The organism is Marinobacterium rhizophilum DSM 18822 (assembly GCF_000378045.1).
Classification (GTDB): domain Bacteria; phylum Pseudomonadota; class Gammaproteobacteria; order Pseudomonadales; family Balneatricaceae; genus Marinobacterium_A; species Marinobacterium_A rhizophilum.
Window position 1 is genome coordinate 1 of the sequence record NZ_KB899103.1, and the last position, 57,671, is coordinate 57,671.

Below are 57,671 nucleotides of genomic sequence, written 5' to 3' on the forward strand. Positions count from 1 at the left end.
CCATATATGGGCTTCAGCCCAACACCTGAAACGAGCGTCGCTATTGTTGGGCTGAAGCCCAACCTACAAGAGAGTCATAAGGCCGCTCATTCTTTACCACCCGTCTTCAGGTGCCCGCGGGGCGGTTCGTGTACGAGGCGCCCAGCAGCCTATCGGTTTTGCACGGTGCCGGCTGAACGCATTCGCTGCGAGGGCGCAGCTCCTACAGTACCTGATACCATCCGCTTTTATCCGCTGCGGCGGTCGTGCGCGACTCCGGTCCGCAGTGATCGCTCCCGAGCATCCCTGCTCCCGCGGAATCAGTACATCACAGCGCTCTGGTGTAACGCGTGGGCGATGCTTCTACTGCTTTTGTCAGCACACCAATTGTATGGAAGTCGCGGTCAGGATGACGCTGGGGGCTTGTTTGGCCACAGGCTGACAGCAGTACTGGATGCTCAGAGTGTTATATATGAATTGCTGGCGCTCCATACCAGCATAGAATGCCGGTTAGCCTGGGGATTAAAGGAGCTGGAAGCGCGCAGTGCCCGTTAAATTTGTCACCTAGGCTCAGTGGGTTGGTAGCGGCGGCTCAGGTTGGTACTACAGGCTGAATTATGTTTGCTGGCCTAAATTCATGGGGGCAATATACAGTCGGATTTTGGGGTTGGAGCAGAGGGGGATTATGCAAAACGTGAGTGCTTGGAAGGTGTTTGAATTTTATGCTGCAGATAAAAAAACGCCCCCTGACCATCCATGGCTCGGGGGTGTCAAAGAGAGGTGTTCTTGGCATCCTTGCCCTGAACTGATCACTTCCTTGCGACCATCAGATCCGTCTGAATCCTCATGCAAGTAGTATGGACTTTTACCGGAAAAGCTATATAGGAAAAACTCCTAAAGTGCTTTTAAAGCCTCTAAAAGTTATTTCTTACTCCGTTATAAACGGATGTATTCATGGTTGTGAGTTATCCATCACAGGTGATTGAGCGAAACAGCAGCACTGTTTTGAATCGCACTGTGAGCGAACTGAAAGCCTTCATTTCTGTGCGTTTCCTGTGAGTAAAAGAGTTGTGGGTAACCGGTTCCGAACGTCAGGGCAGCTCTTTTTCAATTTTGGGTACAATCGCTGATCAGGTTTACAGAACCTCAGTAATGACGGGGCATTGGTGTTACTTATCGATACTTGTTATCAGGTTATGCACAGGCTTTTGCAGGGGTTTTGTGAGCAGTCATGTTGTCATCTGAGCCCGTACTTATGCACACCGGGTTATTCACAGGCATCAGCTCAGTGAATGCCGGGTTCCCGTTTGCTGTTCCCATCATGCTTTCTTGCGCGCTCGAGAATCGTTTTACTGCTGGGGTAAAAATTCAGGATGTTCCCTGATGGTTTGAGCCAGGCGTTGCGTGGCTTCATTGGCTCGTTCTGCGACAAACAGGGTAGTGTCCGTTCTTGGCAGGGTTGGCAGGCCTGTATTTACAATGATCATGCCAGGTTCAAGTGTTGAGCGAGGGATAATACCTACCCCAATGCCCGCTCGTACTGCAGCGAGCACGCCGGCGCGGCTCTGGCTGATAAAGGCAATCCGGTAGGCTTTGTCGGTTTGTTGAAGGGCAAGGCAGGCTGAGTCTCTGTGGAAGCAGCCTTCAACGAAGACGGCCAGGGGCAATGGATCCCGCTCATGGGCGCTGTGAGCCTGAGAACGGACCCAGACCAGTTCATCGGGGGCCAGTCGCAGGCCTCCCTCGGACTGCGCTGGCATCTCCACCAGCGCCAGGTCCAGCTTGCCTTCGTTCACCAGTGATACCAGATATTGTGGCCTGTGATCGCAGGTAACCTCCAGCTGTGCCTCGGGATAGGACAGGACGAAGGCTTCCAGAATCGGGATGAGGGATCGTGTCGCATATTGATCATGGGTGCCAAGACGCACTTTTCCGGCGATATCGACATTGTGGAACGAGCCCAGAATGCGATCGTGCAGGTTAAGCAACTGATGTGCATGGCCCAGCAGCTGTTCGCCCGCAGGGGTCAGACGTACACCGTGCTGCCCGCGGACCAGTAACTCGGTATCGACCAGAGACTCAAGTCGGTTCAGTTGCATGCTGATTGCAGAGGGCGAGCGATGCAGTTGGCTGGCGGCAGCCGTCAGGTTAAGAGTTTGCGCGGTAATTGCAAAAGTGCGCAGCAGGCCGATAGGCAATTCGGGCATTTTTCAGTTATCAATAATATTGAACGAGGCTATCAATATTTGTCGATTTACTGAAGTAATACAAGGAGTTAAAGTGGCGGCTCGTCAAATTAGCCACTGCCGGGCCTTTGGGCTGGAAGGGAGATTGAAGCATGCGCATGGCCGCAATATTTGGCCTGAATCAGGTCGTGAGTCATGGATTTGGTCTTTTTCTGTTTGCGGCCCTGCTGCCCCTGATGCGTGAGTCGATCAGTATCTCCAACTGGCAGCTGGCTGCCATTGGAGCACTGACGCAGATGTCTTATCTGGCCGGTGCGCTGCTGCTGGGACTTATTGGACACCGTATCGGCACGGTGCGTCTGGCACTGATGACCACAAGCCTGACAACGGCGCTGTTGTTTCTCATGTCCCAGTTGCGTGATCCGTTGCATATCACGCTGGCGCTGATCATTCTCGCGGCCAGCGCGTCAATCAGCTGGGGCACTATCGTGGAAATAATCAGCCGCTATGCCAGCAAGACGAGCTGTTCGACCTACATGTCCTGCGCCTCCAGCGGAACCGCCTGGGGCTATGGTGCGAACGGCCTGCTGATATTGCTTGTCGTGCCGCTGTTTGGCTGGGAAAGCAGCTGGATGATCGCCGGTGCAATCGGCGTGCTGGCGCTTATGCTGAGCTGGAACCTGCTACGTGGTTTAGCGCCGGACATGACTGCAGACCTTAATTCAGCTACCCATTCGGGTTCGAATGCAGATTCATTGGTGATTCCAGCGCTGCGGCTGCTGTCAGTGATCATTGGTGAGCGCACGGCCTTTTTTGCCTGCCTGATTTGCTTTCTGGTGGGTTTCAGTGCCATGCCGTTCTCTACCTGGTTGAATACCTATCTCGATGAACTGGGGCTACCTGCAGCGCTTGGTGGCTATACATGGACAACGGTTGGCATCACGGGAATGATCGCGGGTTTGGCCATTGGCAAGCTTGCCGATCGCAAGGGGAATGGGGTGGCCTTTACGGTGATTTTCAGCGGCTTTGCAGCTGGGCTGATTGCATTCATGTTCGACCCTGCGCGCTGGGCTTTGCTGGCGGGTTTCGGGTACGGGCTGATGTATTTCCCGATGTGGGGTGTCGTCGGGGGCTGGGTAAGCCAACACTATGGGCCGACCGCCACAATGCAGATCAGTGGAGTATGCATGGTGACGTTCGGTCTGGGTGGAACGCTTGGCAACCTGCTGGCAGGTTACCTGCGGGAAGTCACCGGTTCACTCACGATGGTTTATGGTGCCCTGACGCTTACATCGGTGCTCCTGGTTGGGCTTGGGCTGTTTATCAGTTACTCCGGCAGGCGACTGGCGGCGGGCAGCGTTGCACCACAGCTTGCGGATGCAGCCTGACGGCGCAGACTGGAGGCGTTTGAGTTGTCAGGAGGCCGTTGAAAAAAGTACGCCATGGATGGTGTGAGCAGTGGGCCCATGGAACCCTGAGTCAACGCCCAGACACAAAAAAGCTTCACTATCACTGGCGAAGCTTTTAAATAAGCGTGGTGCTGGAAGCTTTTAAATAAGAGTGGTGCCGAAGGCGGACAAAATTGCCGGGAGCCATTTTGCATATCGTCGCGTGCGACGCTAACCCGAAGGGGGAGCTACATGGATGTAGCGAGTAATCGAACGGGTTCGATGACGCACCGCGGTCTGTCCGGATACAAAAAAGCCTCACAATACTGCGAGGCTTTTAAGTAAGAGTGGTGCCCGGAGGCGGAATCGAACCACCGACACGAGGATTTTCAATCCTCTGCTCTACCGACTGAGCTATCCGGGCACAACGGCGGCCAATTAAACACGCATGTTCGAAGACTGTCAATCCATAACGCGATTAATTGTTAAATCAGCGGGTTAGCCTTCGATGCCATACTCTTTGCGGTAGGTCAAAATCGCATCGATCTGGGATTCCATCCCGCCTTTTTCCTGCAGGTAGGCAATCACATCGTTCAGGGTGACAATACTGGCGACAGGCATGCCGTAGTCGCGCTCCACTTCCTGGATGGCAGACAGTTCGCCCTGACCGCGCTCCATGCGGTTAAGCGCAATCACGACGCCTGCCGGAGTGGCGCCGGCCTTTTCAATAATCTGCATGACCTCGCGGATCGCGGTGCCGGCGGTGATGACATCATCAATAATCAGGATCCGGCCCTTGAGCTCGGCGCCCACAAGGTTGCCGCCTTCGCCGTGTGCCTTGGCTTCCTTGCGGTTGAAGACGTAGGGCACATCGCGCTGGAAGTCGGTCGCCAGGGAAACCGCGGCGGTGGTCGCCAGCGGGATACCCTTGTAGGCTGGTCCGAAGAGCACATCGAACGGAATGCCGGCGTTTTCGATCGCCGCCGCATAATATTTGCCCAAGCGTGCCAGTGCTTCACCGCTGTTAAACAGGCCGGCATTGAAGAAGTAGGGGCTGGTTCGGCCGGATTTGAGTGTAAACTCGCCGAAACGCAACACACCGCGCTCGATAGCAAACTCGATAAAGGCTCTCTGGTAGTCCTGCATTGGGCTCTCCGCACTAAAAACTGGTCGGCGCCTATGATATCAGCGCCTTTGGTCAGGCTCTATGGCGAATAAGGCCTGCAGAAATTTCAATTTCAGTCGCTAAGCTATACAATTCGTTTTTATTTCAAGACATTCGCTTTTTCGCGCGCTTTACAGGATCAACAGACATGCGTGTCATCACCTTCAATACTCAGGGTATTGAACAGGCCACAGATAGAGGTTTTTTCGAATGGATGGTTCGCCAGGACGCCGATGTGGTGTGCCTGCAAAATCTGCGCGCGAAAGAGTACCAGCTCGATGACGAGCGCTACCACCCCAAAGGCTACCATGCGTTTTTCTTCGATGCGTTCGAAGACGGTTACAGTGGTGTGGCCATCTATACCCGCGAGCTGCCAAAAGCCATCATGACCGGCCTTGGCTTTGAGCTGTGTGACTTCCACGGTCGTTTCATTCAGGCGGATTTCGACAAGGTCAGTGTGGCCTCCATGTCTTTTCCGCCTGGCTTGAAAAGTCCGGAAGACCAGGCCCGCAAGGAAGAGTACATGCAGCTCTTCATGGGGCACCTGAAAAAGACATTGCGCAAGCGCCGCGACTTCATCTTCGCCGGCACTTTCCACATTGCCCACAAGCCTATCGACCTCAGCAACTGGTACGCCAACCAGAGTGTTTCCGGCTTCCTGCCGCAGGAGCGCGAATGGATGGAAGAAGTACTGGATGACATGGGCTTTGTTGATGCTTTCCGCCGTGCCAACAAGGCGGAGCGCCAGTACAGCTGGTGGCCGGATTTCAACCGCGCCTGGAGCCTCAACGAAGGTGCCCGGCTGGATTACCAGATCACGACGGCGAACCTGCGCAATAGCGTCAAAGCCGCGCGCATCTACCGTGACGAGCAGTTCTCTCAGCATGCGCCGGTTATTGTCGATTACAACATCGGCTAGCGTTTAAACGTGGCGGCCCTCGCGGGTAAGGTTACGTTTGACGTGCAGCAACATAAAAAAGGGAGCCTGCGCAGGCTCCCTTTTTTGTCTTCACTGTTGGTAACAGCGGCTGTCCTTAACCGGCCAGGGCCGCTTTCTGTGCCTCAACCAGCTCACCGATGCCCTTGCGCGCCAGGTCGAGCATGGCGTTCAGTTCTTCCTGCGAGTAGGTCGCACCTTCTGCCGTACCCTGAACTTCAACAAAGCCGCCGCTGCCCGTCATGATGACGTTCATGTCGGTGTGGGCCTTGGAATCTTCGGCGTAGTCGAGATCCAGTACCGGCACGCCCTCATAGATGCCTACCGACACCGCTGCCAGCATATGCTGGATAGGGTCCCCTTTCATCGCGCCGTTCTTGTCTTTCTTCAGGACGTTGATGGCATCCTGTAGCGCGACAAAGGCGCCGGTGATGGAGGCTGTGCGGGTGCCACCGTCGGCCTGCAGTACATCGCAGTCAATGGTGATGGTATTCTCGCCCAGCTTCTTCAGATTCAGAGCTGCGCGCAGTGAGCGGCCAATCAGGCGCTGGATTTCGACGGTGCGCCCGCCTTGCTTGCCGCGTGTCGCTTCACGGTCTGTACGGGTATTGGTGGAGCGGGGCAGCATGCCGTATTCCGCTGTAACCCAGCCCTGTCCGCTACCACGCAGAAAGCGCGGTACGCCGCGATCGACGCTGGCGGTGCAGAGTACCTTGGTATCACCGAACTCGATCAGCACCGAGCCTTCCGCATGCTTGGTGAAATTGCGCGTGATCCTGATATCGCGCATCTGGTCAGGCTGGCGTCCGCTCGGGCGAAGTTTTTTAAGTCCCAGGCCCTGCAGCTGGTCGGAGATGCTCGAACTCATTGTGATCTGTTACCTTCATCTTTGGGAGGCCCGGCGGTGTAGTGACGCAAGCCGGGCTGTTAGAATGATTATCCGAACAGCCAATTCTAATCGAGATCGGACGACATGACACGCAGTATGACGGCCTTTACCCGCCAGGAGACCCAGGACGAATGGGGCAGCCTGGTTTGGGAAATTCGCTCGGTAAACCACCGTTACCTGGAACCGCACCTGCGCCTGCCGGACAGTCTGCGCGAACTTGAAGGCAGCTTGCGCGAGCAGTTACGCAAGTCGCTCAGTCGCGGCAAGGTCGAATGCACCCTGCGCTTTGTACCGGAAACCCAGCAGCAGTCACTCAGTGTCGACCGGGATCTGGCCGCGCAGCTGATCGCCGCGGCGCAGGATCTGAAAAGCCTGATGTCCGAAAGCCAGCCGCTCAACCCACTGGACATCTTGCGTTGGCCCGGTGTCATGCGGGAAAGCGAACTTGATATGGACGCGGTGAAAAAAGCCGCGCTGGGGCTATTCAGCCAGGCGCTGAAGGACCTGGCGGAAGGTCGCAGTCGCGAGGGTACGGAACTCGCACAGCTCATCGAGCAGCGCCTGGATAGCATCGAGCAGGTGGTGGTACAGGTACGCGGACGCCTGCCTGAAATTCTTCAGGCGCAACGCGACAATCTGCGTAATCGCCTGACCGAGCTGCAGGCCGAACTCGAGGAGGCCCGTATCGAGCAGGAGATCGCGCTGCTGGCGCAAAAGGCTGATGTTGACGAGGAACTCGACCGACTCGCCACCCATGTGCAGGAAGTACGTCGCGTACTGAAGCAGAAAGAGCCCGTGGGCCGTCGACTGGACTTCCTGATGCAGGAGCTCAACCGCGAAGCCAACACCCTGTCGTCCAAGTCCATCGTTGCCGACACCACCCAGTGCGCCGTCGAGCTAAAGGTGCTGATAGAGCAGATGCGCGAGCAGATCCAGAATATCGAGTAATGTTTTTCAGTGTTTTTAGCTGACCTCGTATCCCTCTGAGAGCCCTTCTAATAAGGGCTTTTTTTAAGGGCTTTTTTGTTCTCACTGTTCCGGTGTCCAGTACCGGTCGCGTTAATGTGAGAAGTGGCCTTCGGGACTTCCGCCGTGGGCCACCATGGGTCAGAACCAGGCGCTTACCCCGAGCAGGAATGTGGTCGACTCGGTATCCTCGCCGTCATCTCGGGCAAAGTCCGCCGTGTCGCCGAACTTCTTCTCCCAGTTCACGCCGACATAGGGCGCGAACTTGCGATGCAGCTCATAGCGCAGCCGCAGTCCCAGCTCGGCGCTGCTGAGGCCCGACCCGACGCCGATCTCCTCGTCGTCGCTGAAGGCGACATTGAGTTCCGCCGCCGGCTGCAGCACCAGGCGCTGGGTCAGCAGCAGGTCGTACTCGGCTTCGAACGAGGCCGAGACATCGCCTTCGTCACTCAGGTAGAGGTTGGTGTCGATTTCGAACCAGTAGGGCGCCAGCCCCTGCAGGCCTGCGACCGCGTAGGTGCGGGACGGCTCCGGCCGGTCGTCGTAACGGACACCGAACTGGGCATCGAAGAACTCCGATACCAGGCGCTGGTACAGCAGCTGGTATTCGGCGCTTTCGGTGGGCCCGCCCTCGGGACGCTCGCCGTCTATCTTCAGCGCCATGCCCTGGTAGTCGCTGCGGACGTTGAGCTGGGCTTCCCAGACCCGCAGGTCCTCGCCATCATCCCGCCGGTTCTCGAGTCGATCCAGCACGAACTTGGTGCGCCACGCATCGTCTTGCATGTCGGCCGCGACGGGCATCGATGCCGTGAAACCGAGTATGGCAAGGAACAGGCCCTGTTGGGCGTTTGTGTAGATTGATCTGCTCATCGAGTCTGTTTCCTTACATCTGTGCAGCCGAGGTGGCGGGCGGTTCGACGATCACCTTGCGGAACATTCCCGACGCCATGTGGTACATCAGGTGGCAGTGGAAGGCCCATTCGCCGAGCGCATCGACCGGTACATCCACCGTCAGGGTGGTGTTGGGCGCGACATTGACCACATGCTTCAGCGGGTTGAAGCGGCCGTTGCCCTTGTCGAGCTGCTGCCACATGCCGTGCAGGTGCATCGGGTGCATCATCATGGTGTCGTTGACGAACCTGAGGCGGACCCGCTCGCCATAAGTCAGGCGGATGGGTTCGGCGTCGGAGAACTTGGTGCCGTTGATTGACCAGAAATAGCGTTCCATGTTGCCGGTCAAACGCAGCTCGATCTCACGATCCGGTGCGCGGTAGTCGGCGTACGGGGTCATCGCCTTGAGGTCGCCGTAAGCCAGGAACTTGCCACCGTTGGCGGCCGACGGTGCCAGACCGCTACCCGATGCGTAATCGGCATCGGTCTCGGTCATGCCGGCCATCGTGGAATGGTCCATCGCCTGCGGCTGTGCCGGAGCGTGACCCATGGCGGAATGATCCATCGCCTGCGGCTGTGCCGGAGCGTGACCCATGGCGGAATGATCCATCGCCTGCGGCTGTGCCGGAGCGTGACCCATGGCAGCGTGGTCCATCGCCTGCGGCTGTGCCGGAGCGTGACCCATGGCGGCATGATCCATCGCCTGCGGCTGTGCCGAAGCGTGACCCATGGCGGAATGATCCATTGAGCCGTGATCCATGCCGCCCATGCTGGCCATGCTCATATCGGCCATGGTCAGCAGCGGGCGTTCGCGCAGATCCGGCAGCGCCAGTTTCATGCCATCGCGTGGCGCCAGGGTGCCGCGGGCGAATCCTGAGCGGTCGACGCTCTCGGCGAGGACCGAAAAGGCCCGTTCATGTTTTGGCTGCACGATCACGTCATAGGTTTCAGCCACGGCGATACGGAACTCGTCGACGCTGACCGGTTGCACGTTGTTGCCATCGGCCTGGACCACGGTCATTTTCAGGCCGGGAATGCGGACATCAAAGTAGGTCATCGCCGAGCCGTTGATAAAGCGCAGCCTGACGCGCTCACCCGGTTCGAACAGCCCGGTCCAGTTGTCGTCGGTCGACTTGCCGTTGACCAGGAAACTGTATCCGGATACGTCGGCGATATCGGTCGGCATCATGCGCATGCTGCCCCAGTCGAGGCGATCCCGCAGGGTGGCGGTGAAACCATTGCGCTTTACGTCGTCGAGAAAGCCGCCCAGGGTCTGCTGGCTGTAGTTGTAATAGTCACTCTGGCCCTTGAGGTTGGAGAATATCTGCTCGCCGGTTTCGGCCGACCAGTCGGACAGCATGACCACGTATTCCCGGTCGTACCGGAAGGGTTCCCGTTTCGCAGGCTCGATCGCGATTGCACCATAGACGCCCTCCTGCTCCTGAAAGCCGGAATGACTGTGGTACCAGTAGGTACCGGCCTGCACGATCGGAAAACGGTAGGTGAATGTTTCGCCGGGCCGGATGCCGGGGTAACTGATACCCGGCACGCCGTCCTGGGTGTAGGGCAGCAGCAGGCCGTGCCAGTGAATCGACGAATCGACATCGAGATTGTTGGTGACATTAATGGTGACGTCTTCGCCTTCCTTGAAACGCAACGTTGGTCCCGGGATGCCGCCGTTGATGGTCATTGCGGTCTTGGCCTGGCCGTCGATCTCGAGCGGCTGCTCGCCGATCACCAGGTTATAGGTGCCCGCCAGGGCGCCCAGGGACCAAAGGCCTGCCAGTAGTGGCACGGCCTTCTTGATACAGCTCATTAGCATGTCAGTGTCCAGAAGTTCGTTTATGCCCAGTCCGGGTCAGTCCAGCGTGATTTCGCCAACCATGCCAGCGCCATAATGGCCGGGCATATTGCAGGCGAACTCCAGCTGTGCGTCGCCAGGGAAGGTCCAGGCCAGTTCCACCGTCGCACCCGGCTCGACCAGCACGCTGTTCGGGTCCTGGTGAGCCAGTCCCTCCATGCCGGGCATCGCGCTGTGATCCATGTGGGCCATTTCGTGATTGACGCCGGTCGGCGTCAGCATGCCGTGGTCCATCATCAGTTGCATCTGGGCCTGGTGCTTTTCGTGCATCGCGGCGGTGCCGATATTAAACTCGTGCAGCAGCTCGCCGGAATTTTTGATCACGAAGCGAACCGTTTCCCCGGACTTGACGGCAATTGACTCGGGCTCGTAATACATATCGTACAGCGTGACTTCAACGGTTCGCGTTGCCTCTGCAGCCGTCCCAGGCTGGCCGATGGGGCTGCTGCCATGGTGGGCATGGCCGTGACCTTCAGCGGCGATCGCCAGAGGAGCGGAAGTGGCCAGCGCAAGCGCCAGCGCGATGGACGTGGTGAATCTCATGGCAATGTCTCCTTGATTGCGATAAAACCAGTTTACTCGCCTGGCGCTGACATCAGGCTTACGCCAAGATTACATTTCTGTCAGCTTCGGCGCAGGAACTGGCGAGCCACTGGCGCTTAGAGGCAGAATGGGGCGCTTGCCACAACACTGTCAATTGTCATGAAAATACTACTGGCCGAAGATGAACCCAAAATCGGCACCTATTTACAGAAAGGGCTGACCGAAGCCGGCTTTTTGGTGGACCTGACCAATAATGGCGTTGATACGCTACAGCAGGTTATGACCGATCACTACAGCCTGTTGATTCTCGACGTGATGATGCCGGGGCTTGACGGCTGGGAGGTGCTGCAAACGTTGCGCTCGCGCGGTTTCAGCCTGCCGGTGATTTATCTCACCGCGCGTGACGGCGTCGAGGACAGGGTCAAGGGGCTGGAACTGGGGGCTGATGACTATCTGATCAAGCCCTTCGCCTTCTCCGAGCTGCTTGCCCGGGTGCGCTCGGTACTGCGTCGCCACAGTGCCGCACCGGCGCAGACCCGGCTACAGATAGCGGACCTCGACGTCGATATCATCAAGCGTCGGGTGGTTCGGGGCGGCAAGCGAATCGAGCTCACTGCCAAGGAATACGCTCTGCTGGAGCTGCTGCTGCGCCGGCGCGGCGAAGTGCTCTCGAAGTCGCTCATTGCCTCCCAGGTCTGGGACATGAATTTCGACAGTGATACCAACGTTATCGAAGTGGCGATCCGTCGTCTGCGCAGCAAGGTCGACGACGGCTTCTCGCCGAAGTTGATCCAGACGGTGCGGGGCATGGGTTACGTGCTCGAGGTGCCTTGGGAACCTGCGAATAAGTCCCAATGAGTCTCTGGCTTCCAGCGCATCCCGGACACAAGGCGCAGATTCGAAGGCATGCCGGGGCCTGGCGAGAAGCTGCAACACGGAGTCAGGGGTGCGCTGGAAGCCCCGTAGGGCGGGCCCTGACGCATACATCTACTGCGTTGCAGCGCTTGGAAAGGACGAAGGCCAAAGTGCCCGTAAGTTTGGGTATTCCCTGCACACTGCGTCGGAGTGCCGCATCACTTGCAGCTACACGCTTCAGGACCTGCAGAGGACAACTGGGACTTGTTCGGAGGTTCCCTCGATGAACCACCTTTCGCTAACCTCGCGTCTGAGCCTGCTGTTCGCACTGGCGGTGCTCTCGGTGCTGCTGGTCACCGGTATCGTCTTCAAGCAACTCAGCCTGATGCATTTTCGAGCGCTCGACCGGCAGGAACTGGAGAGCAAGCTGCAGGGGGCCGCCAAGCTGCTGGAAGGGGTCTCCAACCGTTCGCAGTTCGAACGCAGGGCGGTCGAATTCGACGTCCTGTTTGGTCATCACGAGCGCTTGCTGGTAACGGTCCGGGGCCCGGGGAATACGATCTGGCTGCAGTTAGGCGACGCTGACGGCTTTGCTGCGCCTATAACTGCGAACGATCGTGAACGGCTGCCGGAATGGCGGCAGGGGGAGCGGCTCTACCACGGCCTGAGCCGCACGCTGGCGTTGCAGGACGGCAATGGCAACGTCGTCGTTGAGCTCTGGCTGGACGGCACGCCCCATCAACAGTATCTTCACTCGGCACAGCGCTGGTTCTGGATCGCCTTCGGGCTCTGTGGCCTGGGCAGCTGGGGACTGGGCTGGCTGGTTGCGCGCCATGGCTTGGGGCCGGTACGGGCGGTCACCGCCCTGATGGCGTCGATATCGTCCCGCTCGCTGAAAGAACGGGTGGCCGTCAGTGATGTGCCGTTGGAGCTTCGGGGGCTGGCAGAAACCTTCAATTCGATGCTGGACCGCCTCGAAGACGACTTTATGCGGCTGTCCAATTTCTCGTCCGATCTCGCCCACGAGCTGCGTACGCCGATCAGCAACCTGATTACCCATACCGAAGTGGTGCTGGCTAAAACACGGGATGCCGGTGAATATCGCGAGGCGCTCTACTCCAATCTCGAGGAGCTGCAGCGCATGACGAAGCTGGTCGAGGAGATGCTGTTCATCGCCAAATCCGACAATGCCCTGATAGCGCCGGCGTCTATTCCCATCGATCTGCATAAGCTGGTGGTGCAACTGTTCGACTACTACGAACTGCTGGCGGACGAAAAGGACGTGCGTCTGAGCTGCACCGGACAGGGCAAGATCTGCGGTGATCCATCGATGCTGCGGCGGGCGCTGTCTAATCTGCTCTCCAATGCCATTCGGCACAGCTACCCGGGTAAAGCGGTGCGGGTCGATATCGGCGCCAACGAAGGTGGCGTTGGGGTCACCGTCAGCAACGTTGGCGACCGTATCCCCGAGGACCAGGTCGAGCGTATTTTCGACCGCTTTTACCGGCTCGATCCTGCTCGCCGTGGCGGGCAGAATCCCCATGCGGGCCTCGGGCTGGCGATCAGCCGCGCCATTGTCGTCATGCATGGCGGCACCCTGGCCTGCGAGTCCGATACCGACTGCACCCGTTTCATCATCCGCTTACCCCGACAGCAGCCCGGACCCGGCGGGAATGTCATCCCGCCTCGCTGGAGTAGCGAGATGAACAGCTGAACGGTTGATCCGGATCAACGCAAGGCATTCTGACCGAACATTACTCGGAATGAAGGGCCCGTATTGCACTCTAATTTCTGGGAGGTAGAGGCATATGTGCCATCTGATTCTGTTCCTGCCGGTTTTCGGACTGGCGGTATTTCTTCTTTGGCCACTGAGTATGGCGGTTCCCGCTTATGCGCTGATCTTTCTGCTGTCGCTGGCGATGTACGTACTTATTATCAAGGCCATGCGCCAGCCCGTCGTCACCGGTACCGAAGCAATGCTGTGCAGTATCGGAACCGTCGTCGGGGCAGAGGGAGACCATTGGCGCATCGAGGTCGGTAACGAAATCTGGGAAGCCGAGTCTATGGCCGCGCTGCAAACCGGCGACAGGGTACAGGTGACAGGCATCGACGGGTTGATATTGAAAGTGAGACCAATGGCCGAACCCGCCAATGTGGCAATGAAAAATTAATTGCGCTGGAAGAGCACGAGGCCATGCAGATGGCGCCGCCGGCCAACGCATCGTTTATCTGCTCAACCCCCATGTCGGGCATCTCGGGATCTTCGTTTCTGCCATGGTCGCGCGGCTTGAGCACCGTGCGATCCTGGAAAGCGTGGGCGAATTCGAATCACTGCAGCCGGTCTCTACGAAATGTAGATCGTCAATCCGACCGGTGACCCCGACTGCGGGTGGGGGCGTGGTTGAGCGGGAACGCACTGAGTGCCGTCATATCCGGCAGTCTGGTGCTGAGCGGGCTTGTCATCGCCGGTTATTTCGTCTGAGCGCAGCACCTTGAGTGTATTGTCGAATGCTTGCAGGTTGTTTAAACACTTCTCGGCGACTACAGTTTTTTGGATGTTGAATCGGGCGCAGGAGATATATAGAGCTGGTCTATATCGTAAGATCCTGAGGTTATAAACGGTTCCGTTTAAATTCAAGAAGAAGAGGGATAATTGTCGAGATTGTATAGGCCAAATGTTTGAGATTTTTCTAGGGGTCGTATTTTTTACCGGTATCGTCATGACGCTGGTACTGGCGATATTGATTGCTCGGTCGAAATTGATTCCGTCGGGTGGAGTCACCGTCAGGGTCAATGGCAAGCGATCTTTTCGTACACCCGTGGGGGGCAAGTTGCTGGGGGTGCTGGAGCACGAGGATATTCGACTCTCATCGGCCTGTGGCGGCAAGGGGATCTGTGGCCAGTGCAAGGTGCAGGTGCTGGCAGGACGCAGTGCGGTGTTGCCTGCCGAGAGCTCCGTGCTCAATGTCGGAGAGATCGCCGCCGGAAAGCGACTGGCATGCCAGTTGACGGTACACGACGACCTCGATATCCAGGTACCGGACGAGGTGTTTGGTGTTGGCCACTGGTGTTGCCGGCTGCAATCCAGTCGTTGCGTCGGAACCCTGATGAAGGAGTTGATCCTCGAATTGCCGCCGGGCGAGTCGATAGACTTTCGCGCCGGTGCCTTTATTCAGGTGACGAGTCCGGAATTCGATGTCCGCTACCGCGATTTCGACATAGCGCCCGAGTACCGCAGCGAATGGGACCGACTCGGTCTTTGGGCGCTGGCGGCGAAATCCACGAAAACGAAGACCCGAGCCTATTCGCTCGCCAACTATGTCGACGAAAAAGGTATTGCCATGCTGGTCGTACGTCTTGCGATTCCGCCGCTCGAAGCGTTCGACGCGATTCCGCCCGGCTCAGTGTCGTCTTACCTGTTCAGTCTGGTTCCCGGGGACGAGGTCGAGGTTTCCGGCCCCTATGGTCAGTTTTTCGCCACCGAAAACGACAGCGAAATGATATTTGTGGGTGGCGGTGCCGGCATGGCACCGATGCGTTCGCATATTTTCGATCAGCTCAAGCGGCTCGACTCTGGGCGCAAGATCAGTTTCTGGTACGGAGCGCGGCATCGTCGAGAGCTCTTCTACGTCGAAGATTTCGACCGCTTGCAGCAGGAACATGACAACTTCAGCTGGCACGTGGCGCTCTCGGAACCGCTCCCGGAAGACCAGTGGCAGGGCGATATCGGCTTTATCCATCAAGTGCTCCATGATCACTACCTGGCCGATCACCCCAATCCGGAAGACTGCGAGTACTATCTCTGCGGGCCTCCGGTCATGATCAAAGCTGTGACTTTGCTTCTGGACAGCCTGGGGGTCGACCCGGAAAACATCCGCTATGACGACTTCGGCGCTTAAGGCAGATGTTAAGCCGAATCAAGTTATAGGCCGGTCGATTGGCCGATGCAGGAACGAGCAACTACGCTGGAAGACAGCTAGGGACCTGCGAATAAATCCCAATGAGTCTCTGGCTTACCGCGCGAGCCGGAATCGCGACGCAGCTTCGAAGACATGCCGGGGCCTGTACGCGAACGGTCAAAGGAATTGACTGGCGATTATAGTCCTACTTAACCTTGGCGGTGCTGCCAATTTATTCCTGCCTGTGTGATTCCTGCTCGTATAGGTTACGCCTATATTCTTCCATGCTACGCATATGTTCTTCCATGGGAGAAAATCCGGTAATGGACATATAGGTAGCTGCCAAGGGAAAAGCAAGAGCAAGTATAAACACCCAAATAGCCAATATTTTTCCGAAGACAGCTGTCGCGCCCTCAGATCGGAGGGAACAGTATAGAACCACGTAACCAAGCACCAAAAATAGAGTTAAAGGCAACAGACTGGCAATGATTGGCATATCGTTACTCTCCACTAAATAGTTATTTTAAACCAGAGTCTTTCGCATGGCCATATTGATCATCTTGGTGGGCTGAAGCAACTTGCGGAGCGAATTGGTCGGGAGGACATTGAGCTTATACTTCATCCTACGGCTTTCAAACCCCCCCGCCATATAAAGCTAACAGAAAAAATAAGAGTCAATTTTCCACCCTTCACACGAAACTTTGTAAAAGAGATGGGGATTGTCCCGGTAGAGAAAAAAGACCCCTGTCTGCTTCTGGACGAGTTCCTTCTGTTCCTTGGCGAGATACCGCGGACTTCTGATTTTGAAAAGGCAATGCCAAACGCTTACTACGAAGAAAATGGACAATAGAAGCATGATCGTATTGAAGATGATACAGCGATTGTGGCGAATATAAAACGAAATGGGCTGGTCATTTTTTCTGGATGCGCCCATTCGGGAATTATAAATACAGTCCAGTACGCAGGAGAGATTACAGGCATTGATAAGGTGTTTGTTGTGATGGGGGATTTCATCTTACGGGGCCTGACTATGTCTCCATCATTAAACCTACTACCGATGCATTAAAGAATATCGGTCCGAGGTATGTAGTGCCCACACACCGTACCGGAAGGCGTGCCACTATGTATATTGAAAAGGAAATAGGTGCTGAGTTTTTGCTGAATATGGTAGGTACGAAACTGACTTTCTCGGCATGAAACGATACGTCATGATCACGCTTCGAATTAGCCCATCCTATAAGGTTTGTTGTCTCTGTCTCGGAGCGAGACAATGGGTAATCACGGCTGTTGATGCCGAAACACGGCCGCCGCTATTGCGAACAACAGCGTGCCGATCCCCGCCAGCGCCAGTGCCTGCGGCCAGAGATCGGCGATGCCGTTGCCCTTGAGGAAGATGCCGAGAATGACATCCATGTAGTAGCGCAAGGGACTCAGCAGCGACAGCTGCTGCAATATCGCGGGCATGCTGGCGATCGGTGCCAGGGTGCCGGACAGGAACATCATCGGAAACAATCCGAAGAAGGCCAGCAGCAGCGCCTGCTGCAGTGTCCGACAGACGGCGGCGACCAGCACGCCGATGGCGATGGCGCTGAGCAGGAAGAGGGCGGTCAGCAGCACGAACAGCGTCAAACTTCCGCGCAGCGGCACGTCGAACCAGCGGACGATCAGCAGGCTCGGAAACACCGACAGGGTGCCCATTACCAGTGTCGGTACCGTCTTGGCGACGAAGAGTTCGCTTATTCGGACCGGCGTGACCTGCAGTTGCTCGAGGGTACCGAGCTCTTTTTCGCGCACGATGGTCGCCGCCGGATGAATGACGCCGACCATCAGGGCGGCCAGAGCGATCATCGACAGCACCATGAAACGCGTATAGGTCAGATCCGGGTTGTACCAGATACGTATGACCGGCCGGATGGCAGGTGACGGTTGCGGACCCGCACCGGCCTGCAGGGACGAAAGCCCCCGCAGGATGTAGTTGCGGGCGGTCGCGGCGGTATTGGCATCGCTGCCGTCCAGCAGCAGCTGCAGCGTCGGGGTTTCGTCGCGTATCAGGACTTCGGCAAAGTCGCGTGGTATCACCAGCACGGCGCGGGTGCGGCCGTCCTGTAGCCAGCGCTCGGCCTGCCTCATATCTTGGGGGTAGCCGGTGAGCGAGAAAGCTTCACCACTGGTCAGCGCATCGACCAGCAGGCGGCTGTGGGCGCTGCGATCGTGATCGAGTACGGCCAGCGGTAGGTGTCGAAGATCCAGTCCCAGTGCGTAGGCACAGATCACCACTTCCACGGTATAGAGCCACAGGATCAGCAACAGCATGACCCGGTCGCGGAAGAACTGGATCAGCTCCTTGATCAGCAGGCTGCTGAGTCGCATCAGGCCACCTTTTTCTTCAGTCGTCGACTGGCGAGGATAAACACTGCCAGGGTATAGAGGGCCAATACCGCTACCTGGAACCAGACCATGTCGATGCCAGTGCCTTTCAGCACGATGCCGCGGGATATTTCGACGAAATAAACGCCTGGAAAAATCGCGGCGTACAGCTGCAGCAGAGCCGGCATCGTGAAGATCGGAAACAGCAGGCCGGAAAACAGAAAGGATGGCATCAGCGTTACGATCAAGGCCAGCAGCATGGCGGTTAACTGGGTTCGGGTCAGCGTTGACACCAGCAGTCCGATGCCGACGGTACAGAGCACATAGACAAGACCGGCCGCCAGCAGAAAGAGAAAGCTGCCCTGAAACGGCACGCCGAACCAGAAATAGCCGAAGGACACCACGATGAGCATCTGCAGCAGCGCGATCAGGCTGTAGGGTACCAGCTTGCCGAAAATGAACTCACTCGAGGTCAGCGGCGAGGCGAAAATGCACTGAATCGTGCCGGTCTCCTTTTCACGTACCACGCCAAGCGCGGTCAACAGCGGTGGAAAGGCCAGCAGAATCACGGCGTAGAGACCGGGCACGATGTAGTTGACGCTTCTCAGCGAGGGGTTGTACCAGACCCGGGTTTCGAGCCTCAGGGTCGCCCGGGAAGGCTTCGTACCAAAACTGGCAACCAGGGCTTCGGCGTAGCCGGCCGCCAGCAGGGCGGTGGTGGAATAGGTGCCGTCGACGACAACCTGTACTTGCGGTTGTTCGCGCCGCAGCAGGCTGTCGTTCAGCCCCGCCGGCACCACCAGCACCAGGTCGACCTGGCCACGCTGCAATACCTGTTCGATCTCCCGTACCGACCCGAGCGACCGGCTCAGGTGGAAGGACTCATTGGCGCTGAAGTGCTCGATCAGTGCACGGCTGGCGGGGCTGTGGTCCTCGTCGAGTACACCCAGGGATGCCCTGCGCAGGTCGAGAGAAATCGCGTAGCCAAACAGAAACAGCATGACCAGTGGCATGAGCAGGGCTACGCCCAGGGTGATGGGATCGCGCAGGATCTCGCGCGTCTCCTTGCCGATCACGGCACGGATGCGGCGGGCATTCATCCGACCACTCCGGCGGCAGCCGATGGCCGGGTGATATAGGCCATGAAAACGGCCTCGACGGATGCCCCGGGATCCGAAGGCTGCAGTGCGCTGCGCAGTTCGGCAAGCGTGCCCAGTGCGACCAGACGGCTGTTGTGCATCAGGCCGAGTCGGTGACAGTAACAGGCCTCTTCGAGGTAATGGGTTGTGACCAGAATCGCCATGCCCGATCGGGCCAGCCGCTGGATCAGTTGCCAGAACCGGCGGCGTGCCAGGGGATCGACACCGGACGTCGGCTCATCGAGAAAGAGTACCGAGGGCCGGTGCATAATGGCGCAGGCCAGTGCCAGCCGCTGGCGCAGGGCGCCGGACAGCGCTTGGGTGCGATTGCCGTCCAGGCCGTCGATACCGACCAGGGGTTTGACCCAGCGAATCGCATCGCGGCGATGTTGCCCCGAAAGACCATACATGCCGGCGAAAAAGCGCAGGTTCTCGATCACGCTGAGGTCGGGGTAGAGCGAAAAGCGCTGCGACATATAGCCGATGCGGGCCTTGATCTGTGTCGACGAACTCGCCAGTGGCAGGCCGGCGATCCGGGCCTCGCCTGCACTCGGGCGTTGCAAGCCGCAAAGTACGCGGATAAGCGTGGTCTTGCCGGCCCCGTTGGGCCCCAGCCAACCGACCACCTCGCCGGCGGCGATACGGAAGGAAACCTGGTTCACGGCCGAAAAATCGCCAAAGCGAACACTGATATCGGTGGCGGCAATGGCCGTCGCGGGAGCGGCCGGTGTGGCGGCGGAGCGAAGCGAAACGGTTGTCGCGAGACGGTCGGCCGGCTGGGCCGTCAACTGGACAAAGGCGTTTTCCAGATCGGGCATGGCCGGGCTCGGGGCGCCCAGATACTCGAGCTTCATGCGCAGCGATCCCGAGATGCCCTGAGCGTTGTCGATCTGAAAACGATAGCGATCAGCAAGCCACTGTCCGCTGATCACTTCAGGGGAGGCGGCGAGAATTTCCTGTACCTCTTCCAGGCGGGCTGTCACCACCTCATAGACCCGCCCACGCGCCCGGTCCTTCAAGGCCGCGGGGCTGTCCACCGCGAGCAGGCGTCCCCGATACAGAAAGGCCAGCCGGTCACAGGCCTGGGCTTCATCCATGTAGGGGGTCGTCAGGACGATGGTCATGCCGGAGTCGCGAAAGGTGCGCAGCATCTTCCACAGCTCCTGACGCGATACCGGATCGACGCCGAGGCTGAGTTCGTCCAGCAGCAGCAACTCGGGCTCATGAATCAGGTTGGTACACAGGGACAATTTCTTGCGCATGCCGCCCGACAGCACACGGGCCTCGCGGTTAACGGCGTCCTGAAGACCGGCCATCTGCAGCAGTCGCTGGCGTCGCTGTCGGTAATCCGCATCGGAAACACCGCGAATGCGGGCTGAAAACGCCAGGTTTTCCTCGACGCTCAGGCGGTCGTACAGCGTGAAGCCCTGTGACATGTAACCGATACGGTCGGTTACCTGGGAGGATTCGCGCAGAGTATCGAAGCCGAGCACGCGGCACTGGCCGGCGGTCGGATCCAGGATCGCGGCGAGCAGCTGCATCAGGGTGGTCTTGCCCGCGCCGTCGGGGCCCAAAATGCCGAATATTTCGCCCCGGCCTACCTGCAGATCGATACCCGCCAGCGCCTCGTGGCGGCCGAAGCGTCTGCCCAGTCCCTGCGCTTTGATAATCCGGTCTTCATGATCCTGCGGCGCCATCTATCGCGGAACCTCCAGTTGCTGCGGCCAGGGCTGTTGCGGGGACCAGCGTATCCAGGCGTCGGCCGGCATGCCGGGTTTCAGGAAGCCTTCGGGGTTATCCAGTGAAAGCTCGACGCCGAAGACCATACGCGCGCGCTCCTCCGGCAGATGCACGTCCCGGGGCGTGAACTGGGCACGCTGATCGACCGCTGAGACCCTGGCCTCGAAAAAGCGTTCGGGAAAGGCATTGATCCGAACCCGGGCTTCGTTGCCGAGCTGGACCCTGCCGATCAGCCGTTCGGGAATGTACACCTTGAGCCGCAGATGCATCAGGTCCACCAGCATCGCAATCGCGGTACCGGGACTGGCGAGTTCGCCTGCCTCGATTGCCTTGATGATCAGGGTACCGTCCACGGGGGCCCTGATGTCCGTCTTGTCGAGTTGCAGCTTCAGCAGTCGCAGGCTTTGCCGGGCGGCCTGTAGCCGGGCATCGCTTTCAGCCAGCTGCGCCTGCAGAAACCTGACCTGGCCCTGTGTCTCCTTGAGGCGATCTTCGGCACTGGCCAGCTGTTGCGGCGTCGCGGTGCCGGTCTGACGCAGTTTCAGAAAGCGGTCATAGTCCGAGGCGGCCGTGCCGGCATGGTGTCGCCACACATCCAGCTGTGCCTGCTGGGCCTCGATTCCCTGTCGGATCGCCGTCAGCTCGGCTTCGGTCAACGCCTGGCGAATCCTCAGTTCACGATCATCGAGGCGCACCAGCAGATCGCCGGCCTGGACCGGCTGTCCTTCTACCATTCGGTTATCGATCACACGGCCGCCGGTCTCGGCGCTGACCCGGATCTCGGTTCCTTCGATATGTCCGCTGCCGTAGAGAATCCCCTCGGGTAGCGTGGGTGGACTCGAGACCCGAAACAGAATGTAGGAGGCGAGAGCGAGGGCGACGATCGCCACTGCCGTCCACCACCAAGCTATGCTCAATGTGAGGGGAGGCCGTTCCTTACCGGGCATTTGCATCGATCCCGGGATCTGACAGTTGTCGTTGCCGGCGGATCGCCCGCATTTGCAACTGGCATGATCGCTGACGCGGGCATGGGTTCATCGGGTGAGTACACCTTCGTTCGGCCGGTTTTTGAGCTGCCCAAGGCCGCTGTTCGGGGTTAACCGGTGGCAGACAGCGAAATCGCCGCCATGGCTTGTCTTCTTCAGCGATGAAACTGTTGCCAAGACCTCTTTCGGCACCATCTGCTATTAAATGTTTAGCTGGGAGCCGGTGATATCGCAACCGTTGCATGGACCGGAGGGGCGCTTGAAACGGAGGTGAGGATGGAACATCCAAGCAATAACCATAACCGTCTTAAGGCAGTGCGTATCGGCATCGATACCTACCAGGAATCGGTGGTGTACATGCGCGATGACTGCCATATCTGCCGGGCCGAAGGCTTCGGGGTGCAGACTCGGGTCAGGGTACAGGTCCGGGAGCAGAGTATCGTTGCCAGGCTCAACGTCGTCGAATCCGATGCCGGGCTGTTGCCCGCCGGACATATGGGGTTCTCGAAAATCACCTGGGAACGGCTGGAATTGACCGCGGGGGAGCAGGTTTCGATCAGCCATCCTGCCTGGATCAATTCACTGGGTTACGTGCGCAGCAAGATCTTCGAGCATCCGCTCGACGAGCGGCAATTCCATGCCATCGTGCAGGACATACTCATCGGCCGCTATACCGATGTCCATATCGCCAGTTTCCTTACGGCCTGCGCCAACCATCTGGACACGGACGAAATTGCTCACCTGACCCGGGCCATGGTCGATGTTGGTACCCGGCTGACCTGGCCGCAATCCGACATGGTGGTGGACAAACACTGCATAGGGGGCCTGCCCGGCAACAGAACCACGCCGATCGTGGTTGCCATCGCGGCGGCGGCTGGACTGACGATGCCGAAGACCTCGTCCCGGTCCATTACGTCGCCAGCGGGTACCGCCGACACCATGGAAGTGATCACAAGGGTTGACCTGGATATCGACAGTATTCGGCGAGTCGTTCGTGAAGAGGGCGCTTGTCTGGCCTGGGGCGGCAGTGTCAGCCTGAGTCCTGTCGACGACATTCTGATCCGGGTCGAAAAGGCAATGGATCTGGACAGCCAGGGACAGCTGGTGGCATCGGTCCTGTCCAAGAAGGTCGCGGCCGGGTCGACCCACATCCTCATCGATATTCCCGTGGGACCGACCGCGAAGATTCGCTCGCAGTCCGCGGCACAGGAACTGAAGGCCATCTTCGAGCAGGTAGGCCGGCGACTGGGCGTCGTAGTCAGGCCGGTTATCACCGACGGCAGTCAGCCTGTTGGACGAGGCATCGGTCCCGCGTTTGAAGCCGAGGATGTGCTGGCGGTGCTCGGCCGTCGTGATGATGCCCCCGAAGACCTGCGTGACCGGGCAGTGCTGTTGGCCGGACAGATTCTGGAAATGGCCGGAGCCTCTCCTGTTGGAGAGGGCGGACGGCAGGCGCTGCAACTGCTCGAAAGCGGTGCCGCCTGGCAAAAGTTCAGGGCGATCTGCGAAGCACAGGGCGGCTTCAGGGAGTTACCGGTGGCAGCACATCGTTACCGCCTGCCTGCTGACCAATCTGGATCGATCGCGGCCTTTGACAACCGCCAGCTGGCAAGACTCGCCAAGCTGGCTGGCGCGCCAAACGCCAAGGCCGCCGGGGTGCGCCTGCTGGTGAAGGTGGGAGATGAGGTATCAAAAGGCGACCCCTTGCTGGAACTTTGCGCCGAAACACCGGGAGAGCTTCGGTATGCCCGCTCTTATCTGGAACAAACCACGGACTTGATTCGGTTGCAGCGTTAAACAGCGCCCCGAGCATTACGGTGTGTACGAGCTGAATTCAGTCGGCTACTGAAATCCATTTCATCAGGAGGCAGGCATGGCGACGCTTTGGCAGCAGTGGCACCAGGCGGCAGTCACAAGCAGCGGCTTTTTCTGGAGCGCGCTCTGGGCCTTCGCGCTGGGCTACCTGATCAGCAGCCTGATTCAGGTGCTGGTGACCGAAAGGCGGATGCAACGGACGATGGGCAGTACCGGTGCACGTAGCGTCGCACTGGGAACTCTGTTCGGCTTCGTATCCAGCTCCTGCAGCTTTGCCGCCTTGTCGACGACCCGGGCGCTGTTCCAGAAGGGCGCAGGCCTGGTGCCGTCGCTGGCGTTCATGCTGGCGTCAACCAATCTGGTGATCGAGCTTGGCATCGTCATTGCCATTTTTCTCAGCTGGCAGTTCGTGGTCGGCGAATATCTCGGCGGTATTCTCCTGATCCTGTTCGCCTGGCTCTTCGTGCGCCTGACCCGCCCCAGGCTGCTGATCCAGGAGGCGCGGCAACAGGTCGGCGAGGACAGCGACGAAAGCGGTGATGGCGACAGCAGTTGGCGCGACAAGATCCACTCGCGGGAGGGCTGGCACCAGATCGGCCAGACCTACGTGATGGAGTGGCAGATGGTCTGGAAGGACGTGCTGATCGGCTTCACCGTCGCCGGCATCATCGCCGCCTTCGTGCCGAACGGCTTTTTCGAGGCCCTGTTCATCGGTTCGGGCAGGGAGCGCGACCCCGGATTCCTGGCGGTGCTGGCGCAGACGGTGGTCGGGCCGGTCGCGGCCTTCTTCACCTTCATCGGCTCAATGGGCAATATCCCGCTGGCGGCGTTGCTGTACGACCGTGGCGTCAGCTTTGCCGGCGTCATGGCCTTTATCTTCTCAGACATGGTGGTGCTGCCGGTGCTGCGTATCAACGCCGCCTATTACGGCTGGAAGATGGCGCTCTATATCCTGGCGCTGCTGCTGTCGGGACTGGTCTGCGTTTCTCTGGTGCTGCACTACGGTTTCGCGGCCCTCGAACTGTTGCCGCGGGCGACCGGTGAGGCGATTACCGAACGGGATTTCTTTCGCGTCGACTACGGACTGGTACTGAATCTGGTGTTTCTCGCCGTCTCGGCTTTGCTGGTCGTCTTCGCCCGCCGGTCCGGTGGCAAAGACGACGACGGTCAATGCGAGCAACATGGCGAACACGCACATCATCACCATGACGACGGCGCGCCGCTGTCCGATAAAGTGATGAACGGCCTGGTCATCGTGGCACTGGTTTGGCTGATCGGCGGGCTGGCTGTCGCCCCTTGGTTCTGAGCCGATGGACACTGAGTGATCATACGGTTGTCAGTCGCATTGAACATGCGTCAGCGCGGTCCCTACCGATACCGAGCAGGGCGGCAAGCCGCCGTTCGACGTCCTTTAGCGGCCCCGCTGACCGAGGTCAGTCCATAAAGGCATGATAAAGTGAATGCTTCCCCGTTACAGGACCGGCGCTTTCGGCATCTCTTTGCCGCGCAGGTCATCTCGCTGTTTGGTACCGGCCTCACGACCGTGGCGCTGGCGCTGCTGGCGTATCAGATTGCTGGTGGAAGGGCCGGCGAAGTGCTTGGCATCGCACTGGCGCTGAAGATGGCCGCCTACGTCTTCGTGGCACCGCTGATCGGCAGTTACGCCCAGCAGTTACCGCGTCGTGCGCTGCTGGTATCGCTGGATCTGCTGCGCGCCGCCGCGGTGCTGGCGCTGCCGTTCATCAATGCGGTCTGGCAGATCTATTGCTTGGTGTTTTTGCTCAACCTGTTTTCGGCCGGTTTCACCCCGGTGTTCCAGGCCACCATTCCCGACATCATCAGGGATCGACAGCAATATGACCGGGCCCTCTCGCTGTCGCGGCTGGCCTATGACCTGGAAAACCTGCTGAGCCCGGCGATCGCGGCGATGCTGATCGCGGTGATGATCTTCGACGCCCTGTTCGTGCTAAACGCCATCGCCTTTGTCGCGTCGGCGCTGCTGGTGGTGTCCGTTGTGTTGCCCGGGCAATTGCCGGACCGCGGAAGCACCTTCTGGCACCGGGCGGTAAAGGGCATGAAAATTTATGTCAGGACGCCGAGGCTTCAGGGACTGCTGGCGCTATGCCTGGCCGTTGCTGCGGTTGGCTCGATGCAGATTGTCAACACCGTGGTCTACGTCAGGACCTACCTTGGCCTCGACGACACCTGGGTCGCCATTGCCCTGGCCGCAGCGGGAGGGGGCTCGATGAGCGCGGCCCTGCTGATGCCAAGGGCGCTGCAAAAGGTGCCTGAACGCACGTTGATGCTGGCTGGCGGCGGTATCATGGCGGCAGCCGTGCTGCTCGGAACCTTACAGCCTGACATCGCGGGGCTGATGATACTCTGGTGCCTGATCGGCTTTGGCAGCTCCCTGGTGCAGACGCCCGTTGGGCGGCTGCTGATCCGGTCCTGTCACGAACCGGATCGACCCGCGGTGTTCGCGGCCCAGTTTTCACTGTCCCATGCCTGCTGGCTGGTGACCTATCCGCTCGCCGGCTGGAGCGGCGCGAACCTGGGGCTTGCAGCCGCTTTTGCCATAATGGGCGCTATTGCCCTGATCTCGGCTTTGGCCGCGCTGACGCTCTGGCCCGCTCATGAACCCGACGAGCTGGAACACTTCCATGCGTCGATGGATCACCGCCATCTGCACTGTCACGATGTGTATCACCCGCATGAGCACGCCGGCTGGGAAGGGCCGGAACCCCACAGCCACCCTCATCACCATGCCGCGGTGAAACACCGGCACCGGCTGGTTATCGACGAGCACCATCCCAAGTGGCCGAAAAGGGAGCGGTAGCAAAGGATTAGTTCGATGGTTGGATTGAAAACTGCATCCCGCCACCCTAGAATCGTCACTTCATCCACTTTATGGACTGCCATGAAAGCGCCGCATCGCACATTGCTCGGACTGTTGCTGATGCTGGTCATCGCGATTCAGCCGATGGCTGCCCTGAATGCGGCGGAGCAGTCGGATCAGGCGATCTGGCAGCACTGGCACTACCACATCGAACACGACAGTCATGATCATGACGGCGTGGCGGACCCTGTATATCATCCCCATAGCCTCGAGGATCAGCTGCACGCCGATTCCTGCCATGGCGGCCACAGTCTGCTGCTGGTGGAGTTTCATCTGGTGGGCAGCGAATGTGTGCCGTCTTCATCCATCGTCAGTTTGCTGCCCACGCACAAGGCCCCGGACCTCTCCGTCGATACACCTCCTCCGATAGTCTGACTTTTTTACGACACCTGGTTAATTTTCGCGGAGATCGCCACCGATCCCGCCATGGCATGTTTGTGCAAAATTCGAGGATGTATCGATATGAAACCCGTATTTGTCTGGGGTAGCGCTGTAGTTCTGTCCGCCGCTGTCGCGTCCGGCGTGGTGTTGGCCCACGGTGGCGCCACCGGCGTCGTCAAGGAACGCATGGAATTGATGAAAGACATGAAGGGGGCGATGAAGTCGCTGTCCGAGATGTTCAGTGGCGAAGCCACATACGACGCAGCCCAGGTGCGTGCAGCCGCGGCCGTTCTGGAGGCCGCTTCCGGCGAGGCGATGACCAGGCTCTTTCCCGAGGGCAGCCTGCATATGCCCAGCGAGGCGAAGGCCGAGATCTGGCAGGAGTGGCAGCGATTCCAGGTGATGGCCGACGACCTGGGGCGCTACAGCCGGGCGCTGGCCGAGTCCGCCGACAACCGTGGCGGTGCCAGCGGCCAGGGGAGCGGCACCATGATGGGATCCCACTCGATGATGGGCACGGACTCCATGATGGGATCCCACTCGATGATGGGCACAGACTCCATGATGGGGGGAGATTCGATGATGGGTGGCAGCGGCATGATGGGGGGCGCGCCTTCGGCCGAACACCTGGCTCAGATGCCATCCGAGATGGTGTTCAAGATGGTCACCGATACCTGCTCGTCCTGTCATACCCGTTATCGCGCCGAGAAGGATGAGCATTGATGAAGCGTCTGAACCTTGCTCTGGCCGGCTTTGTCGGCCTCGCCGGGCTGGCGGTCGTGGGCAGCGGGGCCTTTTCCACCCCCCCGCTCGATCCGGGGCTGGAAAGCCTTAGCGGCGATGTCGCCCGCGGCGCCTATCTGGCCCGTGCGTCCGGTTGCATCGCATGCCATACCGATGTCGCCGGTGGCGGTCAGCCATTGGCTGGCGGTGCCCCGCTGGAGTCGCCGTTCGGCACTTTTCACGCACCCAACCTGACGACCGATCCCGAGCATGGCATTGGCGCCTGGACGCTGCAGGACTTCGCCAGTGCCGTGCGCCATGGTATCGCGCCGGACGGCTCGCCCTACTATCCGGCCTTCCCCTATACCTTCTATACCGGTTTCAGCGACCAGGATATTGCCGATCTCTGGGCTGCGTTTCGCACTGTGCCGGGGGTGTCGCAGCCTTCGAAAGAGCAGCAGCTGGCGTTTCCCTACAATATCCGCCAGGGCCTTAGGTTCTGGAAAACGCTGTATTTCGAGCCCGGGCGTTTCGAACCGGACCCGGACCACGACGAGCTGCACAACCGGGGAGCCTACCTGGTCGAGGCGGCAGGGCACTGCGCCGCCTGCCATACGCCGCGTAACCTGCTCGGAGTACTGGACGCGGAGGCCCCGCTGACCGGGGCCGACGGCCTTCCCGGTGGTGGCGCGGCCCCGCCGATCCATGCCGCGGCTTTGAAGGCCGACGGCTGGAGCGTCGATCAGCTGGCCTATGCATTGCGCTCGGGAATCACTCCGGACGGCGATGTACTGGGCGGCTCGATGGGCGAGGTGATCCGTGACGGTACCGGCTACCTTTCCAATGCGGATCTCAAGGCCATCGCCACCTACCTGTTGGTGGAGACCGACTGATCCGGCCGACGGTCTGATCCAGTTCAACGGCACGTTGCAGTGAGCGGGTCATGGATGGACTCGAGCGAAAGGGAGAGATCACGTGAAACGACGCGACCTGATAAAGCTATCCGCCATGGGACTGCTGGCGGTGCCCGGCATATCGCTGGCGGCGCGTGTCCCTGCCGTGCCGCGGCTGCAGTTGGAACTCAGGCCGGAACAGCGCCACTGGTTCGTGTCGGGCGGCGCTCCGTCGGACGGCGCTCCGGTGGCGCTCTGGGGGAGCAATCTCGACCTGCTGCGGCTGCGTCAGCACCAGCCGGTCGAGATCGAGGTCATCAACAACCTGCCCGATGAAACGACCCTGCACTGGCACGGTATTCGGGTCGACAACGCGATGGACGGCGTCAGTGGCCTGACCCAGGCGCCGATTCCGCCCCGCGGGCGTTTCGTTTACCGGCTGACGCCACCGGATGCCGGCACCTTCTGGGCGCATGCGCATCATCGTACCTATGAGCAACTGGCGCGCGGGCTCTATCTGCCCCTGATCGTCGACGAGGCGGAGCCCTATACCGCCGACCGTGACCAGTTGCTGGTACTGGATGACTGGCGGCTCGGCAAGGATGGCCAGCTCGATACAGACTCACTTGGGGATATGCACGAATGGGCGCATGGCGGGCGTATGGGCAATATCCTGACCGTCAACCGCCAGCATCGACCCCAGCTCAAGGCCAGGGCCGGCGAGCGGGTCCGTCTGCGGGTGCTGAATGCCGCCAACGCCCGCATCATGGTACTGCAGCTGCCTGACTGGCCGATCTGGATTCTGGCCAAGGACGGCCAGCCGCTGTCCGCACCGCGCGAGCATGCCGGCCCGTTGGTCCTGTCGCCGGCCGAACGTTACGATCTGCTGCTCGACATTCCCCCGAACGGGGAGGGCAGCCATTCCATATACCACTTGGCGAACGAGAGCCAGATCGAGATCGCCCGGTTGCTGGTCGATGCACAGGCCGCGCCGCTCGTGCGGTCTGCCCCTGTTCCACTGGCCGCCAATCCGCTGCCGGCCCTGCCGGCAAGGGCACCGGATCATCGGCTGCAATTGGATATGACCGGCGGGGCCATGGGCTCGCTGCGCCAGGCGGTTTACCGGGGACAGATGCTGAATATCGACGAACTGGTGCAGCAGCGCCAGATCTGGGCCTTCAACGGTAGCGCCGGGCTTGCGGAGCAGCCGCTGTTGCGCGCACGACCGGGTGAGCTGGTCGAAATCGAGCTGCACAACAACACCCGCTGGCCCCATGGCATGCATCTGCATGGCCATCACTTCCAGGCCGAATCTGCACGATATCCGTCTGATTTGTGGCACGACACGCTGCTTATGGCAAGGGGCGACAGGGTGCCGATCCGTTTCGTTGCCGGCACTCAGGGGCGCTGGCTGCTGCACTGTCACATGATCGAGCACCAGGCCGCAGGCATGGTCAGCTGGATCGATATCGTTGTTTAACAGTCTGCCAAGAAGGAGGAACGCCTCATGTTTCAAGATTATGACGGGATGATGTTTGGCCATGGCTGGGGAATGCTGCTGTGGCTGCTGCTGTTGCTGCTGGTTTTATGGGCATTTGTCCGGTTGCTGCTCGGACGCGACAGCAGCGACCGGTCACGGCAAAAAACCGCCCGGGATATTCTCGATGAGCGGTTTGCCAGCGGCGAAATTGACGAGGACGAGTACCGAAATAGGCTGAAGGTGCTGAAGGAGGAAGACAGGGACTGATACTGGTCGAATGCAGGATCTTAGCTGACGGACTCCGAGAGAATGGCGCGGGCGGTGTAGCTGAAAGTCGGGGCCTCGCTCCGGTACGGGGGGCGAGGTGGATGTAACAGCGGCACAACTTCAGCATCGACGGACTGACGCGGCGGCAACGCCAAATCAGCAGGTTTTGCCTGGGTTCGCATTGCCCTGCGGGCAATGATGAAGCATCCCTGCTTTGTGTATTAACCGGCCGGGTTAATAAGCGTGCGGCGAAGTGGTAGCGAGCACTGGAGCAGAATAAGGCCTTGCCCATCATGTACAAACCAGCGAAGCTGGGCAACATGCACGCCAAGACTCAATTAAAGGATGAGTAACATGAAAAACGGAATTCTGGGAAAGGTAAGAATCTTCGTATTGACTCTACTGTTTGTTGTCACAGGTGCTGCGGCAGATAAAGGCGGCGCACAACGATGGACAGTCGACGATGTTATTGGCGGTCCTTTGCCTTTTGCCATAGGACATCGTGGTTATGGCGAAAATCCCTGGTATAGCCCTGAACCCGACAGGCCCGTGGAAAATACCACCAAGGCTGTACGAGAGGGATTTCGAGATGGTATCCAGATCGTGGAGGTGGATGCGAACCTGACCGCTGATGGTATTGCGGTCTCTATGCATGATGATTTCTTGCCGAATTTTACAACGTGCGTCAATACACTCACCTTTGAACAGCTTAAAGGGATTGTGGGGGATGACAATGTCAAATCCCTGCGAAATATCCTTCAGGTTTCACGCACCTACAGCCAGATAACCTCGGACCGCCCCGGAGGCCAGCTCGTGGTGGAAATCAAAACGCCATCACCTTATTGTGTGCCTCTTGCGCAAGAACCACTCTACCTGGAAAACCTCGTGAACGCGGTGCTGGAAGATATTACCTTTACCGCAATGGAGAGCCAGGTTGTTATCGAGTCCTTTTCACCCGAGATACTCGGCATGTTGGCGGCAACGGAGTCAGACGTTCCCGGTATTCTGGCGGTGGATTTTTTACAACTATTAAGCCCAGAGCAGGTTGTTGGCCTTGATCCGACACTTTCTATTACAGAAATTGACAAAAGTTACACGGGTTTCAACCTGCCGTGGGGTGAAATAAGCGTTAATCTTGGCGAAGGCTTGAATTTCCCGCTGTATCGGTTTCCGAGTTACTACGAGGCCGGCCTCCCCATTGACAACATCATTTCCACGCTTGTCGATACTGGCTCCAGTATCATTTCACTGGATAAGAATATCCTGTTCCTGGCGCCAAGCTTAGGTATTGCCGCGGATGATTTGGTGGCACTGTTCCACAGCTACGGAATAAAAGTTCTGGTCCATACCATCCAAAGTTCTATTGAATGGGGCATTGCAAAACAGGCCGGCGTTGACGGGATCTATATCGATAATATTCCAGAGGGAGTGCTGCTCGAGACCCTGCAATAGGCAAAATAGGCGACTAAAAAGTTGAGCCGAGTAGCTTGGCAGGTTCAGAGTATTAATCGACCTGTCAGGCTATATGTCGAGTGAGCAAATATTTAATACCCTGATCATTTTCAAAGTCATAATTCATGGCTTATCTCTGTATTCTGTGATTTTAACCCGGTGGCAACTTATGTCGTCAGAACCGCTTTAATAAAGTGGTGCAGGATTCGCCACCATTGGCCAGCGGCCAATTCGAGCTCTTGAAAATTCATAGATTTCACAATATACCGTCTGATGTTCAAGGGCGAAAATGACACGGGTCAGGAAGGCCTGTTCCATCACCCGGCAAATAGTGACAACACCATCCCTGTCTTTTTTGTGGCATGAGGCCTATTTTTGAACCCGTTAAAAATGGGGGATTACCGCAGTATCGCCAGTAGCAGTGTGCTGATCTGGGCGGTCAGCCGCACTTGGTATCCGCGGTTTCTTTGTTGCCGACCGGTAAAGCTGTCTATGCTGCCTAATACGTTCGCGGATGCATGGCTGTATATCCGTGAATGCTATGTAGACAAGGGTGAGTAGCGTGTTTTGCGGTGCCGGTCATGATGATCGGCTCGGGTCGCATGCACACCTGTTACCTAAGAGGAGACCGGATATGAGAACCAAGACGATGATCATTGCCGCTTCCATGCTTTTCGCAGGCTCTGCACTGGCTGATCCGCCAGTGACCTCGGTTGCGGTCGAGTGCAACTGGGGAAAGCTCACCATGGAGTCCATCCAGAACGGATTTGAACAGGGTCCGCATTCTGCGGACCCTTCCGGTGACGGGCACGGTCCTGGCACCGCAGACGAGCCGCGGGCAGGGCTCGCCAACGTTCTGGAGCAGGGTAATCTTCAGGCACTCTGCGAGTTCATAGAAGACTCGCTCTGACAGTTGGCGAGGGCTTTGTACCACGCGGCAGGAGGCGCATTCCGTTGGCATGGTCGGCGGGATGCGCTTTTGCGCTTTTCTGTGCGCTTAAGGGGAGTGCAACACCTGTGTGCACTGCTGTGGCATCGGTGGTTTCGGCTTTGGCTTGGGCTTTTCCTGCTGTGGCGCGGTGCCATGCAGCAGGGCGTAGAACTCGTCGCTGAACCACCAGTCCAGGTCGTCGCCACAGGGTTCGTTCAGCACCGGCTGCTGCGCAACGCAGTTCGTGTCGCCTTTAGGGCAGGCCAGGCGCACATGGAAATGATAGTTGTGTCCCCACCAGGGGCGGATCCTGCGCAGCCAGTCGTTGTCTTTGCCCGCAATACGGCACAGCTTGCGCTTGATGGTGGGGTGGACGAAGATCCGCTCGACGCGTGGGTCTTCGGCGGCCAGGCGCAGTATGCGCGGAACATTGTCGTCCCAGTTCGCCTCGATCAGCAGATGGTCTTTTGCATCGGCGAGAGGCTTTGCAGCGATATTGTCGCGCTCCCAGGCGGTCAGCGGGCGCTGCAGCGAGCGCGGGTCCTGCGCGTACCAGATATCCGCATCCAGCCCCATCTGGTGACTGCGGTGTCCGTAGCTGAAGGGGCCGCCGCGGGCCATCGACATGTCACCTATCTGCAGGCGCCCCAGGCCCTGCCCAGCCACCTGGGCGGAAAAATCCGTCAGGAAACCGGTCAGCGCGGGATTGCCGTAATGGCGGTCACGCCCGGTGCGCACCAGCTGGAAGCCCTCGCCGCGTAGCGGCATTCGGTCCGCGCCGCTGAGGCAGCCATTGGTATACTCGCCAATGCTCGCGGGGGCCTGCGAGGAGGTGGATTTTATTTCCTCCCAGGGGTTAGTGGCGCCGGCCAAGGCGCTGCCCAAGATCAGTGTGCCGCCAAGCAGCATCGAATAAACAGACCTCATCCACATAAGCGCTCCGGTGCCAAATCCAGCGCCAATTATAGCGGTTGGAATCACGCCGACAGAATAATATTTGGTGCCCGGAGATCTTCCCGGCAGGGCTTCGATACCCTGTCCATTACCGCGTCTGAAGCGATCAGGATGCGCTGCTCGTTAAGCAGATTCAGCTGCTTCGCGTGACGTAAAAATTTATTAAAAACATACTCTTGGGTGAGTATGTATGTTGATTTACATCGTGGCGAGGGGCGCCCGGTTTCGCTAAATCAGGTTTTTTCCAGGGGCTGTAGGGTGTACTGAAACCTGAACGCCTGATTGTCGCGGTGGGCCAACAGCTTGTCGATCCGGTGACATCCTAATACGCGGGTTTAGGCCTAACATCGTTCCAGTACTGCCACCACGGCGGGGAAACGAGATTAGGGGGACAGCGATGATCGAAAACAATGCCACTTTCGAAACCGCGGGCTACAGCCATTATGCGGTCAGCCACCGGCCACAGCGTATCGATATCGGTGCAGAGTCACTGGGTCTGGTTTGGGATGATGGCCACGTCAGCGAATTTCACTACCTATGGCTGCGGGATAACTGCCCGTGCTCTGACTGCGTATCGTCTCTGACGCGGGAACAACTGTTTGAGATCTGTGATGCACCGCTGTCTATTCGCCCGCTTGAGGCGCAGCTTCGTGGTGACTACCTGGAAATCCTGTGGAAGGGGGATGGACACCGCAGCCGCTTCCATCCCGGCTGGTTGCGAAGCCATTGTTACAGTGATCAGGCCCGTGCGGCGCGGCAATGGCAGCCGGCTATCTGGGACCGGGCGGCTATCGAAGCCAGCCTGCCCCGGTATGAATATGCCGACATGATGCAGCACGACGCCATACTGCTGCGTTGGCTGCGCAAGCTGCGTGATAGTGGTATTTCACTGCTGCACAACAGCGACACAACGCCCGGCACCCTGCAGCGGGTTGCGCAGCGTATTTCGTTTGTTCGGGAAACCAATTTCGGCACCCTGTTTGATGTGCGCTCCAAGCCAGATGCCAATACCGCCGCCTACACGACCCTGCGCCTGCCGCTGCATACCGATCTGCCGACGCGGGAACTGCAGCCGGGCCTGCAGTTCCTGCATTGTCTTGAAAACGACGCCACCGGTGGCGAGTCGATTCTGGTGGATGGCTTTTGCATTGCCCAGTACATGCGTGAACAGCACCCCGATGACTTTGATGCGCTCAGCAGTCTGCCGATGGATTTCTACAACAAGGACCGTAACAGCGATTACCGTTTCCGCGGGCCGGCTATCGTGCTCGATGGCCAGGGTGCGGTAAGCGAGATACGTTTTGCCAACTTTCTGCGCGGCCCGCTGGATGTCCCGCCCGATCAGGTGGTTCGGCATTATCGAGCCTACCGGACCTTTATCAGCCTGACCCGGGAGGCGCGCTTCCAGTTCGAATACCGCCTGGTGCCCGGCGATCTGCTGGTGTTCGACAACCGTCGCGTGCTGCATGCCCGCCGGGCCTTCGACCTGCAGCAGGGGCAGCGTCACTTGCAGGGCTGCTACGTTGATCGTGACGAACTGCTGTCCCGTATTCGAGTGCTTGAGCGGAGCCTTTAGCCTCCTGGGTTGATGGCGTCCACATGCCGGCAGCTGTATTCGGTGCTGTTAGGGAAGTCGCGGGTGCCGATTGCGGTACTTGCGCGGCGCAGCCTTCGATGGCCCAATAACAGCTCGCCCGGCCAGGAGCCTGTCGGGCTTTCGCGCAGCGGGTCAGTGTTGGCTTCATAAGAGGACATCCGACCATGATCAGGACCGCCGTCATCGGCTACGGGCTGTCAGCCCGAATCTTTCACCTGCCCTTTATTCAACTGCAGCCGGAGCTTGAGCTGGTGGCGATCAGCAGCCGTCAGCCGGAGTTGCGACAAGACTATCCGCAACTGCAGCATTACCAGGATGGACTTGAACTGATAGCGCGCAGTGACGCCGACCTGGTGGTCATCACCTCGCCAAACGACAGCCACTATCCGCTGGCAAGGCGGGCGCTGGAAGCCGGCAAGCATGTGCTGGTGGAAAAGCCCTTCGTCGTGAATTCGACGGAAGGCGAGGCGCTTATCGAGCTGGCGGCGCAGAAGCAGCGTACGCTGGCGATCTATCACAACCGCCGGTTCGATGGCGACTTCCTGACGCTGCAGCAACTGTTGCACAGTGGCCGCCTCGGTGACATTCGCTATTTCGAGTCCCATTTCGACCGCTTCCGGCCGGAACCCCGCGATCGCTGGCGTGAGCAGGCGGGGGCTGGCAGCGGCATTCTCTACGACCTCGGTCCGCACCTGATCGACCAGGCGCTGGCCCTGTTCGGCCCGCCGGACTCGATCAGCGCCCGCTGCCGCGAACTGCGCACGGGGGCCGAGTCCACCGACTACTTCCATCTGCTGCTGCACTATCCCGACAAGGAGGTTGTGCTGCACTCCAGCCCGTTCTGCGCCTCGCCCACGCTGCGTTTCATGCTGCAGGGTACTCGGGGCAGTTACGCAAAGTTCGGACTCGACCCCCAGGAGGATGCGCTGCGAGCAGGTCAGCTGCCTGAAGGACCGGACTGGGGGCTGGAGCCTGCCTCGGAGTACGGCCGGTTCCATACGGCGGACAGGGCTGAAATCTTCGCGACGCTGCCCGGTGATTACCGGCAGTTCTACGCCGCATTGGTGCGCACACTGCGACACGGGGACGCATTGGCGATCAGCCCTCAGCAGGCACTGCTCGGAATTCGGCTGATTGAGCTGGCGCTGCGCAGCAGTCGCGAAGGACGCCGGTTAGCCGTTGCCTGACGTGGTGGCGGGAATGCTGTGCTGCAGCGCTCTTTTCCCGACGTGCAGATCAGGCGGCATTGCGACGTTGCGCCCCGGGGGACTGCCCGAAGTGGCGGCGATAGCAGCGGCAGAAATGGGAAGCGGACGCGAAACCGCAGGCGCCGCCTACGTCGCAGACACTCAGGTTCGACTCCTGCAGTAACTGGCGGGCCCGCTCAAGGCGCAGCTTCAGGTAGTAGGCTGACGGAGAGGCATTCAGAAATCGCTGGCACAGGCGTTCCAGTTGTCGCAGGGAGATAAAGGCGCTGCGGGCCAGTTCGGTTGGTGTCAGCGGTGTTTCAAGGTGCTGTTCCATCAGGCCCAGCACCCGTATGAGTCGGGGATGGTGGATATTGAGCTGTCGCGGCAGGCCGATACGCTGTCGCTCCGACGGCGGTCTTATACCGTTCTTGATGCACTGATCGCAGATCTGCAGCGCCAGCGCCGTGCCTGAATGCTGGGCAATCAGATGCAGCATCATGTCGGTGGCGGCGGTGCCGCCGGCGCAGGTGATGCGGTTGCGACCGATGTCGAAGAGTTCCGGGCTGATGAGGATATCGGGGTAGGTTGCCTGAAATGCCGGTACGGCTTCCCAGTGCAGCGTTACGCTGTGCCCTTTCAGGAGCCCGGCACGGGCCAGCAGATGGCAACCGGTATCCAGTGCCCCCAGCAGGCAGCCACGCCGGTTCAGTCGGCGCAGCCAGTCGATGAGTACCGGGCTCTGGTAACGCTCCGGGTGAAAGCTTGCATTGACGAAAAGGTTGCGCGGAGTATCGACTGCATGAATGTCCAGGTGCTGCTGCAGCGCCATCTGGTTGCTGGCCGGAACGACCTGTCCATCCTCGCTCAGGCACTGCCAGCGATACAGTTGCTTTCCCGCCAGCCGGTTGGCGATGCGCAGTGGCTCGATGGCCGAGAGCAGCGACACCATGGCGTATTCAGGCAACAGCAGAAATGACAGGGTGATAACACCGTCGGCATCGGGCTGAAGTGCCGATGTGACCGACGGGCTGGCGGCGGCAGCCATGCTGCCAGGCTGGACAGGTGAGTGCATGTCGGCTCCTGTTGATCCCGGTTGCGTCGAAAAAAGCCGCCGCTGCACAGGGCAGCGGCGGTCAATTTCTCAGTCGATGGGCCGTTGTAGCATCACTTGACCTGAATCGCAGGGCGCGCGGCGCCGAACAGACCCGCTTCCTGGTGCAGGGATTTCAGCACGGCGAGGGTCATCGCAATAATGACCAGACTGAGCGGCAGGGCCGCGGCCATCAGGGCCGTCTGCAGGGCGCTCAGGCCGCCTGCGAGCAACAGCACGGCCGCAACCAGGCCGATGACGATGCCCCAGAAAATGCGGAAGATCTGCGGTGGCTCGTCATTGCCCAGCGACAGGATGGTGGTGAGGACCAGGGTGCTGGAATCCGATGAGGTGACGAACCAGCTCATCAGCAGGAATACCATCAGCGCCGAGATGATCCAGCCCAGGGCGCCATTGCCAGCGATACCGTCGGAGCTGGCGAACAGCGCGGCGGGCAGGTTCCAGGCATTGACCAGGTCAATCAGGCCGGCGCTTCCGGGACCGCCGGCGGCGTGCAATTCCTGATACAACGCGGTGCCGCCAAAGATTCCCAGCCAGATAAAGATCACCAGTGTCGGTACCAGCAGCACGCCGAGGACGAACTCGCGCAGGGTGCGGCCACGGGAAATACGGGCGATAAACAGGCCGACAAACGGGGCCCAGGCCAGCCACCAGCCCCAGTAGAAGACGGTCCAGCCGTTCTGCCAGCTGGCCGGGCCTTCCTCTTCAGGGAACCAGAGCCCCATCTGTACGAAGTTGCCCAGGTAGTCGCCCAGTGACTGGGCCAGGAGGTTGAGCAGCCAGGTGGTCGGGCCGGCGAACAGGAAGAAGGCGATCACCAGCACCGAGATGATGATGTTCCATTCGGAGATGACCTTGATGCCGCGCTGAACGCCAGAGACCGCCGACAGAATCGAGATCACCGAAATCAGCGCGATCAGTATCAGCTGAGTGTTCAGCCCCGGGTCCACACCGATGAGCCGCTCAAGACCGACCGCCATCTGGCTGACGCCGAGTCCAAGCGAGGTGGCGACACCAAAGACGCAGCCCACGACACCCAGCAGATCGACAACATGTCCGATGGGGCCGTAGATACGGTCGCCGATAAAGGGATACAGCGTGGAGCGCAGAGCCAGTGGCAGTTTCTTGCGGTAGGCGAAATAGGCCAGCGCCAGGCCGACGATGACGTACACCGCCCAGCCGTGGAAGCCCCAGTGGAAAAAGGTGACGCGCAGCGCATCGACGGCGCGGTCGTGGCCGATCGCGGTGGCGCCCGCCATATCGGCATAGGGATTGTTGGGATAGCCGAAGGCACCGCTGTTATCGAGGTAGAAGATGGGCTCGGCGACACCGAAAAACAGGATGCCGATACCGATGCCGGCAGAGAACAGCATCGAGAACCAGGCGAAGTTGCTGAATTCCGGTTTGCTGTCGTCGTCGCCCAGGCGAATGCGCCCGTGGCCACTAAATACGATGTAGCCGCAGATGCCGATCAGAAAGACCACGGTCACCATGTAGTACCAGCCGAAGGTGGTCTCGATCCAGCTGCGGGCCGTGCCGAACAGGGTACTGGCCAGCTCGGTATTGAAGCCGGTGAAAAGGACGAAGGCCATGACCAGCAGGGCACCGGCCACGGTCATGCCCTTGTGCATGTCCTTGAACAGGCCATGCCGGGCCAGGCTTTCGGCCCTGAAAACGCCAGTGTCACTTTGTTGTTGTTCTAACGACATTGTTGCGATCTCCGGATGTCATAAAGATAAGTCGGGTGTTGCCGTTGCTTGATAAGCCAGTTCCTTTGTCGGGTAACAGTATGCGCAGACCCGCTGGGCGGGTCTGCTGCCGTCGGCGCCTCAGCGCTTGATGCCGTGCTCGTCGCGGTATTCCTTCAGCGTGTGCATGATGCGGATCAGGCAGTCGTCGCGCTCGCGGATCAGGTCGTTGATCGAGGCGCCGTTGGCCTGGGTCAGGCAGCCGGCGACCATATCGTCCTTGAGCTGCTGTGTCAGCTCCGGCGCATCGAGGCGGGTCCAGGGCTCTTTGAGGGATTCCTCGAAGTGGTCCAGCAGATGCGCCATGCCGCCCTGGCCACCGCCCAGGTGATAGGTCAGGCAGTGGCCCATAATGGCCCAGCGCAGTCCCGGCCCGTAGGCGATGGCCTTGTCGATATCCTCAACCGAACACTCATTGTTGGCCACCATGTGCAGCGCCTCGCGCCACAGTGCTTCCTGCAGGCGGTTGCCGATAAAGCCCGGCAGCTCCCGGTCCATCTTGGCGACCTGTTTCTCGATCGCCTCGTAGAAGGCTGCGGTCCAGTCGACCACGTCCTGGCTGGTGCGCTCACCACCGCAGACTTCGCAGAAGGGCACCAGGTAAGGCGGGTTGAACGGATGCCCGACCACGAAGCGATCGGCCTGGTGCTGGATTTCCACGGCCATGTCGGACATGGCAAAGCCCGAGGTGCTGGAAATAATCACCACTTCGGGCGGTGCCAGCCGATCGAGCTCTGCAAACAGGGCACGCTTGGCATCGAGGTTTTCCGGGGTGCTTTCCTGAATCACCTCGACGCTGGTGGCCAGTTCTTCCAGGCTGTCGGCAAAGCGCAGGCGCTGTGGGCTGGCACCCTCGCGCAGGCCGAGTTTCACCATGGTCGGCCAGACATGATCCACCATGGCCAGCAGCTTCTCGCGGGCATTGGGGCCGGGGTCGTAGGCCACGACGTCCATGCCCATTCTCAAGAAATGCAGCGCCCAGGCGCCGCCGATTACACCGGTACCCAGGACACCGGCTTTGGTCACTGCAGTGGGAAGGGGGCGATTCATCTGTATTTCTCCGGTCATGACGACTACTGGGTGCCGCGCAGGCGCAGTTTCTGGCGAGCTTCGGTGGGGCTCAGTACCCGCGCGCCCATGTTTTCAATGATATTCACGGCGCGTTCGACCAGCTGACCGTTGGTGGCGAATTCGCCCTTGCCCAGGTAGAGGTTGTCTTCCAGGCCGACGCGGATATGGCCGCCCAGCAGGGCGGACTGTGCCGCCCAGGGCAGCTGGTTGCGGCCCAGGGCAAAGGCGGTCCAGTTGGTGTCGGCCGGCAGCATGTCGACCATGCCCTTGAGCAGGCTCAGTTCCGGCGGGGTGCCCCAGGGAATGCCCTGGCACAGCTGGAACATCGCGTTGTCGTTGATCAGGCCTTCTTTCATCATCTGCAGCGCGAACCAGAGGTTGCCGGTATCGAAGATCTCCAGTTCAACGGTGACATCCAGTTGCTGAATGCGGGCCGCGGCCTTGCGCAGCATGTCCGGTGTCGAGATGTACACCAGGTTGCTGTCACCGAAGTTGACCGAGCCGCAGTCCAGCGTGCAGATCTCGGGCTTGAGTTCCTCGATATGCACCAGCCGTTCGAGGCCGCCCACCAGGTCCGTTTCCGGGCAGAAGGCGGTGGGATTGTCCTCCGGGCCGATGTACAGGTCGCCGCCCATGCCGGCGGTCAGGTTGATGATGACGTCACAGTCAGCGGCCCGCAGGCGCTCGCAGACTTCGGCGTAAAGGTCGAGCCGGCGCGAGCACTGCTTGGTATCCGGATCGCGCACATGCATATGGGCGATGGCGGCGCCGGCGTTCCAGGCTTCGATGGCGGCATCGGCAATCTCTTGTGGCGTGACCGGCACGTGGGGGCTGCGGTCGGCAGTATCGGCGGCGCCGGTGACTGCGCAGGTGATGATGACATCCTGATTCATGGCGGTTCTGACTCTTATAAGGGTGACTGTATTGCCCGCGGGTTTTCCGCGGCGGCTACCCGGCGCCGGGTGATAGTTAAGCTACGCGGCTGAACAGGATGTTTTTGTCCAGTTACGAATATTAATTGACCGTATGCGAATTAATCGCGGGGCTGGCGCAAATGAATAAGACGTGCCCATTTGCGACGCTCTGGCGGGGCTGACCGGGTTAAGTGCCTGGTTACAGTGGTGTGGCGGCAGGAATCAGCGTTCCCGGCTGGGCTTTTTGTCAAAGCGCTGCTGGTAGCTGCGGGTGAAATGGGACAGGGAGACGAAACCGCAGGCTACCGAGATATCGGTGACACTCTGGCTGGTTTGCTGCAGCATCCAGCGTGCCTGGTCCAGGCGCAGATTGCGGTAGTAGGCGCTGGGCGTCTGCTGCAGGTAATGGCGGAACAGGCGTTCGAGCTCACGTCCGGAAAGCTGCAGCTGCGTCGCGATCTCGCTGATGCGCAGCGGCTCCTCCAGGTTGCGCTCCATCAGCTGCACGGCCTCGGCCAGGCGGGGATTGCGGCTGTCCAGGCGTTGCTGCAGCGACGTGCGCTGGGGGTCGCTGTGGGCGCGCTTGTGGGTGTAGATCAGCTCATCGGCAACGGTGGTGGCCAGGCCATTGCCGTGCTGGGTGCCGATCAGGTAAAGCATCATGTCCAGGCCAGAGAGGGCGCCGGGGCATGAAAAGCGGCCGCGATCCACCACCAGCAGTTCCTGCACGAAATTCACCCGGGGGAAGGCCTCCCGGGTGCTGTCGAGGTTTTCCCAGTGCAGGGTGGCGCGGTAGCCATCGAGAATGCCCGCGGCTGCGGCGAGATAGGCGGCGGTGTCCTGGCAGCCGATATCGGCGCCGTGGCTGGCCTGCTGTCGAATGAACCCCAGCAGACCCGGAGTGACCTGTGTCTGCGGATCGTAGCCGGCACAGATGATCAGGGTGTCGCAGATGGGAAGCTCGCGTATGCCGGTATCGCTCATGATATCCAGGGCATCGCTGCTGCGTACCGGTCCGCCGCGTTCGGAAATCAGCTGCCAGCGGTACAGCTCGCGGTTGCTGCTACGATTGGCATGGCGCAGCGGATCGAGCATGGCGGTCAGACCGAACAGCGAGAAGCCGGGAATCAGCAAAAAGCCGATGGTCTGGGGGTAGCTGCGCGGACGGTCTCCAAACATGGCTCGACTCCGTCGAAAAAGAACATCTAATAAGCGGTTTCAGGCAAATTCTGTGGCACCGGCGGGTTAGCATTGCGCAAAAGGCGCGCTGGCACAATCCCAACACGAGGTGGAAGATGACAACCGAACTCATGCTGTTTGAAGGGCCCGTCCGGTCCGAGTGGATCGATTACAACGGTCACATGAATGACGCCTGCTATGTGCTGGTGTTCAGCCAGGCGATCGACGAGCTGATGGTGCAGATCGGTCTGGACGAAAGCTTTCGCGCCGAGCACCAGGTATCGATCTACACCCTGCAGAGCATGGTGCACTATCTGCAGGAAGTCAGCGAGGGCGAACCGCTGCAGGTGTCGGCACAACTGCTGGAGAGTGACGCTAAGAAACTGCGGGTCTTTTTCAGCATGCGTCATGGCGAGAGTGGAGACGCGCTGGCGGCGATGGAAACCCTGCTGCTGCACATGGATATGGCCGCAAAACGGGCTGCGCCCTTTTTGCCCGATACCCAGGTGCGGGTCAGCGCCCTGCAGCACCAGCACGAAGGGCTCGAGTGGCCGGCGCTGGCCGGGCGCAGCATCGCATTGACCCGGCCGCGCAGCTAGGCATCAGGCCCGGCGTAGCGCCGAGGGCGTGATGCCGCGGGCCTGGCGAAAGCGGTTGCTGAAGTGGCTGGTGGAGCTGAAGCCGCAGCGCAGGGCGATCTCGGTGATCGAGTCCGAGCTTTCCTGCAGCAGCTGCTCAGCCCGCAGCAGGCGTTGCTGCAGCAGGTACTGGTGCGGCGCCTGGCCCTGGCTCTGCCTGAACATGCGGGCGAAATGGTATTCGCTCAGCCCGGCCACGGCGGCAAGGTCCGTCAGCCGCAACGGCTGGTCGAGATGGGCGTCGATGAATTCCCGCAAGCGGTTTAGCTGGTAGGGCGCCAGGCCGCCGCGCACGCTGACCCCGGGCCAGCGCAGGGCGCCGTAGTGTTTCAGGATATGGGTCAGCAGCAGGGTAACGGCGCTGCTGAGGGCGAGGCGGTCGCTGCTGTCCCGCCAGTTACAGGCCAGCAGGAACTGGCGATAAAGCAGCGTGATCTGCGGGTCTTCGGCAAAAATGCGTTCGTCGAGGCTCAGTTGTGCAGGGCTGCGATCCCAGGTTTGCTCCGCCAGGCGGCGCAGGTGGTCATCGGTGAAGTAGAGGTGCACGAAACTGAGCGGGCCCCGAATATCCCAGACGGATTCAAACGACTGCGGCATCAGGCACAGCCGGTCCGGTCCGCCGCCATTGCGCCAGCCGCGTGCCGTCTGCCGGTAACATTCGTAGCCATCGGCGATGTACAGGCTCAGGGTATGGTGGTTGGCGCTGACCTGGTGGATGCGGTCGTCCCGGTTACACCAGGATGCCAGTGCGATCCCGTCGTCGAGCCGGGTATGGTCCAGCAGTCTGGCCTTGTGTTGCCGCAGATTGTCAAACAACCGATAGGACTGATTCACCCCTGATGCTCCTGGCCACCATCGCATTGGCGTAATTGGGACTCCGATACTAGCGCCGTCCGGCCACGACGGATACGGGGAGCGGTGCAGAAAACCGCAAGATTGTGCAACTGCGCACAGGGTATGCAAGTCCTTCGCAGGGACGGATGCCAGACTCGGGGCTGAAACCTCATCTGGACGCCCGTACCATGACTCCATTGCTCTATGTGTTGACCGTGATGATCTGGGGGACCACCTGGATCGCTATAGTGCTGCAGCTCGGCGAGGTTCCGGTCACCGTCTCGGTGTTTTATCGCTTTGCGCTGGCGTCACTGATCCTGCTCGCAGGGCTGCGGCTGAGCGGCCGGCTGCGCGGCCTTGCCCGGCAGGATCATCTGTACTGCATGCTGCAGGGGGGCTGCGTTTTCAGCTTCAATTTCTACTGCTTCTACAGTGCCGGGGCTGTGGTGACCAGCGGCCTGGAGTCGGTGTTGTTCTCGATGGCGACGCTGTTCAATGCCGTCAATGCGATGCTGTTCTTCGGCCAGCGTATCGACGGCCGTTTTTGGCTGGCGACTCTGGTGGGCTTGGCGGGCATGCTCAGCCTGTTCTGGAAGGATCTTGTCGTGGGGGGGCTGAACCTGCCGATGCTCGGCGGCATCGGGCTCTGTCTGCTGGGCACCTATCTGTTCTCGCTTGGCAACATGATCAGCCTGCGTCATCAACGACGTGGTCTGGATGTGCTGTCCACCAATGCCTGGGCGATGGGCTATGGCGCCCTCTGGATGCTGATCGTGTCCTGGATTAGCGGTGCTTCGTTCGCGCCCAGCTGGACGCCATCCTATCTCTGGGCGCTGCTGTACCTGGCGATCTTTGGCTCGGTGCTGGGGTTCGCCGCGTATTTCGCGTTGATCGGCCGTATTGGCGCGGGACCTGCTGCCTACGCGACCCTGTTGTTCCCGCTGGTGGCACTGAGCATCTCGACGTTTGTGGAGGGTTATCGCTGGACCCCGGCGGGGGTGGTCGGAATGGGGCTGATCCTCACCGGCAATCTGCTGATGTTCTGCCCACCGCGGTGGGTAGCCTGGCCTGGGCGTCTGCGGTGGCGTCATGGCGCCGCGCGCTGAAGGGCACTGACTGAACGCCCTCTCTATCGTGCGGGTGCTTCGCAACGTCACCGCGCAACGCCGCAGCGCAATGCTGCGGCGTCCTGCCCCGCCGGGTTAGGCGCTCTGCGGCGCGAAGAGGAAGTTGGCGATCAGTTCCTTGCCGCCTTCGGTGGCGAAGGACTCAGGATGGAACTGGATGCCCTGGATCGGGTAGTCCCGGTGCCGCACGCCCATGATTTCGAACGCCCCGCCGGCATGGATGCGGGCCTTGTCGGCAAAGGCATCCGCCGGCAGGTCGCCGACCGTCGCGGTGACCTCGAGGCAGTCGGGCAGGCTTTCGGATTCTGCGATCAGCGAGTGATAGCGCATGACTTCCAGGCCGTCCGGCGTGTTGCGAAACACCCCTTCGCCGTTGTGGTTTACCGGGCTGATCTTGCCGTGCATCGGCAGCTGCGCCTTGATGACCCGCCCGCCGAAGACATGCACGATCCCCTGCATGCCCAGGCACACACCCAGTAGCGGGGTCGTTGGGCCCAGCTCCCGAATCACGGCGGCACAGACGCCGAAATAGTGCGCGTCGTCAGGCGAGCCCGGTCCCGGCGAGATGATAATACGGTCCGGGGCCGCGGCGCGGATCTGCTCCAGTGTGACCTCGTCATTGCGTTTGACCACGATGTCGAAATCGGCGACGTCGCCCCTGAGGCGGGCCGTGGTGAGTATCTCGCCGATGAACTGGTAGAGGTTATAGGTAAAGGAATCGTAGTTGTCGATAATCCAGACTTTCATCCCTGTGCCTCCTCGATAAAGCGGTCGAGCACCTTCTTGGTGCCAGCGAACTTGCGCATGATTTCCTGGTACTCGTCGTCCGGGTTGGAGTCGTAGACATTACCGCCACAGGTCTGGACATACGCCTCCTCACCGTTGGCAAATACCGTCCTGATCGGAATGGCGAAGGTGCAGTCACCGTTGAAGGAAAAATGCCCTACCGCGCCACCGTAGGGGCCGCGGCCATCGCTTTCCAGGTCGTCAATGATCTTCATGGCCTCGATCTTGGGCGCGCCGGTGAGGGTGCCGGCCGGGAAGTTGCTCGCCAGTGCCGAGAACATGTCGTGGTTTTCGTCGATGATGCCGACGATTTCGCTGGAGATGTGCTGTACGTGACTGTACCGCTTGATGTCCATCAGGCTGCGGACCTTGACCGTGCCAAAGCGCGCCACGCGGCCGATATCATTACGGTGCAGATCGACGATCATGTTGTGCTCGGCAATTTCCTTGGGGTCGTTCAGCAGCCGGCGGGCCAGCTGGGTATCCTCGATGGCGTCGCTGCCACGGCCGGTGGTGCCGGCGAGCGGGAAGGTTTCCATTTCCCCCTGGCGCAGCCGGAACAGCAGCTCGGGGCTGGCGCCAATCAGTTTCTGCTCGCCGAATTTGACGTAGTACATCTGCGGCGACGGGTTTACCTCGCGCAGCTGCTGGTAGATGTTGAGGCTGTCGCCCTTGAGGCGAAAACGCTTCTTGAAGCCGACCTCGCACTGGAAGATCTTGCCGTCGACGATATCCTGCTTCACCTTCATTACCGCGGCGGCATGTTCGTCCCGCGTCATGGTCTCGCCCATCGGCGTGATCTGCAGGGGGCCGTTGTCGATATCCGGCGCGTCCAGCAGTTCGTTGACCAGCGCCATGCGGTTGTCGCTGTAGTAGAAGTAGATGACTTCGCCGGTCATTTTATCCAGGATCAGCCCGTCCTTGAACACGCCGAAGCGGAACACATCGAACATCTCGCTGTGCTGCAGGTTCAGCGTCGGCTCGAAGTAATTCACGCAGTCGTAGCCGATATAGCCGGTCAGGCCGCCGGCGTATTTGCGCGAAATGATGTTCTGCGGCACGATCTCCCGCAGCAGGTAGTAGGGGTTGTCACTGGCGTAGGATTCGGTCTCGCCATCGCGCTGCTGAATGTGCAGTTCGCCCTCTGTGGCCCAGATCACCTGCTCCGGATCAAAGCCGATAATGGAGTGACGAGAGATGTAGCTTTCCTCGCCGAGGGATTCGAGCATGAAACAGTTGTCGAAGCGCTTCTCTATCTTCCTGAACAGGCCGAAGAAATCGCAGTCGGCTGTCAACGTGACGTAGTGGGGCTTGCGGGGAAGCTCGATGGGGGTGGGTCTGCTGTTCATGGTATGGGGCTATTCCGATTTCAGGGCGCGGGATCCGCGGGTTACCGTGGCGATGCCGACACCCAGCCGTTTGGCGATCTCCCGTTGTGGTACGCCCTGTTCCAGCAGGCGCAGGATCTGCAGCCGTTTGCACACCTCGGTCAGTTCGGTGGGCGTCAGCAGATCCTGCAGCGCCTTTTCCAGGGCGTCGCGATCCTGCTGTGCGAGCAGGAAATCCAGGAGTTCGTTCAGATGGGTCGTATTCATGTACTAGTACGCTATCACAACGGTCCGAACAAAGCACCCTGTGCAGCCAGGATCTTTGCGAAGTATTGCGGCGCAAGAGCCTGGACAGGTTAGCAGGAGGGTCGCGGGTGGGAGAAAAGACCCGGGTGTGTACCCGGGCCCTGTAGCGCGTCGATCAGGCGACGGCGCGGGACTGGTAACCGTTGCGCTTGCTGGTCTTGAGGCCCGCCTGTACCAGTGCCTGCACCAGCAGCAGGCCGGCGCGCACACCGTCGATAACCGGTACGCCGAGCGCCTGCTGCAGCTCGGGTTGCAGGGCCGTGAGGCCGGCGCAGCCCAGCACCAGGACGTCAGCATTGTCCTGCTGCAGGATTGCCTCGCCGCGTTCGATTAAATGCCGTTGCAGTGCCGGATCCCCGCCGTGCTCGAGATCGAGCACGGGCATTCCAAGGGCATGAACGCCACGGCACTGGTAAGAAAAACCGTAGCTGCGGGCGTTCTGCTCCAGTACCGGAATCGATTTTTGCTGCGCGGTCAGCACCGAGAAACCGCACCCCAGCAGGCTGGCGGCGTGCATCGCGGCTTCGCCGATACCGATCACAGGCCCTGCGGCCCGTTCGCGCGCTACATCGAGCGCCGTGTCGTCGGCGCAGGCGATCAGGTAGCCATCGACGCCCTCGGCTTCGCCACGGGCAACCTGCTGCAGCACGCCGACGGCTGCCAGGGCACCGTCGTGAAAGCCCTCAATGCTGGCAACGCCTGCGCCGGCGCAGCGCACCTCCAGATCCAGGCCTGCAAAGGCCACTGCCTGACAGCTCTGGGCGATCAGTCCACGCATGCCGTCGCTGTCGTTCGGGTTGATGACCAGGATCTTCATAGGGTGCTCTCCGGTGTCAGCGCCGCGGCACGGCGCCGGCGACGGACCAGGTGGATGCCCAGCAGTGCCAGGGTGACCAGGCTGAACGAAAACAGTGTCGTCAGCGTGCCCAGGGCATAGAGCACCGGCGTGGTGACGTTGGTTGTCATGCCGTAGATTTCCAGCGGCAGGGTGTTAAAGGTGCCCGCGGTCATCAGGGTACGGGCGAATTCGTCGTACGAGAGGGTGAAGCCGAAAAGACCGACGCCGATCAGGCTTGGCAGTATCAGCGGCAGTACTACCAGGCGGAATGTCTGCCAGGCGCTGGCGCCCATATCGATCGCGGCCGCCTCGTAGGCTTTGTTGAAGCGGTTGAATACTGCAAACATGATCAGCAGGCCAAACGGCAGTGTCCAGGTCAGGTGGGCGCCAAATGCGGAGCTGTACCAGCCTGGCGCCAGACTGAGGCGGTCGAACATGATGCCGATACCCAGACTGATCAGGATCGATGGCAGAATCAGGCTGACCAGTGTCAGGTAGAAGAGGCCGGTCGAGCCCCGAAAGTGACGTCGGTACGCCAGCCCCGCCAGCAGGGAAAACAGCGTGGTGCAAAGCATCACCGCCAGCCCGAGCAGCATCGAGCGTGACAGGGACCCGCCGAAATCGCCCACCTGCTGGGTTTCGAACAGGCGGCGGAACCAGTGCAGCGACACGCCGTTCATCGGGAAGGTCAGGCCGCCGTTGGGGCCCTGGAATGACAGGATGCCGATGGTCAGCGTGGGGCCATAGAGAAAGATCAGGAACAGGATAAACAGCACCGTCAGCGGTACAAAGCCGGGCTTGCGTGTCGAGGACGCCATCGTTACAGCTCCTTCTTGATGTTGATGAAGCGGAACAGAACGCTGAGCATGAGCATGACGGTTAACAGCAATACCACGGCACCGGCTGCGGCTGCCGGATACTGCAGCAGTGATATCTCGTTATGTATCAGTACACCGACCGAGGCGCTTAGGCCGCCGCTCATCAGCCGCACCGTGATGAAGTCGCCCATCACCAGCGTAACGACGAAAATGGAGCCGATGGCGATGCCGGATTTGCACAGCGGCACCACGACCTGGAACACCGTCTGCAGGGCACTGGCGCCGGCATCGATGGAGGCTTCGATCAGGTTGCGGTCGATGCGCATCATCGAGTTGAAAATCGGTACCACCATGAACAGCGCGTAAAGGTGAACGAAGGCCAGCACCACGGCAAAGTCACTGTAAAGCAGCCATTCCAGCGGAGCGTCGATCAGGCCTGTTTCCAGCAGGGTCGAGTTGACCATGCCGTTACGCCCGAGCAGGGGAATCCAGGAGATCATGCGGATGATGTTGGAGGTCAGGAAGGGTACGGTGCAAAGCACGAACAGCACGCCCTGCAGCAACGGGCTGCGAATATAAAATGCCAGGTAATAGGCCAGGGTAAATCCCAGGCTCAGGGTGATGGCCCAGGTGGTGAAGGCATAGAAAAAGGTCTTCAGGTATGCCTTCAGCGTTACCTCCGAGGTCAGCAGGAAGCTGTAGTTGTCGAAGATGAAATCGGGAATCAGCTGGTAGGCGTTGAAGTCCCAGAAGCTGACCACCAGGATGGTGATGACCGGGAACAGCAGGAAGAGCAGGATCACCAATGCCAGCGGCGTGACCTGCAGGTAGCTGGGGTTGCGTGCGAGGCTACGCATAACAAATGTTTCTCCGGCAGAGGCAAAGGGGCGGCGACAGCGCCGCCCAGGTGGGGTCAGGATGCGATAAATTCATTCCACTTGCGCACCATGTACTTGTTCTCATCCATCACCGAGTTCCAGCAGGCGACGGCGCCCATGCGGTCCCAGTAGGAGCCGCCGTCACGCACCGCACCGGCCTTTTCCATGATCTTGCCGTCGGTGGAGAGAATGTTGCCTTGCGCCGGTTTGCCTTCGATCCAGTAGCCCCACTCGTCTGCGGACAGGAACTGCTTGGAGGTCGAGGGGGCCGCGCTGTAGTAGCCCTGGCGATTGAGGTAGGCGCCGACCCAACCGGACAGGTACCAGTCGATATATTCGTAGGCCGCATCCAGTTCCAGCCCGGACAGGTGTTTGGCCAGGCCAATGCCGCCGCCCCAGGCGCGATAGCCTTCCTCGAGTGGCTGGTATTTGCACGCAATGCCCTTGGCCCGCACTGCCGCCACGGCGGGCGACCACATGGACTGAATCACCACCTCGCCGGAGGACATCAGGTTGACCGATTCGTCGAAGCTCTTCCAGAACGCGCGGAACTGCCCCTGGGCCTTGGCGGCCTTGAGGATTTCAATAGTCTTGTCGAGCTCATCGCGGGTCATGTTGCCCTTGTCGCCGTAGCGAATCTCGCCCATGGACTCGCAGATCATTGCGGCATCCATGATGCCAATCGAGGGTATGTTGAGGATCGATGTCTTGCCCTTGAACGCGGGATCCATGATGTCACGCCAGTGGGTGATCGGGCGGCCTACCAGGTCGGGGCGAATGCCCAGGGTGTCGGCGTTGTAAATGGTCGGCACCAGGGTCATCCACTGGGTGGGTTCGGTGGCGAACCGGGTGGAATCCTTGCCCTCGGTGAAGCCTACGGTATGGGGCGCAGTACCCTGGGCAATCTCGGCACCCTCGTCCAGCTTGCCGTTGATGAACAGCGGCGAGATCTTGTCGAAGTTCTTCAGTCGTTTGGTATCCATCGGCTGCATTACGCCGGCCGGGAATACCTTTTTGCAGATCCAGTACTCGATGTCGGCGATATCGTAGGAGCGCGGTTGTGTGACGGCACGCTGGGCGACGGCATCGGAATCGAGCGCCGTGAGTTCCAGCGTAATGCCCAGGTCCTCTTTTGCCTTCTGGGCGATATCATTCAGGTTGGAGACACCGGTACCGAACTGGCGCAGCTTGATATTCTTGATGTTCTGCGCCCAGATCATTGGAAAACCCGTGATGGCACCGGAGCCGATGGCAGCACCACCCAGGGCGCCGGCCGCCTTGATCAGGCTGCGGCGGCTCAGGCCACCGGAGGACTTGCCGGACGTGGCCGGGGTTTCGGTGTCGGTTTGCGGGTCGTTTTTTTCGTCAAAGCTCATTGCACAGTCTCCTGTTTCCAATCGGAAGTGACGCGGGTGAGTGACACGGGTGGATTAGACTCGCGGGCCGGGTTGCTGCAGCGGATTGAGGTCGTCCGGCCGCCAGCCAACATAGGCCTGGTCGCCAGGGTGCAGCGGGGCTTGCAGGTATTCGGTATCGGGCTGGTGGATCGACAGTTGCAATCCATCCTCTGCGCGGGTGCGCACATGTACATAGCTGCCCTGGTATTCAACCGATTCAACCTGCAGTGGCAAGGGTTGGGCAGCGTCAAAGGGGCTTGGGCTGACGCGGATATGATCGCAGCGCAGGGATACCTGTACCTGCTCGATGTTGGCAGGGGCATGCGGCGATGCCGGCAGCGTCAGCGTGCGGTCGTCGCTGATCTGCAGCCCGTCAGCCGTCAGGCGGCCTTCGAGAATGTTATGCCCACCGATAAAGCCGGCGACAAAGGCGGTTCGCGGGGTTCGGAATATGCCCTGGGGATTATCGATCTGTTCGATGGAGCCGTTGTTCATGACCACCACCGAGTCGGCCAGTGCAAAGGCTTCTTCCTGTGAGTGGGTGACATGGATAAAGGTGATGCCCAGCTGCTGCTGGATCCGTTTCAGTTCGGCGCGCATGCGGGTACGCAGAAAAGGGTCGAGCGCGGAGAGGGGTTCGTCGAGCAGAATGACCTCGGGCTGGTTGATCAGCGCCCGGGCCAGCGCGACACGCTGTTGCTGGCCACCGGACAGCTGTTCGGGAAAGGCATCGGCATAGGATTCCATATTGACCAGCTGCAGCATTTCCAGCGCTCGCGCTCGACGCCTGGCCTTATCGACGCCGGCAATCTTCAGGCTGAAGGCGACGTTGTCGAGGCTGCTGAGGTGCGGAAACAGGGCGTAGTTCTGAAACATCATCGCAGTACCGCGTTTGCGTGGCGGCAGATCGGTGACATTGCGGTTATTGAGCAGGATATCGCCCTCGCTGACCGCTTCATGGCCTGCGATCATGCGTAGCGTGGTCGATTTTCCGCACCCGCTGGGACCCAGGAGGCAGCAGTAAGAGCCGCCCGCGATGGCCAGGTTGATTTCGCTGACTGCCAGGTTGTCGCCATAGCGTTTAACGACACCGACCAGTTCGACAGAACCCTTGTTCATTCGGTTATCCTGCTTTATTGATAACATAGTTGTTAACGATTAATGCAGGTGCTGTGCCATGTTTGATTCATTAATTTTTGTTCATTGATTAATATGGATATTTTGAGAGTGTTTGGAGATTGTGGGGGCGGTTGTGCGAGGTAATCGGGAACGCTGAGTGCACTACAAGAGAGCACTCTGCCTGTTCAGGGGGCAATCAGGCGGGCTTGAGTCATAATCAGAACGGCCTGTTACGGCACTTGTTTCGAGAATGATATCGTTAACAATCTAGTGCGGGGCATCGCGTCGGCGTGCTCGGGCGTTTGGTGCTGGTAATGGCCTGGTACGTTTTCGGTCAGGTGATTGCATGCGACTCAGCCGGCCGGCAGAGGCTGCGCCCAGTGCTGTAATTGTTGCACCGTTGCGGTAACGCCGCCGCATACGATAACCAGTATCGAGTGGTAGGACAGCAGCAGCTCGGCGTGATCGTAAATCGCGGCCAGTGACGCACCGCAGGCGGGTTCGACCACCAGGCGATGGTCGTCCATAAAGCGCAGGCAGGCGTCGACGGCGGCCTGATCCGATACCACCAGGTTTTGAATGGGGTGACGTGACGTCCAGTCAAAGGCCTGGTCGCATACCTGGCGAGCGCCCAGCGACGTGGCGATGCTGCTGATTGAGGGCAGCTCCACCGGTGCGCCGGCCTTGACTGCCGCCGCGAGGGACGCGGCGCCTTCGGTCTCGACCGCCAGCACCGGCACATCCTGCCAGCCATGGCGGTGCAGCCCCTCCAGCACGCCACATAACAGGCCGCCGCCGCCCACCGACAGCACCACGAGCTCCGGTTTCAAACCGGTGCGGGCGACCTCGTCGATCATGGATGCATGGCCCTGCCATAGCAGCGGGTCGTCGAAGGGGTGCAGCATGGCGTCTGTCTCGCCGATCAGTGATAGTGCCAGGGCATTGGCCTCCTGCCAGGAGGCCCCATGTACCCGCACCTCGGCGTCCTGCTGGCGGATCAGTTCGATGGCCCGCGCGCTGGTGGTTTCCGGTACCACGACCAGCACCGGCACCTGCAGGTGGCGTCCGGCATAGGCGACGGCGATGCCGGCATTGCCGCCGGAGGAGGAAACCAGACGCTTGGCGCCGCGGCGCACATACTCGGTACAGGCATGCCCTATGCCGCGGATCTTGAACGATCCTGGTGGCTGCAGGGCCTCCAGTTTCAGCCAGATCGGGCGTTTGGCACCCAGGCTCAGGGCGCGGGACTCAAGCAACGGAGTTTCGATATGCAGTGGCATCGTGGTCGTCTTTGGTTGCGGTTGCCGGGGCTTGTCATACTCAAGCCGGTGCAGGTTGTACCTTAATTGACCATAAGCGGGGCGCCTTGGGCAACTCCCGCCAGGGTCTTTTTGCAGGCTGCAGAAAGCGTGGCTGCTGCAGCTTTGCCGCTATCACATGCGCTCCACGCGGGTGGACGCCTTCGGCGGGTCGTACTGCACGCTATTGCCGCGATGTCATCGGGGTGTCACGCAGGCACACTAGATTAACGTCCACTTATATGCTTAGCGGAGTAATTCTGATGTCCGAGCGACGTTTCACGCGGGCGACCCTGGCCCTGCTGGTAGCAGCTGCCGCCAGTACGGCGCAGGCGCAGTCTTTCAACCGAATTGCCAGCTTCCCGGTGGCTCAGAACATGACTGCCAGCCAGGATCCCGCCGGCAAAACCTCGGCTGAAATCATTGCCGCGTCGGCTGACGGCCTGACGCTGGTGTACTCGGACAGCCCGCGTGGCGGTCTGGGGTTCGTGGATATTAGTGACGCTGCCAAGCCCCGCGCGGCGGGCTTTGTCGATATGGGGGGTGAACCGACATCGGTGGCCACCATCGCCAACCTGGTGCTGGCAGGCGTGAATACATCATCCAGCTTTACGGCGCCATCGGGCTTCCTGGCGGCGGTCTCGCTGCGGGACCAGACCGAAAAGGGGCGTTGTGACCTGGGTGGGCAGCCGGACTCGGTGGCCATCTCCAAAGACGGACGCTTTGCCGCCGTGGCGATCGAAAATGAGCGGGACGAAGACCTGGGGGACGGTGCTCCCGGCCAGCTGCCGGCCGGTTTTCTGGTGATACTGCCACTGCAGGACGGCATACCACAGTGCGACGCGCTGCGCAGGGTCGAGCTGACCGGGCTGGCGGAGATCGCCAGCGAGGATCCGGAGCCTGAGTTTGTAGACTTCAATGATCGCAACGAGGTCGTGGTCACGCTGCAGGAGAACAATCACCTGGCGATCGTGGCCGCCGAAACGGGCGAGATTGTGCATCACTTCAGCGCAGGTTCAGTGGATTTGGCCGGTATCGATATCGCCAAGGACGGTCAGCTCGATTTCACGGGCAGCCGGCCTGGCGTGCTGCGTGAGCCGGATGCCGTGAAGTGGCTCGATGACGAACGCTTCGTTATCGCCAACGAAGGTGATTACCAGGGCGGCGCCCGTGGCTTTACGATCTTCCACAGGGACGGCCGGGTATTGTTTGAATCCGGTGCCGACTTTGAGCATCGCATCGTGCAGGCTGGCCACTACCCGGAAAAACGGTCCGGCAAAAAGGGCGCCGAGCCTGAAGGCGTGGCGGTCGGTGTCTTTGGCGAGCAGCGCTATATCTTCGTGCTGTCCGAGCGGGCGTCCGTTATTGGTGTCTACCGTGACACCGGCGCGGCACCTGAGTTTGTGCAGCTGTTGCCTTCGGGCATCGCGCCGGAGTCGGCAGTGGTGATTCCGGCCCGCGGCCTGCTGGCCAGCGCCAACGAAAAGGACCTGCTGGAAGATGGCGGTGCCCGCTCCCATGTCATGCTGTATCGTTTGGGTGAGGCGGCGCCTGCCTACCCGCAACTGGTCTCCGGCTCTGATGCCAGCGGCATGCCCGTGGGCTGGGGCGCACTGTCGGGACTGGCGGCGGACCCAGGCAAACCTGGCCTGCTGTATGCCGTGAATGACAGCTTTTACAGCCAGCAGCCAACCATTTTCACGATCGATGCCAGCCGCACGCCGGCCCTTATTACCGCGGCGACGCCCGTGACACTAAACGGCAAGGTGGCCGAGAAGCTGGATCTGGAAGGCATCGTCGCCGATGGTCAGGGCGGCTTTTGGCTGGCGTCCGAGGGGCGTACCGACAAGGACATTCCCCACGCCATTTACCACAGCAACGCCGCGGGCGAGATTGACCGCACGCTGAACTTTCCGCCTGAACTGCTGCAGCATGAAAAACGTTTTGGCGCCGAGGGCATCACCCTCATCGGCGACCGGCTCTGGATTGCCATTCAGCGTTCATGGAAGGATGATCCGGAGAATACCGTCAAGCTGGTGTCCTATGACCTGAAAACCGATCAGTGGGGCGCTGTGCGCTATCCGACGGAGACGGCCCGCCAGGGCTGGGTAGGGCTGTCCGAGATCAGCCGTGCAGAGGATGGCGTCTATATTATCGAGCGTGATAACCAGATCGGCGAGCAGGCCGCCATCAAGCGCCTTTACCGCGTGGCGCTCAGCGAGTTGACTCCGGCGCCGCTGGGATCCGATCTGCCGCTGGTAAACAAGCAGCTGCTGCGCGATTTTATTCCCGATCTGAAAGCGCTGAATGGTTTTGTCGTCGACAAGATCGAGGGCTTCACAGTGGATGCGGCGGGCAATGGCTTTGCCGTGACCGATAACGACGGCGTGGATGACAGCTCCGGCGAGACCTATTTCTTCCCGACCGGCAAGCTTTAGGAAGCTGTCCGACTGAACACCAAGCTGCAATGCCCCTGGCAATGACCTGCTCAGCCCGACTGGCCGCTAGCCCGCAGAGCGTCCGGCACTGAGGCCGCAGGTAAACAGATAACAGGCTGAGTCCGCTCCGCAGCACCCTGGGTGCTGCGGATTTTTTGCGTTAAGCGCCGGCGCTGAATTTGGCCGGCCGATCCTGCCAGGCCAGGCTTATGCGCTGTATGATGCGATGTAACGGGGCCCATTGGCCGCCGAGGCTTGTTGCATCTGGCGTGCCAGTGCAGTATTGGTATTAGGATTGATTATTAATACGCTGGGTTAATACTCGAAACGGGATGCTGCATGTTTGGGCCATCTTCTGCTGGGAACGGCCCATGGCGAGCACTCGAAAAGCCAGCAGATCCGTGCATCTGTGCCCACTCTTTCAGGTTCAAGAGTCGCTGGCGTGGCCGGAAAACCGCCAAACAAAGTGTTTGCGAGCCTTTCCGACTTTACCGATAATGAATCAACTGTATAAGGATATCAGGTCGCACTTATGTATTTTCTGCGCTCTGTCGTAATGTGCTGCCTGTTATCGGCGATGGGCATCCAGACGATGGCCGGTAGCCTGCCGCAGCCGTCCGGCCGCGTGATCCTTACCGTGGAAGGCGCCCTGAGCAATACCAACGGCGACGGGGTTGCCCGCTTCGACCGCGAGATGCTGGAAGACCTGTCCATGCACCTGACCCGCACCGATACCCCCTGGACCGAGGGTGTGATCGCGTTTGAAGGGCCGTTGGGACGCCGCCTGCTCGATTATGTGGGGGCCCGGGGGCAAACCCTGATTGTCACGGCGCTGAACGATTACAGCACTGAGGTGCCGCTGGCCGATTTCTATGAATATGATGTAATCTTGGCGCTGAAGATGGATGGTGATTACATCCGGATTCGTGACAAGGGACCGATCTTCATTGTCTATCCGTTTGCGGATAATCCCGCATTGCATACAGAAGTCATTCATAATCGGTCGGTCTGGCAGCTTAAGAGCATTCGAATAAAGTAACGAATGCGCCAAGGGCGGCGGAGGATACAGTTTGCGATTCCCAGTGCCCAAGTGGCCCCCTTCCAAGTCCAGGCGTGGCTCCGTTTATTTTCTGTTTTTTGTTTCCCTTGTCTGTCTGCTGGCCTCGCTTGCGCTGTTCAATACGCTGGTGAAGCGTCAGCAAGTGCTGTTCGAGGTGGCTACCGAAGAAGCGCTCTGGTCTGCCTACCAGGTTGACCGCGAGAGCCTGAAACTCAAAAACGCCATTAGCCGTTACGCCACGGGTCACAGCAATGAGTTGCTGGATGATGTCGAGGTGCGCTTCGAAATTCTATACAGCCGCATTGGTCTGCTTGAGCAGGGGGAGTTGGCTGCCGTTTATCAGCGCGAGCCTAAACTGGCCCAGCAGGTAGCACACATTCGTACCGCGCTGGGTGTCATGGAGGCTGAGCTGC

General features: G+C 59.8%; 51 protein-coding genes and 1 tRNA gene (1 of these 52 running past the window's edge). 25 read left to right on the plus strand and 27 right to left on the minus strand.

The features are described from left to right. Positions 1 to 1,328: 1,328 nt before the first annotated feature. Positions 1,329 to 2,186 (minus strand): LysR family transcriptional regulator, encoded by an 858-nt coding sequence (locus F451_RS0115670; protein WP_020682339.1) that lies wholly within the window; start codon positions 2,184 to 2,186, stop codon positions 1,329 to 1,331. Positions 2,187 to 2,317: 131 nt separating this feature from the next. Here F451_RS0115670 and F451_RS0115675 point away from each other — a divergent pair, with 131 nt between their 5' ends. Further along, entirely contained in the window at positions 2,318 to 3,553 is a 1,236-nt protein-coding gene (locus tag F451_RS0115675) for an MFS transporter (RefSeq protein ID WP_020682340.1), read from the plus strand. A 348-nt stretch (positions 3,554 to 3,901) separates the two neighbouring features. Here the strand turns inward: F451_RS0115675 and F451_RS0115680 are convergent. Together F451_RS0115680 and pyrE are read right to left on the minus strand one after the other, a co-directional pair. Further along, a tRNA-Phe gene (locus F451_RS0115680) sits at positions 3,902 to 3,977 on the minus strand. Between the two features lie 74 nt (positions 3,978 to 4,051). Next, positions 4,052 to 4,699, minus strand: coding sequence for an orotate phosphoribosyltransferase (gene pyrE / locus F451_RS0115685; RefSeq protein ID WP_020682341.1), 648 nt, complete (start codon positions 4,697 to 4,699; stop codon positions 4,052 to 4,054). A 167-nt stretch (positions 4,700 to 4,866) separates the two neighbouring features. Here pyrE and F451_RS0115690 point away from each other — a divergent pair, with 167 nt between their 5' ends. Further along, positions 4,867 to 5,637, plus strand: a complete 771-nt coding sequence (locus F451_RS0115690; RefSeq protein WP_020682342.1) for an exodeoxyribonuclease III — start codon at positions 4,867 to 4,869, stop codon at positions 5,635 to 5,637. A gap of 115 nt (positions 5,638 to 5,752) precedes the next feature. Here F451_RS0115690 and rph read toward each other — a convergent pair whose 3' ends face one another. Beyond that, positions 5,753 to 6,523 (minus strand): ribonuclease PH, encoded by a 771-nt coding sequence (gene rph / locus F451_RS0115695; RefSeq protein WP_020682343.1) that lies wholly within the window; start codon positions 6,521 to 6,523, stop codon positions 5,753 to 5,755. Between the two features lie 105 nt (positions 6,524 to 6,628). On the opposite strand from rph, the gene F451_RS0115700 reads away from it, so the two are divergent. Further along, on the plus strand, positions 6,629 to 7,492 hold the full coding sequence (locus F451_RS0115700) for a YicC/YloC family endoribonuclease (RefSeq protein ID WP_026291811.1): 864 nt from the start codon (positions 6,629 to 6,631) through the stop codon (positions 7,490 to 7,492). A gap of 159 nt (positions 7,493 to 7,651) precedes the next feature. Here F451_RS0115700 and F451_RS0115705 read toward each other — a convergent pair whose 3' ends face one another. The 3 genes from F451_RS0115705 to F451_RS0115715 are packed head-to-tail and all read right to left on the minus strand — an operon-like array spanning position 7,652 to position 10,805. Then, complete coding sequence (locus F451_RS0115705) at positions 7,652 to 8,380, minus strand: copper resistance protein B (protein ID WP_020682345.1); 729 nt, start codon at positions 8,378 to 8,380, stop codon at positions 7,652 to 7,654. Positions 8,381 to 8,393: 13 nt separating this feature from the next. Beyond that, positions 8,394 to 10,223, minus strand: a complete 1,830-nt coding sequence (locus F451_RS0115710) for a copper resistance system multicopper oxidase (RefSeq protein ID WP_240476498.1) — start codon at positions 10,221 to 10,223, stop codon at positions 8,394 to 8,396. A gap of 36 nt (positions 10,224 to 10,259) precedes the next feature. Then, positions 10,260 to 10,805, minus strand: a complete 546-nt coding sequence (locus F451_RS0115715) for a cupredoxin domain-containing protein (protein WP_020682347.1) — start codon at positions 10,803 to 10,805, stop codon at positions 10,260 to 10,262. A gap of 159 nt (positions 10,806 to 10,964) precedes the next feature. On the opposite strand from F451_RS0115715, the gene F451_RS0115720 reads away from it, so the two are divergent. The 5 genes from F451_RS0115720 (at position 10,965) to nqrF (ending at position 15,559) form a co-directional block, all read left to right on the plus strand. Further along, positions 10,965 to 11,663, plus strand: coding sequence for a heavy metal response regulator transcription factor (locus tag F451_RS0115720; RefSeq protein ID WP_020682348.1), 699 nt, complete (start codon positions 10,965 to 10,967; stop codon positions 11,661 to 11,663). 280 nt (positions 11,664 to 11,943) lie between these two features. Further along, positions 11,944 to 13,374 (plus strand): heavy metal sensor histidine kinase, encoded by a 1,431-nt coding sequence (locus F451_RS25720; protein ID WP_020682349.1) that lies wholly within the window; start codon positions 11,944 to 11,946, stop codon positions 13,372 to 13,374. Between the two features lie 94 nt (positions 13,375 to 13,468). After that, entirely contained in the window at positions 13,469 to 13,831 is a 363-nt protein-coding gene (locus F451_RS0115730; RefSeq protein WP_020682350.1) for an NfeD family protein, read from the plus strand. Beyond that, positions 13,827 to 14,156 (plus strand): DUF3141 domain-containing protein, encoded by a 330-nt coding sequence (locus F451_RS28455; RefSeq protein ID WP_276202605.1) that lies wholly within the window; start codon positions 13,827 to 13,829, stop codon positions 14,154 to 14,156. The genes F451_RS0115730 and F451_RS28455 overlap by 5 nt, the downstream gene beginning before the upstream one ends. A 179-nt stretch (positions 14,157 to 14,335) precedes the next feature. Beyond that, positions 14,336 to 15,559 (plus strand): NADH:ubiquinone reductase (Na(+)-transporting) subunit F, encoded by a 1,224-nt coding sequence (nqrF, locus tag F451_RS0115735; protein ID WP_020682351.1) that lies wholly within the window; start codon positions 14,336 to 14,338, stop codon positions 15,557 to 15,559. Positions 15,560 to 16,837: 1,278 nt separating this feature from the next. Here nqrF and F451_RS0115755 read toward each other — a convergent pair. From F451_RS0115755 to F451_RS0115770, 4 genes are read right to left on the minus strand one after another with little or no spacing between them, the layout of a single operon-like run. Further along, complete coding sequence (locus F451_RS0115755; protein WP_020682355.1) at positions 16,838 to 17,929, minus strand: ABC transporter permease; 1,092 nt, start codon at positions 17,927 to 17,929, stop codon at positions 16,838 to 16,840. Continuing rightward, entirely contained in the window at positions 17,929 to 19,026 is a 1,098-nt protein-coding gene (locus tag F451_RS0115760; protein WP_020682356.1) for an ABC transporter permease, read from the minus strand. Before F451_RS0115760 ends, F451_RS0115755 begins: the two co-directional genes overlap by 1 nt. Beyond that, positions 19,023 to 20,762, minus strand: coding sequence for an ATP-binding cassette domain-containing protein (locus F451_RS0115765; protein ID WP_020682357.1), 1,740 nt, complete (start codon positions 20,760 to 20,762; stop codon positions 19,023 to 19,025). Before F451_RS0115765 ends, F451_RS0115760 begins: the two co-directional genes overlap by 4 nt. Further along, positions 20,763 to 21,695 carry an HlyD family secretion protein gene (locus tag F451_RS0115770; RefSeq protein ID WP_020682358.1) on the minus strand — a complete coding sequence of 311 codons (933 nt, stop codon included), beginning with the start codon at positions 21,693 to 21,695 and terminating at the stop codon, positions 20,763 to 20,765. A 372-nt stretch (positions 21,696 to 22,067) separates the two neighbouring features. Between F451_RS0115770 and F451_RS0115775 the strand changes: the two genes are divergently transcribed. The 10 genes from F451_RS0115775 to F451_RS0115825 all read left to right on the plus strand — a co-directional run bounded on the left by F451_RS0115775 (position 22,068) and on the right by F451_RS0115825 (position 32,608). After that, positions 22,068 to 23,588 (plus strand): thymidine phosphorylase family protein, encoded by a 1,521-nt coding sequence (locus tag F451_RS0115775; RefSeq protein WP_020682359.1) that lies wholly within the window; start codon positions 22,068 to 22,070, stop codon positions 23,586 to 23,588. Positions 23,589 to 23,664: 76 nt separating this feature from the next. Continuing rightward, positions 23,665 to 24,912 carry a permease gene (locus F451_RS0115780; RefSeq protein ID WP_020682360.1) on the plus strand — a complete coding sequence of 416 codons (1,248 nt, stop codon included), beginning with the start codon at positions 23,665 to 23,667 and terminating at the stop codon, positions 24,910 to 24,912. A 150-nt stretch (positions 24,913 to 25,062) separates the two neighbouring features. Beyond that, positions 25,063 to 26,442: an MFS transporter gene (locus tag F451_RS0115785; RefSeq protein WP_020682361.1), complete on the plus strand. Its 1,380-nt coding sequence runs from the start codon at positions 25,063 to 25,065 to the stop codon at positions 26,440 to 26,442. Positions 26,443 to 26,523: 81 nt separating this feature from the next. Beyond that, positions 26,524 to 26,877 carry a hypothetical protein gene (locus F451_RS0115790; protein ID WP_020682362.1) on the plus strand — a complete coding sequence of 118 codons (354 nt, stop codon included), beginning with the start codon at positions 26,524 to 26,526 and terminating at the stop codon, positions 26,875 to 26,877. A gap of 87 nt (positions 26,878 to 26,964) precedes the next feature. Continuing rightward, positions 26,965 to 27,606 carry a c-type cytochrome gene (locus F451_RS0115795; protein WP_020682363.1) on the plus strand — a complete coding sequence of 214 codons (642 nt, stop codon included), beginning with the start codon at positions 26,965 to 26,967 and terminating at the stop codon, positions 27,604 to 27,606. Beyond that, entirely contained in the window at positions 27,606 to 28,499 is an 894-nt protein-coding gene (locus F451_RS0115800; RefSeq protein ID WP_020682364.1) for a c-type cytochrome, read from the plus strand. The genes F451_RS0115795 and F451_RS0115800 overlap by 1 nt, the downstream gene beginning before the upstream one ends. A gap of 82 nt (positions 28,500 to 28,581) precedes the next feature. Continuing rightward, positions 28,582 to 29,979: a multicopper oxidase family protein gene (locus F451_RS0115805; protein WP_026291812.1), complete on the plus strand. Its 1,398-nt coding sequence runs from the start codon at positions 28,582 to 28,584 to the stop codon at positions 29,977 to 29,979. A gap of 27 nt (positions 29,980 to 30,006) precedes the next feature. After that, positions 30,007 to 30,246: an SHOCT domain-containing protein gene (locus tag F451_RS0115810; protein ID WP_020682366.1), complete on the plus strand. Its 240-nt coding sequence runs from the start codon at positions 30,007 to 30,009 to the stop codon at positions 30,244 to 30,246. Positions 30,247 to 30,600: 354 nt separating this feature from the next. After that, positions 30,601 to 31,698 carry a glycerophosphodiester phosphodiesterase gene (locus F451_RS0115815; RefSeq protein ID WP_020682367.1) on the plus strand — a complete coding sequence of 366 codons (1,098 nt, stop codon included), beginning with the start codon at positions 30,601 to 30,603 and terminating at the stop codon, positions 31,696 to 31,698. A gap of 634 nt (positions 31,699 to 32,332) precedes the next feature. After that, positions 32,333 to 32,608, plus strand: a complete 276-nt coding sequence (locus F451_RS0115825) for a hypothetical protein (protein ID WP_020682369.1) — start codon at positions 32,333 to 32,335, stop codon at positions 32,606 to 32,608. A gap of 87 nt (positions 32,609 to 32,695) precedes the next feature. On the opposite strand, the gene mepA is transcribed toward F451_RS0115825, so the two are convergent. Further along, on the minus strand, positions 32,696 to 33,556 hold the full coding sequence (gene mepA, locus F451_RS0115830; protein WP_040880003.1) for a penicillin-insensitive murein endopeptidase: 861 nt from the start codon (positions 33,554 to 33,556) through the stop codon (positions 32,696 to 32,698). Positions 33,557 to 33,980: 424 nt separating this feature from the next. Between mepA and F451_RS0115835 the strand changes: the two genes are divergently transcribed. Together F451_RS0115835 and F451_RS0115840 are read left to right on the plus strand one after the other, a co-directional pair. After that, a complete protein-coding gene (locus F451_RS0115835) occupies positions 33,981 to 35,159 on the plus strand; it encodes a gamma-butyrobetaine dioxygenase (protein WP_020682371.1) in 1,179 nt (392 codons plus the stop codon). Between the two features lie 185 nt (positions 35,160 to 35,344). Further along, entirely contained in the window at positions 35,345 to 36,367 is a 1,023-nt protein-coding gene (locus F451_RS0115840) for an oxidoreductase (RefSeq protein ID WP_020682372.1), read from the plus strand. Positions 36,368 to 36,416: 49 nt separating this feature from the next. Here F451_RS0115840 and F451_RS0115845 read toward each other — a convergent pair whose 3' ends face one another. The 5 genes from F451_RS0115845 to F451_RS0115865 all read right to left on the minus strand — a co-directional run bounded on the left by F451_RS0115845 (position 36,417) and on the right by F451_RS0115865 (position 42,393). Further along, entirely contained in the window at positions 36,417 to 37,442 is a 1,026-nt protein-coding gene (locus tag F451_RS0115845; protein WP_020682373.1) for a GlxA family transcriptional regulator, read from the minus strand. 92 nt (positions 37,443 to 37,534) lie between these two features. Beyond that, on the minus strand, positions 37,535 to 39,190 hold the full coding sequence (locus F451_RS0115850) for a BCCT family transporter (protein WP_020682374.1): 1,656 nt from the start codon (positions 39,188 to 39,190) through the stop codon (positions 37,535 to 37,537). Between the two features lie 120 nt (positions 39,191 to 39,310). Next, entirely contained in the window at positions 39,311 to 40,279 is a 969-nt protein-coding gene (locus F451_RS0115855; RefSeq protein WP_020682375.1) for a 3-hydroxyacyl-CoA dehydrogenase NAD-binding domain-containing protein, read from the minus strand. A 23-nt stretch (positions 40,280 to 40,302) separates the two neighbouring features. Next, complete coding sequence (locus F451_RS0115860; protein ID WP_020682376.1) at positions 40,303 to 41,193, minus strand: beta-keto acid cleavage family enzyme; 891 nt, start codon at positions 41,191 to 41,193, stop codon at positions 40,303 to 40,305. A 243-nt stretch (positions 41,194 to 41,436) separates the two neighbouring features. Next, on the minus strand, positions 41,437 to 42,393 hold the full coding sequence (locus F451_RS0115865; protein ID WP_020682377.1) for a GlxA family transcriptional regulator: 957 nt from the start codon (positions 42,391 to 42,393) through the stop codon (positions 41,437 to 41,439). A gap of 116 nt (positions 42,394 to 42,509) precedes the next feature. Between F451_RS0115865 and F451_RS0115870 the strand changes: the two genes are divergently transcribed. Continuing rightward, complete coding sequence (locus F451_RS0115870) at positions 42,510 to 42,992, plus strand: thioesterase family protein (RefSeq protein ID WP_020682378.1); 483 nt, start codon at positions 42,510 to 42,512, stop codon at positions 42,990 to 42,992. Positions 42,993 to 42,995: 3 nt separating this feature from the next. Here the strand turns inward: F451_RS0115870 and F451_RS0115875 are convergent, their stop codons facing one another. Next, positions 42,996 to 43,865: an AraC family transcriptional regulator gene (locus F451_RS0115875; protein WP_020682379.1), complete on the minus strand. Its 870-nt coding sequence runs from the start codon at positions 43,863 to 43,865 to the stop codon at positions 42,996 to 42,998. A gap of 188 nt (positions 43,866 to 44,053) precedes the next feature. Here F451_RS0115875 and F451_RS0115880 point away from each other — a divergent pair, with 188 nt between their 5' ends. Next, positions 44,054 to 44,971 carry a DMT family transporter gene (locus tag F451_RS0115880; RefSeq protein ID WP_020682380.1) on the plus strand — a complete coding sequence of 306 codons (918 nt, stop codon included), beginning with the start codon at positions 44,054 to 44,056 and terminating at the stop codon, positions 44,969 to 44,971. Between the two features lie 96 nt (positions 44,972 to 45,067). On the opposite strand, the gene F451_RS0115885 is transcribed toward F451_RS0115880, so the two are convergent. The 9 genes from F451_RS0115885 to F451_RS0115925 form a co-directional block, all read right to left on the minus strand. After that, positions 45,068 to 45,739, minus strand: coding sequence for an anthranilate synthase component II (locus F451_RS0115885; protein ID WP_020682381.1), 672 nt, complete (start codon positions 45,737 to 45,739; stop codon positions 45,068 to 45,070). Further along, positions 45,736 to 47,127, minus strand: coding sequence for an anthranilate synthase component I family protein (locus F451_RS0115890; protein WP_020682382.1), 1,392 nt, complete (start codon positions 47,125 to 47,127; stop codon positions 45,736 to 45,738). The genes F451_RS0115885 and F451_RS0115890 overlap by 4 nt, the downstream gene beginning before the upstream one ends. A gap of 9 nt (positions 47,128 to 47,136) precedes the next feature. Then, positions 47,137 to 47,373, minus strand: coding sequence for a Trp family transcriptional regulator (locus F451_RS0115895; protein ID WP_020682383.1), 237 nt, complete (start codon positions 47,371 to 47,373; stop codon positions 47,137 to 47,139). A gap of 154 nt (positions 47,374 to 47,527) precedes the next feature. Continuing rightward, on the minus strand, positions 47,528 to 48,229 hold the full coding sequence (locus F451_RS0115900) for an aspartate/glutamate racemase family protein (RefSeq protein WP_020682384.1): 702 nt from the start codon (positions 48,227 to 48,229) through the stop codon (positions 47,528 to 47,530). After that, complete coding sequence (locus tag F451_RS0115905; RefSeq protein ID WP_020682385.1) at positions 48,226 to 49,068, minus strand: ABC transporter permease; 843 nt, start codon at positions 49,066 to 49,068, stop codon at positions 48,226 to 48,228. The genes F451_RS0115900 and F451_RS0115905 overlap by 4 nt, the downstream gene beginning before the upstream one ends. A 2-nt stretch (positions 49,069 to 49,070) precedes the next feature. Next, positions 49,071 to 49,925 (minus strand): ABC transporter permease, encoded by an 855-nt coding sequence (locus F451_RS0115910; RefSeq protein WP_020682386.1) that lies wholly within the window; start codon positions 49,923 to 49,925, stop codon positions 49,071 to 49,073. Positions 49,926 to 49,981: 56 nt separating this feature from the next. Next, positions 49,982 to 51,322 (minus strand): ABC transporter substrate-binding protein, encoded by a 1,341-nt coding sequence (locus tag F451_RS0115915; protein WP_020682387.1) that lies wholly within the window; start codon positions 51,320 to 51,322, stop codon positions 49,982 to 49,984. A 54-nt stretch (positions 51,323 to 51,376) separates the two neighbouring features. Next, positions 51,377 to 52,462 carry an ABC transporter ATP-binding protein gene (locus tag F451_RS0115920; RefSeq protein WP_020682388.1) on the minus strand — a complete coding sequence of 362 codons (1,086 nt, stop codon included), beginning with the start codon at positions 52,460 to 52,462 and terminating at the stop codon, positions 51,377 to 51,379. Between the two features lie 353 nt (positions 52,463 to 52,815). After that, positions 52,816 to 53,742, minus strand: coding sequence for a pyridoxal-phosphate dependent enzyme (locus F451_RS0115925; RefSeq protein WP_020682389.1), 927 nt, complete (start codon positions 53,740 to 53,742; stop codon positions 52,816 to 52,818). Positions 53,743 to 54,023: 281 nt separating this feature from the next. On the opposite strand from F451_RS0115925, the gene F451_RS0115930 reads away from it, so the two are divergent. From F451_RS0115930 to F451_RS25730, 3 genes are all read left to right on the plus strand, one after another. Beyond that, positions 54,024 to 56,198 (plus strand): esterase-like activity of phytase family protein, encoded by a 2,175-nt coding sequence (locus F451_RS0115930; protein ID WP_020682390.1) that lies wholly within the window; start codon positions 54,024 to 54,026, stop codon positions 56,196 to 56,198. Positions 56,199 to 56,730: 532 nt separating this feature from the next. After that, complete coding sequence (locus tag F451_RS0115935; protein ID WP_020682391.1) at positions 56,731 to 57,237, plus strand: putative pterin-binding protein; 507 nt, start codon at positions 56,731 to 56,733, stop codon at positions 57,235 to 57,237. Between the two features lie 31 nt (positions 57,238 to 57,268). Continuing rightward, positions 57,269 to 57,671: the beginning of an ATP-binding protein gene (locus F451_RS25730; protein WP_156826514.1), read on the plus strand. Its footprint extends 1,928 nt past the window's final position; 403 of the gene's 2,331 nt are visible here — the first part of the coding sequence; its start codon is at positions 57,269 to 57,271; the stop codon falls past the right edge of the window.

Coding starts and splice junctions, on each gene's coding strand:
- F451_RS0115670 (WP_020682339.1), bottom strand. CDS start 2,186: ATGCCCGAATTGCCTATCGGCCTGCTGCGCACTTTTGCAATTACCGCG.
- F451_RS0115675 (WP_020682340.1), top strand. CDS start 2,318: ATGCGCATGGCCGCAATATTTGGCCTGAATCAGGTCGTGAGTCATGGA.
- pyrE (WP_020682341.1), bottom strand. CDS start 4,699: ATGCAGGACTACCAGAGAGCCTTTATCGAGTTTGCTATCGAGCGCGGT.
- F451_RS0115690 (WP_020682342.1), top strand. CDS start 4,867: ATGCGTGTCATCACCTTCAATACTCAGGGTATTGAACAGGCCACAGAT.
- rph (WP_020682343.1), bottom strand. CDS start 6,523: ATGAGTTCGAGCATCTCCGACCAGCTGCAGGGCCTGGGACTTAAAAAA.
- F451_RS0115700 (WP_026291811.1), top strand. CDS start 6,629: ATGACACGCAGTATGACGGCCTTTACCCGCCAGGAGACCCAGGACGAA.
- F451_RS0115705 (WP_020682345.1), bottom strand. CDS start 8,380: ATGAGCAGATCAATCTACACAAACGCCCAACAGGGCCTGTTCCTTGCC.
- F451_RS0115710 (WP_240476498.1), bottom strand. CDS start 10,223: ATGCTAATGAGCTGTATCAAGAAGGCCGTGCCACTACTGGCAGGCCTT.
- F451_RS0115715 (WP_020682347.1), bottom strand. CDS start 10,805: ATGAGATTCACCACGTCCATCGCGCTGGCGCTTGCGCTGGCCACTTCC.
- F451_RS0115720 (WP_020682348.1), top strand. CDS start 10,965: ATGAAAATACTACTGGCCGAAGATGAACCCAAAATCGGCACCTATTTA.
- F451_RS25720 (WP_020682349.1), top strand. CDS start 11,944: ATGAACCACCTTTCGCTAACCTCGCGTCTGAGCCTGCTGTTCGCACTG.
- F451_RS0115730 (WP_020682350.1), top strand. CDS start 13,469: ATGTGCCATCTGATTCTGTTCCTGCCGGTTTTCGGACTGGCGGTATTT.
- nqrF (WP_020682351.1), top strand. CDS start 14,336: ATGTTTGAGATTTTTCTAGGGGTCGTATTTTTTACCGGTATCGTCATG.
- F451_RS0115755 (WP_020682355.1), bottom strand. CDS start 17,929: ATGCGACTCAGCAGCCTGCTGATCAAGGAGCTGATCCAGTTCTTCCGC.
- F451_RS0115760 (WP_020682356.1), bottom strand. CDS start 19,026: ATGAATGCCCGCCGCATCCGTGCCGTGATCGGCAAGGAGACGCGCGAG.
- F451_RS0115765 (WP_020682357.1), bottom strand. CDS start 20,762: ATGGCGCCGCAGGATCATGAAGACCGGATTATCAAAGCGCAGGGACTG.
- F451_RS0115775 (WP_020682359.1), top strand. CDS start 22,068: ATGGAACATCCAAGCAATAACCATAACCGTCTTAAGGCAGTGCGTATC.
- F451_RS0115780 (WP_020682360.1), top strand. CDS start 23,665: ATGGCGACGCTTTGGCAGCAGTGGCACCAGGCGGCAGTCACAAGCAGC.
- F451_RS0115790 (WP_020682362.1), top strand. CDS start 26,524: ATGAAAGCGCCGCATCGCACATTGCTCGGACTGTTGCTGATGCTGGTC.
- F451_RS0115795 (WP_020682363.1), top strand. CDS start 26,965: ATGAAACCCGTATTTGTCTGGGGTAGCGCTGTAGTTCTGTCCGCCGCT.
- F451_RS0115800 (WP_020682364.1), top strand. CDS start 27,606: ATGAAGCGTCTGAACCTTGCTCTGGCCGGCTTTGTCGGCCTCGCCGGG.
- F451_RS0115810 (WP_020682366.1), top strand. CDS start 30,007: ATGTTTCAAGATTATGACGGGATGATGTTTGGCCATGGCTGGGGAATG.
- F451_RS0115815 (WP_020682367.1), top strand. CDS start 30,601: ATGAAAAACGGAATTCTGGGAAAGGTAAGAATCTTCGTATTGACTCTA.
- F451_RS0115825 (WP_020682369.1), top strand. CDS start 32,333: ATGAGAACCAAGACGATGATCATTGCCGCTTCCATGCTTTTCGCAGGC.
- mepA (WP_040880003.1), bottom strand. CDS start 33,556: ATGAGGTCTGTTTATTCGATGCTGCTTGGCGGCACACTGATCTTGGGC.
- F451_RS0115835 (WP_020682371.1), top strand. CDS start 33,981: ATGATCGAAAACAATGCCACTTTCGAAACCGCGGGCTACAGCCATTAT.
- F451_RS0115840 (WP_020682372.1), top strand. CDS start 35,345: ATGATCAGGACCGCCGTCATCGGCTACGGGCTGTCAGCCCGAATCTTT.
- F451_RS0115845 (WP_020682373.1), bottom strand. CDS start 37,442: ATGCACTCACCTGTCCAGCCTGGCAGCATGGCTGCCGCCGCCAGCCCG.
- F451_RS0115850 (WP_020682374.1), bottom strand. CDS start 39,190: ATGTCGTTAGAACAACAACAAAGTGACACTGGCGTTTTCAGGGCCGAA.
- F451_RS0115855 (WP_020682375.1), bottom strand. CDS start 40,279: ATGAATCGCCCCCTTCCCACTGCAGTGACCAAAGCCGGTGTCCTGGGT.
- F451_RS0115860 (WP_020682376.1), bottom strand. CDS start 41,193: ATGAATCAGGATGTCATCATCACCTGCGCAGTCACCGGCGCCGCCGAT.
- F451_RS0115865 (WP_020682377.1), bottom strand. CDS start 42,393: ATGTTTGGAGACCGTCCGCGCAGCTACCCCCAGACCATCGGCTTTTTG.
- F451_RS0115870 (WP_020682378.1), top strand. CDS start 42,510: ATGACAACCGAACTCATGCTGTTTGAAGGGCCCGTCCGGTCCGAGTGG.
- F451_RS0115880 (WP_020682380.1), top strand. CDS start 44,054: ATGACTCCATTGCTCTATGTGTTGACCGTGATGATCTGGGGGACCACC.
- F451_RS0115885 (WP_020682381.1), bottom strand. CDS start 45,739: ATGAAAGTCTGGATTATCGACAACTACGATTCCTTTACCTATAACCTC.
- F451_RS0115890 (WP_020682382.1), bottom strand. CDS start 47,127: ATGAACAGCAGACCCACCCCCATCGAGCTTCCCCGCAAGCCCCACTAC.
- F451_RS0115895 (WP_020682383.1), bottom strand. CDS start 47,373: ATGAATACGACCCATCTGAACGAACTCCTGGATTTCCTGCTCGCACAG.
- F451_RS0115900 (WP_020682384.1), bottom strand. CDS start 48,229: ATGAAGATCCTGGTCATCAACCCGAACGACAGCGACGGCATGCGTGGA.
- F451_RS0115905 (WP_020682385.1), bottom strand. CDS start 49,068: ATGGCGTCCTCGACACGCAAGCCCGGCTTTGTACCGCTGACGGTGCTG.
- F451_RS0115910 (WP_020682386.1), bottom strand. CDS start 49,925: ATGCGTAGCCTCGCACGCAACCCCAGCTACCTGCAGGTCACGCCGCTG.
- F451_RS0115915 (WP_020682387.1), bottom strand. CDS start 51,322: ATGAGCTTTGACGAAAAAAACGACCCGCAAACCGACACCGAAACCCCG.
- F451_RS0115920 (WP_020682388.1), bottom strand. CDS start 52,462: ATGAACAAGGGTTCTGTCGAACTGGTCGGTGTCGTTAAACGCTATGGC.
- F451_RS0115925 (WP_020682389.1), bottom strand. CDS start 53,742: ATGCCACTGCATATCGAAACTCCGTTGCTTGAGTCCCGCGCCCTGAGC.
- F451_RS0115930 (WP_020682390.1), top strand. CDS start 54,024: ATGTCCGAGCGACGTTTCACGCGGGCGACCCTGGCCCTGCTGGTAGCA.
- F451_RS0115935 (WP_020682391.1), top strand. CDS start 56,731: ATGTATTTTCTGCGCTCTGTCGTAATGTGCTGCCTGTTATCGGCGATG.